General features: G+C 50.6%; 53 protein-coding genes and 1 tRNA gene (1 of these 54 running past the window's edge). 35 read left to right on the forward strand and 19 right to left on the reverse strand.

What is annotated here, in order from left to right; genetic code table 11:
• Positions 1–114: 114 nt before the first annotated feature.
• Positions 115–1,368: a malic enzyme-like NAD(P)-binding protein gene (locus tag G367_RS0115220; protein ID WP_020414009.1), complete on the reverse strand. Its 1,254-nt coding sequence runs from the start codon at positions 1,366–1,368 to the stop codon at positions 115–117.
• Positions 1,369–1,718: 350 nt separating this feature from the next.
• A complete protein-coding gene (rpmE, locus tag G367_RS25715; protein ID WP_083922744.1) occupies positions 1,719–1,931 on the reverse strand; it encodes a 50S ribosomal protein L31 in 213 nt (70 codons plus the stop codon).
• 364 nt (positions 1,932–2,295) lie between these two features.
• Between rpmE and G367_RS0115230 the strand changes: the two genes are divergently transcribed.
• The 7 genes from G367_RS0115230 to G367_RS0115265 all read left to right on the forward strand — a co-directional run bounded on the left by G367_RS0115230 (position 2,296) and on the right by G367_RS0115265 (position 11,086).
• A complete protein-coding gene (locus tag G367_RS0115230; RefSeq protein WP_020414011.1) occupies positions 2,296–4,509 on the forward strand; it encodes a primosomal protein N' in 2,214 nt (737 codons plus the stop codon).
• A gap of 82 nt (positions 4,510–4,591) precedes the next feature.
• On the forward strand, positions 4,592–5,152 hold the full coding sequence (locus tag G367_RS0115235) for an SPOR domain-containing protein (RefSeq protein ID WP_020414012.1): 561 nt from the start codon (positions 4,592–4,594) through the stop codon (positions 5,150–5,152).
• A 254-nt stretch (positions 5,153–5,406) separates the two neighbouring features.
• Positions 5,407–5,946, forward strand: a complete 540-nt coding sequence (hslV, locus tag G367_RS0115245; RefSeq protein WP_020414014.1) for an ATP-dependent protease subunit HslV — start codon at positions 5,407–5,409, stop codon at positions 5,944–5,946.
• Positions 5,947–6,028: 82 nt separating this feature from the next.
• Positions 6,029–7,345, forward strand: coding sequence for an ATP-dependent protease ATPase subunit HslU (gene hslU, locus G367_RS0115250; protein WP_020414015.1), 1,317 nt, complete (start codon positions 6,029–6,031; stop codon positions 7,343–7,345).
• On the forward strand, positions 7,346–7,720 hold the full coding sequence (locus G367_RS0115255) for a gamma-butyrobetaine hydroxylase family protein (protein WP_020414016.1): 375 nt from the start codon (positions 7,346–7,348) through the stop codon (positions 7,718–7,720).
• A gap of 243 nt (positions 7,721–7,963) precedes the next feature.
• Positions 7,964–9,499 (forward strand): alkaline phosphatase, encoded by a 1,536-nt coding sequence (locus tag G367_RS0115260; RefSeq protein WP_020414017.1) that lies wholly within the window; start codon positions 7,964–7,966, stop codon positions 9,497–9,499.
• A gap of 15 nt (positions 9,500–9,514) precedes the next feature.
• Positions 9,515–11,086 (forward strand): alkaline phosphatase, encoded by a 1,572-nt coding sequence (locus G367_RS0115265; protein ID WP_020414018.1) that lies wholly within the window; start codon positions 9,515–9,517, stop codon positions 11,084–11,086.
• Positions 11,087–11,146: 60 nt separating this feature from the next.
• Here G367_RS0115265 and G367_RS0115270 read toward each other — a convergent pair whose 3' ends face one another.
• Complete coding sequence (locus tag G367_RS0115270) at positions 11,147–11,962, reverse strand: CHAD domain-containing protein (protein WP_020414019.1); 816 nt, start codon at positions 11,960–11,962, stop codon at positions 11,147–11,149.
• 139 nt (positions 11,963–12,101) lie between these two features.
• On the opposite strand from G367_RS0115270, the gene ubiE reads away from it, so the two are divergent.
• The 8 genes from ubiE to tatC all read left to right on the forward strand — a co-directional run bounded on the left by ubiE (position 12,102) and on the right by tatC (position 17,695).
• Positions 12,102–12,851, forward strand: coding sequence for a bifunctional demethylmenaquinone methyltransferase/2-methoxy-6-polyprenyl-1,4-benzoquinol methylase UbiE (ubiE, locus tag G367_RS0115275; RefSeq protein WP_020414020.1), 750 nt, complete (start codon positions 12,102–12,104; stop codon positions 12,849–12,851).
• 53 nt (positions 12,852–12,904) lie between these two features.
• A complete protein-coding gene (locus tag G367_RS0115280; protein ID WP_020414021.1) occupies positions 12,905–13,534 on the forward strand; it encodes a ubiquinone biosynthesis accessory factor UbiJ in 630 nt (209 codons plus the stop codon).
• 2 nt (positions 13,535–13,536) lie between these two features.
• Positions 13,537–15,147, forward strand: a complete 1,611-nt coding sequence (ubiB, locus tag G367_RS0115285; RefSeq protein WP_020414022.1) for a ubiquinone biosynthesis regulatory protein kinase UbiB — start codon at positions 13,537–13,539, stop codon at positions 15,145–15,147.
• A gap of 45 nt (positions 15,148–15,192) precedes the next feature.
• Positions 15,193–15,594, forward strand: coding sequence for a phosphoribosyl-AMP cyclohydrolase (gene hisI, locus G367_RS0115290; protein WP_020414023.1), 402 nt, complete (start codon positions 15,193–15,195; stop codon positions 15,592–15,594).
• An 8-nt stretch (positions 15,595–15,602) separates the two neighbouring features.
• On the forward strand, positions 15,603–15,941 hold the full coding sequence (locus G367_RS0115295) for a phosphoribosyl-ATP diphosphatase (RefSeq protein WP_020414024.1): 339 nt from the start codon (positions 15,603–15,605) through the stop codon (positions 15,939–15,941).
• Positions 15,942–16,070: 129 nt separating this feature from the next.
• Positions 16,071–16,334: a Sec-independent protein translocase subunit TatA gene (gene tatA / locus G367_RS0115300; RefSeq protein ID WP_020414025.1), complete on the forward strand. Its 264-nt coding sequence runs from the start codon at positions 16,071–16,073 to the stop codon at positions 16,332–16,334.
• Between the two features lie 30 nt (positions 16,335–16,364).
• Positions 16,365–16,949: a Sec-independent protein translocase protein TatB gene (gene tatB / locus G367_RS0115305; RefSeq protein ID WP_020414026.1), complete on the forward strand. Its 585-nt coding sequence runs from the start codon at positions 16,365–16,367 to the stop codon at positions 16,947–16,949.
• Positions 16,946–17,695, forward strand: coding sequence for a twin-arginine translocase subunit TatC (gene tatC / locus G367_RS0115310; RefSeq protein WP_020414027.1), 750 nt, complete (start codon positions 16,946–16,948; stop codon positions 17,693–17,695). The genes tatB and tatC overlap by 4 nt, the downstream gene beginning before the upstream one ends.
• A 371-nt stretch (positions 17,696–18,066) precedes the next feature.
• On the opposite strand, the gene G367_RS0115315 is transcribed toward tatC, so the two are convergent.
• Together G367_RS0115315 and G367_RS0115320 are read right to left on the reverse strand one after the other, a co-directional pair.
• Positions 18,067–18,249, reverse strand: a complete 183-nt coding sequence (locus tag G367_RS0115315) for a DUF3149 domain-containing protein (RefSeq protein ID WP_020414028.1) — start codon at positions 18,247–18,249, stop codon at positions 18,067–18,069.
• Positions 18,250–18,354: 105 nt separating this feature from the next.
• A complete protein-coding gene (locus tag G367_RS0115320; protein ID WP_157533540.1) occupies positions 18,355–18,585 on the reverse strand; it encodes a hypothetical protein in 231 nt (76 codons plus the stop codon).
• Positions 18,586–18,665: 80 nt separating this feature from the next.
• Here G367_RS0115320 and G367_RS23980 point away from each other — a divergent pair, with 80 nt between their 5' ends.
• Together G367_RS23980 and G367_RS0115330 are read left to right on the forward strand one after the other, a co-directional pair.
• Positions 18,666–19,859 carry an aminopeptidase gene (locus G367_RS23980; RefSeq protein ID WP_020414030.1) on the forward strand — a complete coding sequence of 398 codons (1,194 nt, stop codon included), beginning with the start codon at positions 18,666–18,668 and terminating at the stop codon, positions 19,857–19,859.
• 214 nt (positions 19,860–20,073) lie between these two features.
• Positions 20,074–22,107, forward strand: a complete 2,034-nt coding sequence (locus G367_RS0115330) for a hypothetical protein (RefSeq protein WP_157533541.1) — start codon at positions 20,074–20,076, stop codon at positions 22,105–22,107.
• A 559-nt stretch (positions 22,108–22,666) separates the two neighbouring features.
• On the opposite strand, the gene gap is transcribed toward G367_RS0115330, so the two are convergent.
• Positions 22,667–23,689: a type I glyceraldehyde-3-phosphate dehydrogenase gene (gap, locus tag G367_RS0115335; protein WP_020414032.1), complete on the reverse strand. Its 1,023-nt coding sequence runs from the start codon at positions 23,687–23,689 to the stop codon at positions 22,667–22,669.
• A gap of 87 nt (positions 23,690–23,776) precedes the next feature.
• Positions 23,777–25,777: a transketolase gene (gene tkt / locus G367_RS0115340; RefSeq protein WP_020414033.1), complete on the reverse strand. Its 2,001-nt coding sequence runs from the start codon at positions 25,775–25,777 to the stop codon at positions 23,777–23,779.
• Between the two features lie 256 nt (positions 25,778–26,033).
• Between tkt and G367_RS0115345 the strand changes: the two genes are divergently transcribed.
• From G367_RS0115345 to G367_RS0115365, 5 genes are all read left to right on the forward strand, one after another.
• Positions 26,034–26,990 (forward strand): metalloregulator ArsR/SmtB family transcription factor, encoded by a 957-nt coding sequence (locus G367_RS0115345; RefSeq protein ID WP_020414034.1) that lies wholly within the window; start codon positions 26,034–26,036, stop codon positions 26,988–26,990.
• 71 nt (positions 26,991–27,061) lie between these two features.
• The gene (gene metK, locus G367_RS0115350; protein WP_020414035.1) at positions 27,062–28,282 is read left to right on the forward strand and encodes a methionine adenosyltransferase; all 1,221 of its coding nucleotides are present in this window, start codon (positions 27,062–27,064) and stop codon (positions 28,280–28,282) included.
• Between the two features lie 103 nt (positions 28,283–28,385).
• The gene (gene ahcY / locus G367_RS0115355) at positions 28,386–29,771 is read left to right on the forward strand and encodes an adenosylhomocysteinase (RefSeq protein WP_026305161.1); all 1,386 of its coding nucleotides are present in this window, start codon (positions 28,386–28,388) and stop codon (positions 29,769–29,771) included.
• A gap of 61 nt (positions 29,772–29,832) precedes the next feature.
• Positions 29,833–30,672 carry a methylenetetrahydrofolate reductase [NAD(P)H] gene (gene metF, locus G367_RS0115360; RefSeq protein WP_020414037.1) on the forward strand — a complete coding sequence of 280 codons (840 nt, stop codon included), beginning with the start codon at positions 29,833–29,835 and terminating at the stop codon, positions 30,670–30,672.
• A gap of 80 nt (positions 30,673–30,752) precedes the next feature.
• Positions 30,753–31,439 carry an RluA family pseudouridine synthase gene (locus G367_RS0115365; RefSeq protein ID WP_020414038.1) on the forward strand — a complete coding sequence of 229 codons (687 nt, stop codon included), beginning with the start codon at positions 30,753–30,755 and terminating at the stop codon, positions 31,437–31,439.
• A 49-nt stretch (positions 31,440–31,488) separates the two neighbouring features.
• On the opposite strand, the gene G367_RS0115370 is transcribed toward G367_RS0115365, so the two are convergent.
• Complete coding sequence (locus tag G367_RS0115370; RefSeq protein WP_020414039.1) at positions 31,489–33,843, reverse strand: Tex family protein; 2,355 nt, start codon at positions 33,841–33,843, stop codon at positions 31,489–31,491.
• A 292-nt stretch (positions 33,844–34,135) separates the two neighbouring features.
• On the opposite strand from G367_RS0115370, the gene G367_RS0115375 reads away from it, so the two are divergent.
• The 6 genes from G367_RS0115375 to G367_RS0115400 all read left to right on the forward strand — a co-directional run bounded on the left by G367_RS0115375 (position 34,136) and on the right by G367_RS0115400 (position 41,153).
• The gene (locus tag G367_RS0115375; RefSeq protein ID WP_020414040.1) at positions 34,136–35,383 is read left to right on the forward strand and encodes an efflux RND transporter periplasmic adaptor subunit; all 1,248 of its coding nucleotides are present in this window, start codon (positions 34,136–34,138) and stop codon (positions 35,381–35,383) included.
• Positions 35,383–38,514 carry an efflux RND transporter permease subunit gene (locus tag G367_RS0115380; RefSeq protein ID WP_020414041.1) on the forward strand — a complete coding sequence of 1,044 codons (3,132 nt, stop codon included), beginning with the start codon at positions 35,383–35,385 and terminating at the stop codon, positions 38,512–38,514. Before G367_RS0115375 ends, G367_RS0115380 begins: the two co-directional genes overlap by 1 nt.
• Positions 38,515–38,649: 135 nt before the next feature.
• On the forward strand, positions 38,650–39,396 hold the full coding sequence (locus G367_RS0115385; protein ID WP_020414042.1) for a 16S rRNA (uracil(1498)-N(3))-methyltransferase: 747 nt from the start codon (positions 38,650–38,652) through the stop codon (positions 39,394–39,396).
• Positions 39,397–39,448: 52 nt separating this feature from the next.
• Positions 39,449–39,814, forward strand: coding sequence for a hypothetical protein (locus G367_RS0115390; protein WP_020414043.1), 366 nt, complete (start codon positions 39,449–39,451; stop codon positions 39,812–39,814).
• A 14-nt stretch (positions 39,815–39,828) separates the two neighbouring features.
• Positions 39,829–40,476: an HAD family hydrolase gene (locus tag G367_RS0115395; protein WP_020414044.1), complete on the forward strand. Its 648-nt coding sequence runs from the start codon at positions 39,829–39,831 to the stop codon at positions 40,474–40,476.
• A 104-nt stretch (positions 40,477–40,580) separates the two neighbouring features.
• Positions 40,581–41,153: an OmpA family protein gene (locus G367_RS0115400; protein WP_020414045.1), complete on the forward strand. Its 573-nt coding sequence runs from the start codon at positions 40,581–40,583 to the stop codon at positions 41,151–41,153.
• A gap of 77 nt (positions 41,154–41,230) precedes the next feature.
• Here the strand turns inward: G367_RS0115400 and G367_RS0115405 are convergent, their stop codons facing one another.
• The gene (locus G367_RS0115405) at positions 41,231–42,934 is read right to left on the reverse strand and encodes a phytoene desaturase family protein (protein ID WP_020414046.1); all 1,704 of its coding nucleotides are present in this window, start codon (positions 42,932–42,934) and stop codon (positions 41,231–41,233) included.
• Between the two features lie 151 nt (positions 42,935–43,085).
• On the opposite strand from G367_RS0115405, the gene G367_RS0115410 reads away from it, so the two are divergent.
• Both G367_RS0115410 and map read left to right on the forward strand, forming a co-directional pair.
• On the forward strand, positions 43,086–43,292 hold the full coding sequence (locus G367_RS0115410) for a ParD-like family protein (RefSeq protein WP_020414047.1): 207 nt from the start codon (positions 43,086–43,088) through the stop codon (positions 43,290–43,292).
• Positions 43,285–44,061 (forward strand): type I methionyl aminopeptidase, encoded by a 777-nt coding sequence (map, locus tag G367_RS0115415; protein ID WP_020414048.1) that lies wholly within the window; start codon positions 43,285–43,287, stop codon positions 44,059–44,061. Before G367_RS0115410 ends, map begins: the two co-directional genes overlap by 8 nt.
• A 133-nt stretch (positions 44,062–44,194) precedes the next feature.
• On the opposite strand, the gene G367_RS0115420 is transcribed toward map, so the two are convergent.
• Positions 44,195–45,673 (reverse strand): tetratricopeptide repeat protein, encoded by a 1,479-nt coding sequence (locus G367_RS0115420; RefSeq protein WP_020414049.1) that lies wholly within the window; start codon positions 45,671–45,673, stop codon positions 44,195–44,197.
• A 599-nt stretch (positions 45,674–46,272) separates the two neighbouring features.
• Between G367_RS0115420 and G367_RS0115425 the strand changes: the two genes are divergently transcribed.
• Entirely contained in the window at positions 46,273–46,920 is a 648-nt protein-coding gene (locus G367_RS0115425) for an SOS response-associated peptidase family protein (protein ID WP_020414050.1), read from the forward strand.
• Positions 46,921–46,967: 47 nt separating this feature from the next.
• On the opposite strand, the gene G367_RS0115430 is transcribed toward G367_RS0115425, so the two are convergent.
• The 3 genes from G367_RS0115430 to G367_RS0115440 are packed head-to-tail and all read right to left on the reverse strand — an operon-like array spanning position 46,968 to position 50,123.
• Positions 46,968–47,795: a prolyl hydroxylase family protein gene (locus tag G367_RS0115430; protein WP_020414051.1), complete on the reverse strand. Its 828-nt coding sequence runs from the start codon at positions 47,793–47,795 to the stop codon at positions 46,968–46,970.
• A gap of 26 nt (positions 47,796–47,821) precedes the next feature.
• A complete protein-coding gene (locus G367_RS0115435) occupies positions 47,822–49,150 on the reverse strand; it encodes an aldehyde dehydrogenase family protein (protein WP_020414052.1) in 1,329 nt (442 codons plus the stop codon).
• A 58-nt stretch (positions 49,151–49,208) separates the two neighbouring features.
• Positions 49,209–50,123 carry a CmcJ/NvfI family oxidoreductase gene (locus G367_RS0115440; protein ID WP_020414053.1) on the reverse strand — a complete coding sequence of 305 codons (915 nt, stop codon included), beginning with the start codon at positions 50,121–50,123 and terminating at the stop codon, positions 49,209–49,211.
• A 108-nt stretch (positions 50,124–50,231) separates the two neighbouring features.
• On the opposite strand from G367_RS0115440, the gene G367_RS0115445 reads away from it, so the two are divergent.
• The 4 genes from G367_RS0115445 (at position 50,232) to G367_RS0115455 (ending at position 53,822) form a co-directional block, all read left to right on the forward strand.
• A complete protein-coding gene (locus G367_RS0115445) occupies positions 50,232–51,152 on the forward strand; it encodes a LysR family transcriptional regulator (protein ID WP_245556700.1) in 921 nt (306 codons plus the stop codon).
• Positions 51,153–51,252: 100 nt separating this feature from the next.
• Positions 51,253–51,864, forward strand: coding sequence for a hypothetical protein (locus G367_RS25220; RefSeq protein WP_020414055.1), 612 nt, complete (start codon positions 51,253–51,255; stop codon positions 51,862–51,864).
• 65 nt (positions 51,865–51,929) lie between these two features.
• On the forward strand, positions 51,930–52,274 hold the full coding sequence (locus tag G367_RS27140) for a YHYH protein (RefSeq protein ID WP_425411208.1): 345 nt from the start codon (positions 51,930–51,932) through the stop codon (positions 52,272–52,274).
• A 210-nt stretch (positions 52,275–52,484) separates the two neighbouring features.
• Positions 52,485–53,822, forward strand: coding sequence for a dicarboxylate/amino acid:cation symporter (locus tag G367_RS0115455; protein WP_051089520.1), 1,338 nt, complete (start codon positions 52,485–52,487; stop codon positions 53,820–53,822).
• Positions 53,823–53,924: 102 nt separating this feature from the next.
• Here G367_RS0115455 and G367_RS0115460 read toward each other — a convergent pair whose 3' ends face one another.
• From G367_RS0115460 to mutY, 6 genes are all read right to left on the reverse strand, one after another.
• Complete coding sequence (locus G367_RS0115460; protein WP_020414058.1) at positions 53,925–54,914, reverse strand: right-handed parallel beta-helix repeat-containing protein; 990 nt, start codon at positions 54,912–54,914, stop codon at positions 53,925–53,927.
• Positions 54,915–55,139: 225 nt separating this feature from the next.
• Complete coding sequence (locus tag G367_RS0115465) at positions 55,140–55,568, reverse strand: DUF1810 domain-containing protein (RefSeq protein ID WP_020414059.1); 429 nt, start codon at positions 55,566–55,568, stop codon at positions 55,140–55,142.
• A gap of 167 nt (positions 55,569–55,735) precedes the next feature.
• On the reverse strand, positions 55,736–56,161 hold the full coding sequence (locus G367_RS0115475) for an acyl-CoA thioesterase (RefSeq protein WP_020414061.1): 426 nt from the start codon (positions 56,159–56,161) through the stop codon (positions 55,736–55,738).
• Positions 56,162–56,958: 797 nt separating this feature from the next.
• A tRNA-Phe gene (locus G367_RS0115480) sits at positions 56,959–57,034 on the reverse strand.
• A 126-nt stretch (positions 57,035–57,160) separates the two neighbouring features.
• On the reverse strand, positions 57,161–57,436 hold the full coding sequence (locus G367_RS0115485; protein ID WP_020414063.1) for an oxidative damage protection protein: 276 nt from the start codon (positions 57,434–57,436) through the stop codon (positions 57,161–57,163).
• A 16-nt stretch (positions 57,437–57,452) separates the two neighbouring features.
• A protein-coding gene (mutY, locus tag G367_RS0115490) for an A/G-specific adenine glycosylase (RefSeq protein ID WP_020414064.1) crosses the window boundary here: on the reverse strand, positions 57,453–57,671 show its 3' portion. 867 nt of this gene lie beyond the right edge of the window; the window shows 219 of its 1,086 coding nt (coding positions 868–1,086); its start codon lies beyond the right edge, outside the window; it ends in the stop codon at positions 57,453–57,455.

Raw genomic sequence — 57,671 nt, forward strand, 5'->3', positions numbered from 1 at the left:
GCAACTTTGATGCTGTGACAGAAAGGCAGTTTAGCGACGGGTGCTGTATGGCTCAAGGAGTCCGTGAGAGCGAACGCGGCAAACGCCCGCTCCCACGGGGTGAGGTGGGGATGGCTATACAGATTTCAGCGGGTAGTGCTCGGGGTAAGGCAGGCGAGCACAGCCACTATCCACTGCCGCGCGGGCTACTGCAGCAGCGACCTCGGGCAGCAGGCGCGGGTCTGTGGGCTTGGGCAAAATATAGTTGTAGCCAAAGCTTAGTTCTATACCACCGTAGCCTTCACGAACTGAGTCGGGAACGGGCAGGTGGGCAATTTTGCGGATGGCTTCGATTGCCGCGAGTTTCATCTCTTCATTGATCCGTGCCGCACGTACATCCAGAGCGCCGCGGAAAATAAAGGGGAAGCACAGCACATTATTGACCTGATTTGGATAGTCCGAACGCCCGGTAGCCATAATCAGGTCTTCGCGCACACTGTGGGCCAGCTCCGGCTTGATTTCCGGGTTGGGGTTGGAGCAGGCAAAGACTACCGGCCTGGGTGCCATTCGTTGCAGCTGCTCGGCAGATAGCAGGTCTGGTCCGGATACGCCGAGGAACACATCCGCGTCGGCTATGGCATCGTCGAGGGTGCGCATATCGGTATCCCGTGCCCACTCGCCTTTGTAGGCGTTGATATCGGTGCGCCCGGAGTGGATTACCCCACGGCTGTCGAGCATGGTGATTTGCTCTTTGCGCGCACCGGCAGCCAACATTAGCTTGCAGCAGGCGGTAGCAGCTGCGCCAGCGCCCAGGCATACCATGCGCACTTCGCTGATTTTTTTACCCTGGATTTCCAGTGCATTGAGCATTCCCGCTACGGTCACAATAGCTGTGCCGTGTTGGTCGTCGTGGAATACCGGTACCGGGCAGCGCTCTATCAGTGCCTCTTCAATATGGAAGCACTCCGGCGCCTTTATATCCTCAAGGTTGATGCCGCCAAAGGTATTGGCGATAGCGGCAACAGTCTGGATAAATTGCTCCGGGCTATTGACGTCCACCTCGATATCCACCGAATTGATATCGGCGAAGCGCTTGAACAGAAGTGATTTCCCCTCCATAACGGGCTTGGAAGCCAATGGCCCCAGATTGCCGAGGCCGAGAATGGCGCTGCCATTAGAAATAACAGCTACCAAGTTGCCCTTACCAGTGTATTGATAAGCGGCCTCTGGGTCTTTGGCTATCTCGCGTACCGGTTCGGCTACCCCTGGGCTATAGGCCAGGGACAGGTCCTCTTGGGTTTCGGCGGCAGTAGTCAGCTCAACTGAAAGTTTGCCGGGAGTGGGGAGCGCGTGGTAATCGAGCGCTGCCTGGCGCAATGAATCCGTCATTTGGGGGCTATTCTCTCGAAAACTTGGGATAACGCTGCGGTGCTATCCCGGTTACTGCGGGTGCCAGAGAATAACCGAGGGGCACTTGTAGCCACAAGCTTAATGGAAGGCTAAAACTAGTACTTCTTACTATTTTGCCCTTAGTAAGTGGCTAATTTCAGGATGATCAGTTGCTAATGTGTGATTTTGAAGGATAAATTTATCGTCAAAATCGACAACATTAAGCAATTCGAATCGATTTTGCCCGTGGGGCATACCTTTGAGCAGATATAGGTATTAAGGGTAAAAAAAAAGGCATTGGGGTGGCCCCAATGCCCTCTTCCGAGATGCCAGGCATCCCAATGTTCGGTTTACTTGCCGATGCGGCTGCCGAAACGCTTTTTGAAGCGGTCCACGCGTCCACCGGTAGTAGCCTGCTTTTGCTTGCCAGTGTAGAAGGGGTGGCACTGGGAGCACACATCGATCTGCAGGTCTTTGCCCAGGGTAGAACGGGTTTTGACTACGTTGCCGCAGGAGCAAGTGGCGGTGATGTCGGTGTAGTTAGGATGGATATCTGCTTTCATGATTGCCTCTTTTCGAAACCGCCACTCGATCTGTTGCCGGGCACGGTATCGTCGTTGGAGCAGGAACCGGACCGGTTCCAGGCTGATTAAAAAGTCGGCGCATACTATCAGATTAGCGTCGGGGTTCAAGTCCAAATACCGGGACCTAGCCAGTCACTAAATTGCTATTTATTCAGCCAATGGACTTATCTGGATATCTCGGTATTGCCTCTTTGGGGTGTTGGTAAGCATAGAGCCGGGCCTGGCTTAGGAAGGCTAACCGACCTGGTGGTTACACATTGCCATATAAAAAAGTAATCGGCCTCTGTATCTTGCCGGAGCAGTCAGTACACTAGCGCCTTTTACCGAGGTTCGTGGGGGTGAGGTGGAACAGGCAGTCCAACAGAATGTCATTTTACGCTTGGCGGTACCAGTACCGTTGCGGCGCCTGTTCGACTACCTGCCTCCAGAGGGCCTGGATCCGCAGACATTAATACCAGGGCAGCGGCTGTGGGTGCCCTTTGCCGGGCGCAAACTGGTTGCGGTATTGGTAGACGTTGTGCAGAAGTCATCGTTTGCACATTTAAAGCCCGCCCTGGAGCTGATTGACCAAACGGCGCTGTTTAGTAGAGTCAGTCTGGGATTCCTTTCCTGGATCGCCGATTATTACCAGGCCCCGATTGGTGAAGTGTATGCAGCCGCACTGCCCGCCGCTCTGCGTAAGGGCAAGCCCGCAGACCACTGGGCCGAGCAATGGTTGCAGCTCACTACCGAGGGCAAGGGTTTGCCCGAGTCAGCATTGGCGCGGGCACCAAAACAACAAGCCCTGTTGCAACTGTTGCTCAGTGAGGGAAAGCAAAGCCGTACTCACCTGAAAGCCCTGGGGCATACATCGACGATAGTGCGCGCCTTGCAGGAGCGCGGCCTTGTTAATTGGAGCTCTGGCCCTACCGTTCCACCACCGCTACCGGTAGCAGAACCGGTTCCGGCGCCGCAATTGAGTGAAGAACAGCAAAAGGTATTGGATTCGGTGGATTGCGGCCACTATTCCGCTTCCCTCCTTGAGGGCACTACCGGCAGTGGCAAGACCGAAGTTTACTTGCAATTGATGGAGCGGGTTTTGGCTGAGGGGCGCCAGGCGCTACTCCTGGTTCCAGAAATAGGACTTACCCCTCAGACCCTACGGCGTATAGCTTCGCGTTTCCCCAAGCGCAGCATTGCGGCTCTGCATTCAGGCCTGGCTGAAGGCGAGCGGGCCCAGTCCTGGCTCGCTGCAGTGGCGGGGCAGGCCGATATTGTGATTGGCACCCGCTCGGTGATTATGACGCCAATGCCGAGACTTGGCATAGTGATAGTGGATGAGGAGCACGATGCTTCCTTTAAGCAACAGGATGGTGTGCGCTACTCAGCTCGGGATCTTGCAGTGGTGGTGGCGCGCAATGCCAATGTTCCGGTGCTATTGGGCTCCGCCACGCCCTCCCTGGAAACCCTGCATAACGCGTTGAATGGCCGTTACCAGCATTTGCGCATGCGCCAGCGCGCGGGGGATGCGCGCCCTCCGCAGATCCATGTGGTACCCACTCTGCGCGAGCCGCTGGAGGAGGGATTTTCCCCCCAGGTGCTTCGCCATATAGGGGAAACCCTGGCGCGTGGTGAACAGGTTTTGGTTTTTATTAACCGGCGCGGCTTCGCTCCCGCCCTCACCTGTGATGATTGTGGTTGGTTGGCCGATTGCCCCCACTGCTCCAGCAAGCTCACCATGCATCGGCGCTTGCGTCAGTTGCGTTGCCACCATTGCGATTACCGTTGTTCACTAGTTGATAGTTGCCCCCAGTGCCACAGCCGATCTATCTCCGCCCTGGGTGGGGGTACTGAACGCAGTGAGGAGTTGTTGGCGCGGCGCTTTGCCGAATATCCGGTAATCCGTGTGGATCGGGACACCACGACCAGTAAGCTGGCCTTGGACCGGTTGTTGGCTCCGGCGCGCGATGGAGAGCCCTGTTTGCTCCTGGGTACCCAGATGCTGGCTAAAGGTCACCATTTGCCGCGGGTGACCTTGGTAGTAGTTCAGGATGCGGATGGTGGCCTGTTTAGTGCAGATTTCCGCGCCCCGGAGCGTACTGGTCAGTTGCTGGAGCAGGTGGCTGGACGTGCAGGGCGCGGCAGTCTGAGCGGTCGGGTACTGGTGCAGAGCCGATTTCCTGAACACCCCCTGTTACAGATGTTATTGGAGAAAGGCTACGGTAGTTTTGCGCGCCAATTACTGCGCGATCGCGCGGTGGCGCAGCTGCCCCCTACCAATGCAATGGCTCTCGTGCGGGCGGAGTGCGAAGAGCCCTCCTGGGCTGAGGAGTTCCTGCACAATGCGAGAATGTTTATGCAGTCCCTGGCACCCCCTTCACCGCAGTTACAGTATCTGGGGCCAGTGCCCGCGTTGTTGGAGCGCAAATCCGGGCGTTTCCGTTTCTATATACAGGTTACTGCGCAGAATCGCGCGCAACTGCAGCCTCTTTTGGCGCGCTTATGTGTCTGGGCAGAGGGAAATAAAAACCGTCGTCTGCGCTGGGCGATAGATATGGATGCACAGGAATTGTCGTAAATTTTGCTGGAATTCAATGCCCCCAGCCTAATTGGCGGTACAATTCCCCTGCTGAGCAGATCACCCAGGGAAGAAATCCTCAATGAGCCGTCGCAAAACCAATCGCCGCAGTAAAAGTTCTGCGGGAAAACCCGCCTGGGGTTGGTTCTTCCTGGGAAATATTGTTGGCGGTTTCGCGGTATTTCTGCTTCTGCAATACGGTATTGCTGGGGAGGGTAAAGGCGCTAGCGGTGGCAAACCACAGGCGGCCAAACCGAGGGTTGAGGAGCGCACTCAGCCGCGCTTTGATTTCTACACAATGCTGAAGGAAAACGAGGTTTCCGTACCTCCCCCCAAGGTGGCCGAGCCCGCTCGTCGTCAGCAGGATTCCAATACCGGGCAGGGGGCAGTTAGTGAACCCCCACAACAGGTTTACATTCTGCAAGCAGCCTCCTTTCGTGAGGCGGCTGAAGCCGAGCGCCTGCGTGTGCAACTTACCCTGGCCAATCTGGATGTTAAAGTCGAGTCAGCTAGTGATAGTCGCGGAACCTGGCACAGAGTCTTGGTTGGGCCTTTCGACAACCGCTCGCGTATGGCAAAGGCCCGACAGGTACTGGCTGAGCACAGACTGATGCCGCTGGTGCTGAAACGTCCAGCCAACTGATTAATGTGCAGGGCTTTCTGCCCAGCATGGTAGATAAAGCTATTTACTCTCTCACTTTTGGTCAAATTAACGTGGGCGGCTTTGGCTTTGAAGCAAAAAACCACAGTGGATACTGGGTTCCGGGTACAGCAATTGCCCCTTCCTTATTGAAATCGGCGCGTGCCGTCCTCACTTATCTAACCTGAATGAAATTCCCGGCGCGATTGGTAACCACCTTCTGCGCTGAAGCTCACGCGTAATCCGAGAGGTCTCCATTGGAACAGTATCGCGGAACCACCATTTTATCCTGTCGCCGCAACGGCAAAGTTGTGATTGGCGGCGACGGCCAGGTGTCCATGGGTAACACCATTATGAAGGGCAATGCGCGCAAGGTGCGTCGCCTGTATAAGGACAAGGTGATTGCCGGTTTTGCCGGCGGTACCGCCGATGCCTTTACCCTGTTTGAGCGCTTCGAGGCCAAGCTGGAAGCCCATGGTGGGCAATTGACCCGCGCCGCTGTGGAGCTGGCCAAAGACTGGCGTACCGATCGTGCCCTGCGCCGCCTCGAGGCCCTGTTAGCTGTGGCCGACGAGACTGCCAGCCTGATCGTGACCGGCAATGGTGATGTTATTCAGCCGGAAGATGACCTGATCGCCATCGGTTCTGGTGGGCCTTTTGCCCAGTCTGCGGCACGGGCTTTGCTCGACAACACCGATATGGATGCCCGTGCAATTGTTGAGCAGGGCCTGAAAATCGCCGGTGATATCTGTGTTTACACCAACCAGAACCACACCATCGAAGAATTGAATTTTTAAGTGCCTCGCGCTCTTTAGGCGCCATTGGCCGGGCGGTCCCTCAAAGGGAACCGCCGATATGTTTTGCAGGAATTGAATTGATATGTCCCAGATGACCCCCAGAGAAATCGTCCATGAGCTCGACCGCCATATAGTCGGCCAGCAGGACGCCAAACGCGCCGTAGCGATTGCACTGCGCAATCGCTGGCGCCGCATGCAGGTGACCGAGGATTTGCGCGCCGAGATCACCCCGAAAAATATCCTGATGATTGGCCCCACCGGTGTGGGCAAAACTGAAATTGCCCGCCGTCTGGCAAAGTTGGCCAATGCGCCCTTCATTAAGGTAGAAGCAACCAAGTTCACGGAGGTGGGCTATGTTGGCCGCGATGTGGAGTCGATCGTACGCGATCTTGTCGAGATGGCTGTGAAGCAGGAGCGTGAGCTGGCTATGTCCGGTGTGCAGCAGCGTGCTATGGATGCTGCGGAGGAGCGTATCTTAGATGCCTTATTGCCGCCAGCGCGCTCCACTGAGCCCAATGACAAGGATTCCAGTACCCGCCAGTTGTTTCGTAAGAAATTGCGGGAGGGAGAACTCGACGATAAGGAAGTGGAGTTAGATATGGCAGCTGCGCCAGTGGGCGTAGAGATTATGGCGCCTCCAGGTATGGAGGAAATGACTAATCAACTACAGGGCATGTTCTCGAATATGTCCCAGGGCAAGACCCGCAAGCGCAAATTACCGGTTAAGCAGGCCATAAAGCAGCTGACTGATGAAGAGGCGGCCAAGCTGGTTAATGATGAAGATATTAAAACCAGTGCGATTCGTGCCGCCGAACAGAACGGTATTGTCTTTATCGATGAAATCGACAAAGTGGCCAAGCGTCAGGAGAGTGGCGGTGCCGATGTGTCTCGTGAGGGTGTTCAGAGAGATCTACTGCCACTGATTGAGGGCAGTACTGTTAACACCAAGTACGGCATGATCAAGACAGACCATATTTTGTTTATCGCCTCAGGTGCCTTCCATCTGTCCAAGCCATCGGATCTGATCCCAGAGTTGCAGGGCCGACTGCCAATCCGTGTGGAGTTAAGCTCGCTCACTTCGGCAGACTTTGAGCGCATTCTCACTGAGCCATCCGCTTCCCTGACCGAGCAGCAGAGAGCTCTGCTTGCTACAGAGGGCCTGGAGCTGAAATTTACTGAAGACGGAATCCGCCGCATTGCAGAGGTGGCCTACGAGGTGAATGAGCGCACGGAGAATATTGGTGCGCGTCGATTGCACACCGTACTGGAGCGCCTGTTGGAGGAGATTTCCTTCGATGCTGGTGACGGAGACAAGACCCTGAATGTAGATGCTGCCTATGTGGATACCCACCTGGGCGAGCTCAGCCAAAATGAGGACCTTTCGCGTTTTATCCTGTAAATGAAACCGCAAAAAATCCGATTAAATCGCGCAGAGAAAAACTTGCAGCTGGTATTTGCTGATGGCGACTTTACCTTGCCGGCAGAGTATTTGCGCGTCTACTCCCCCAGTGCCGAGGTGCGTGGTCATGGCAACAGTGCCCCGGTTCTGGTGGATGGAAAAATGCACGTGGGTATCGACAAAATAGAGGCCGCTGGTCGCTATGCGCTGAAAATCGATTTTGATGATGGCCACGACACAGGTATTTATACCTGGGAATACCTGCGTGAACTCGCCGAGAAATATAATGCTAACTGGGAGAGCTACCTGCAGCGGTTGCGCGCTGAGGGTAAGGGACGCGATCCTGATGAAAGTGTGGTGAAGTTTATCGGCTAGTACGGGGTGCGCCGTATAGCGGTGCACTTGTCTATTTCCCCACCCATTGAAAATACTGAAAAAACAATAATCTCTCACTGTTTTTTCGCAATTCTGTAATATTGCTATGGTTGTGTTTTTACAGTCTTAACGCCCGTACTAAGCTTTGTGGCGATGAAAGCCAGAAGTTAATCGGCGCGTAATTCTTTTGTCATATTTCCGGACTCTAATGCTCGCCAAATTTACGAGTTCCGGAGGCTCATCGTGGCAAACAAACTTGCCCGCGCGCTTAGCGCCTTTTGTTTAATTCCTCTCGCTTCAGCGGTTTCTGCCGCAAGCCTGCCTGACTACCAAACCAAAAGTGACTGGTATACCGACGCTGCCGATCGTCTGGAAGAGCGTACTGCCCTCTCCAGAGAAGCAAAGACTGCAAAGAACGTCATTCTTTTTGTCGGCGACGGTATGGGTATATCCACGTTGACTGCTGCACGTATTCTTGAGGGTCAACTGCGCGGTGAGAATGGTGAGGAAAATGCCCTTTCTTTTGAGGAGTTTCCCTATTCCGCCCTGATCAAAACATATAACACCAACCAGCAGACCCCGGACTCTGCCGGTACCATGACTGCGATGATGACCGGTGTAAAAACCCGCGCCGGAGTCATTAATATTGAGGAAGATGCATTGCGTGCTGATTGCGCCAGTGCTGAAGGCAAAGAACTGAATACTTTCCTCGAGTTGATGGAAAATCGTGGCAGATCAACTGGCATCGTCTCAACCGCGCGACTGACTCATGCCACGCCCGCCGCCACTTATTCGCGTAGTCCAGAGCGTGGCTGGGAGTACGAAGCTGAAGGAAATTGTGTGGATATCGCCACGCAAATGATTGAACTGGAATATGGGGATGGCATCGACGTGATGCTCGGTGGCGGCCGTCGCAGTTTTACAACGACCGATACAGGTGGCAAGCGTGAAGACGGGCGCGATCTTACCAATGAGTGGCTACAGCGCTATGAAGGTGAACAGAATGCTGAATATGTGCAGACTGGAGCTGAACTGGCGAGCGTGGATCTCGCCTCTACAGACAAGCTGTTGGGGCTCTTCACAAGCAGCCATATGAGTTACGATGCGGACCGTATTGCTAAGGAGAGCGACGAGCCGAGTATCGCCGAGATGACCGGTACTGCTATTGAACTCCTGCAGAAAGATAGCGATGGCTATTTCCTGATGGTGGAGTCTGGTCGAATCGACCACGGCCATCACGCAGGTAATGCTTACAACGCATTGCACGATGCGATTGCCTTTGCGGATGCGGTACAAGCTGCACTGGATAAGGTGGATCTTGAGGACACCCTGATCCTGGTGACTGCGGACCACAGCCATGTGATGACCATTGCCGGTTATCCAACCCGTGGTAACCCCATTCTCGGCAAGGTGGTTGAGAATGACAGTAGCGGCGCAGCCAAGGCGGAACTGGAAACCGCATCGGACGACTTGCCTTTTACCACGCTGACCTATGCCAATGGTCTGGGCTTTGCCGACCTGGGTGAGAATACCGATGCGGATGAACGTTATGGCATAGCTGTTGATACCGGCCGTAAAGATCTCTCTGGCGTAGACACCGAGGCACCGGGTTTTCATCAGGAGGCTCTAGTTCACCTGGAATCAGAGAGTCACGCGGGTGAAGATATCAGCCTGCATGCCATTGGTGCTGGAGCCAAGTTGGTACAGGGTAGCCTGGAGCAAAGTGCGCTTTTCCATGTGATGACTGCTGCGACTGACCTGTCGTTGACAGAAGAATAATTGGGGTAATTCACCATGAGACATTTTAAAAAGACCCTGCTGGCTTTCTCCGTAGCCCTGCTGGCCGCTGGTTGCAGTGATGACAAGTCCAGCTCGAATCCGGTTGAACTGCCAGAGCCAGAAGATGTGTTGAACCTCCCCCAGGGGCAGCTCGATAGCGACTGGTTCAAAAAGGGCCAAGAGGCTGTAGAGGCTGCGCAGGCACAGCCAATTAATAATACTCCTGGCGCAGCAAAGAATATCATCCTGTTTGTCGGCGATGGCATGGGTATTTCTACAGTGACTGCAGCGCGTATCCTCGCCGGTCAACAGCAGGGCCTCGCCGGTGAGGAGCACCAGCTGAGCTTTGAAAAAATGCCTTTTGCTGGTTTGGTGAAAACTTACAATACCAACCAGCAAACTCCGGACTCCGCTGGCACTATGACGGCTCTAGTTACCGGGGTTAAAACCAAGGCCGGCGTATTAAGTGTTGCCGAAGATGTGGCGCGCGGCGATTGTGCCGCCAGTCTGGAGCGTCCTCTTACCACTGCCATTGAGCTGGCAGAGGATCTGGGCAAAAGCACCGGTATTATCAGTACCGCGAGAATTACCCACGCTACTCCGGCAGCCACCTATGCCAAGGTGCCTGAGCGTGGCTGGGAAGCGTCTGCTCCTGATGGTTGCACTGATATTGCCGCGCAGCTGGTTGAGCTGGAGGCTGGTGATGGTATCGACGTGGTAATGGGAGGGGGCCGCCGTAACTTCTTGCCCAGTGACGTCACAGATATCGAGGGGGAAGCCGGGCGTCGAGAAGACGGGCGCAACTTGGTGGATGAGTGGAAGACACGTTACAACGACGGTGTGAACAATATTGCTTACGTAGAAGACACCACAGGCTTTAATGCTGTAGACAGCGCTGCAACCGACAAGTTACTGGGTTTGTTCAACTCTTCCCACATGGAGTATGAAGCTGTTCGTGAGGAAGATACTGCGGGTGAGCCCTCCCTCACTGAGATGACATCTAAAGGTCTCGAACTCCTGCAGAAAAACGACAAGGGATATTTCCTTATGGTAGAGTCCGGTCGTATTGACCATGGCCATCATGCTGGCAACGCCCACCGCGCACTGACCGATGCTGTGGAATTTGCAGAGGCTATCCAGTATGCAATGGATAACACCAGTGCAGAAGATACTCTAATAGTCGTTACTGCGGACCACAGCCATGTGATGACGATTGCCGGTTATCCCACCCGCGGCAACCCGATTCTTGGCAAGGTGATTGGTAATGACAGCAGTGGTGAGGCTAAAACCTCTCCTTCATTAGCTGAAGATGGCCTGCCCTACACAACCTTGACCTATGCCAATGGCCCGGGTTACAGCTCCAATGATGACGGTAGCCGGCATGATCTCACAAGCACTGACACTGTCGCACTTGATTACCAGCAGGATGCACTGGTGCCCATGAGCAGCGAGTCTCACGCTGGAGAGGATGTAGGCGTATGGGCTCGCGGGCCGGGTGCACACTTGGTGAGTGGTACCAATGAGCAGAACTACCTATTCCACGTTATGGCACGCTCAGGTGGTTTATTGGAGCAGGACGCCGAATAAATTCGGAGGTTATTTGTTTCAATGCAATGGCGCAGGTATTTCCCTGCGCTGTTTTACTTTCTATCTGACTTTCAACTTTGCCTTAATGAAGAGCGCAGAGCAAAGAGTCTCTATTTCCCGACGAAGCCTCATTTTGCGCCAGTCACCCAGTTCCAAGATTGGTATCAGCTCTTTCCCGAGGCTCTCTCCCGTGGCAATTGCCAAGCGGCAAAGTAAATAGGCGTCGCGCCAATCGCCAAGAACTTGGGCCAATTGTTTTAGTGGCTCACAGCGTAATGCGGCTGGCTGTGGAAATTTTTCTTCAAGCAGTCGGCTGTGGTACCAGTGGTCTTTTACTCGTTTGCGCAATTGGTGCAGATTCTCCGCGCTATCCAATTTTTGCACCTGATACCAAGCTTTTCGCGCTCGCCGGTAACCTCGACAGTATCCGCGTTCTAAATGAGCCCAGCGAACATCCTCTAATGACCAGTTACCGATACGCCCCCGTCTTTGAATCAGAAACGGTTCGACCTGTGCCAGGGCCCTTTTATCTATTTTTAAATGCAGCATATGGCGCAGCAGTGTGTGCATTGTCGGAAAGTGGTGTGGCGGGGCTATCGCAAGTAGGGCTCCTCGAATAGAAACCGGATCGCGGCTCTGAGCGAGGCTGTGGGCCAGGTTGCGGTAGTGAATGTTTTCACTCTGGAATAAGAGTGGATAAACTGGTTGTACGAGGCGCAGTAGAGCGCGTAATTTCTTGCAGTGCTTACGCAATTCGTGCACTGCATGCTCACTGGGAAGCTGTTTTGTATGGCTGATTGCAGTATTGATTTCCGCCAGGGCAACTTGCCGAAGTCCATGCTCTGGAAGTACGTTGCAATCGAGCCGATAACTCATGAGCCCTGACCAGTATTTCGTTCCGGTTTCTATGGATCAATTTTAGCGAGTTTCCAAAGGGGGTGATGATGGGCTGTGTTCCGCCGGCTTCGTAGATGTACAATGGCTCCCCAGAATTTGGCTCAGTAGGCAGCACAGCATGAAGGATCGCAAGACCACCCACTTCGGCTACCAAGAGGTCCCGGTGGAGGAAAAGGCCGGTCGTGTGGCAGAAGTGTTCCACTCAGTGGCAGCGCGCTACGATGTAATGAACGATTTAATGTCTGGGGGGATTCACCGCCTCTGGAAGCGTTTTACCATCGAATTATCCGGCGCGCGGCCGGGACAGAAAATTTTGGATATTGCTGGGGGAACTGGCGACCTCACCGCCCGCTTTTCGCGTATTGTGGGTGACAGTGGTCAGGTGGTACTGGCGGATATCAATGAATCGATGTTGCGGGTTGGTCGCGATCGCCTGCTGGACCGCGGTATCGCCGGCAATGTGGTGCCAGTGCAGGCAGATGCCCAATACCTCCCTTTCCCGGATAATACCTTTGACTGCATAACTATCGCCTTTGGTCTGCGTAATGTCACTGACAAAGACCTAGCGCTTCGCTCCATGCTACGGGTGCTCAAACCCGGCGGGCGTTTGCTAGTGCTCGAGTTCTCCAAGCCAGAGTCGAAACTGCTTGGAAAAGTCTACGATCAATATTCTTTCCGCCTACTGCCATTTATGGGCAAATTGGTAGCCAATGATGCGGAAAGTTACCGTTACCTGGCGGAGAGCATTCGTATGCACCCAGACCAGGAAACCCTCAAGCAGATGATGGAGGATGCCGGTTTTGTCGATTGTGAATATCACAATATGACTGGCGGTATTGTTGCGTTGCACCGTGGCATCAAGCCCTAACTGGCGTTTGACGTGATTTACCTGCAAGTGATGGCACGAGGCCAATAACTGCCATGAGCGATCCCACTTATCGCGCGGGTTTTGATGCTGCGCTGGAAACCGCCATTAATACCGCCCTGCAATATGACCCGGCTACTCGCGCTCGTCTGCAGGAGCTGGATGGTAAAGTTATGGCGCTCGATCTAACCGCTCCAAAACTACAGTGTTGTTTGTGCATTGAGGGCGATCAAGTATTTGTCCGCCAGCATTGGGAGGGAGATGTCACCACTTCTATCAGTGGTTCGGCTATTTCTCTTGTGCGTCTTCTAAAAGACCCGGATGCCACGCCCGCGGCCCTGGGGGTCTCAATCAGTGGTTCTAGTGCTCTGCTGGCAGAATTGCAGTGGATGATGAGTGATCTGGATATCGACTGGGAGGCGCCGCTGGCGCAATTGATAGGCGATATTCCCGCTCACTCCATCGGCAATGTATTGCGCAGTGCCGGCAGTTGGTTGAGCGCCAGTCTCAGTCGCGCACCTGTTGCGGCTGCGGAAACCATCAGCGAAGAGTGGCAGTTGACCCCACCACAGGCGCAATTTGAGGCCTTTGCCGATGATCTCGCTGAGCTGTCTCTGGCCACTGAGCGCCTGGAAGCACGGGTGCGTTTGCTGCAAGAGCAGTTCTCCCGCAGGGAGGCTGAGTAGTTTTGCCGCTCTTTCGCAGTTTTACTATCACGCGGGTTTTCCTGCGCTATCGTCTCGATCAGCTATTGCCCGCCGAGCGCCGCCCTTTGTGGCTGCGAGGGATACTGGCTCCCCTGAAGCTATTGCCACAGCCAAAGATGGAGCGCGGTGAGCGCCTGCGTCGAGCCCTGGAGGAACTGGGGCCAATTTTCGTCAAATTTGGTCAGTTGCTTTCTACCCGCCCTGACCTGTTACCGCCAGATATTGTCGAGCAGCTCGATTACCTGCAAGACAAGGTGCCTCCCTTCCCAAGCGACCAGTGTATCTCGTTGATTGAAGAGGCCTTGGAGGCCAGTGTCGACGAAGTTTTCGCGAGCTTTGAGCGCGAGCCCTTGGCTGCGGCTTCGGTGGCACAGGTACATGCTGCGGTGCTCACCACTGGTGAATCAGTGGTTGTAAAGGTGCTGCGCCCAGGTATTGGTGAAATAATCCAGGAAGATTTGCGTCTGTTGGGGGTATTAGCCCGCGGTATTGAGCGCTTTGTGCCCGATGGGCGACGCCTGCGCCCGGTGGAGGTAGTGGAGGACTATCGCCACACCATTGAGGGAGAGCTGGACCTGGTGCGTGAGGCGGCCAATGGCACCCAGTTGCGGCGTAATTTCAATAACTCTCCACTGCTGTATATCCCTGAAGTGTACTGGGAATACACACGTGAGAGCGTGTTAGTACTGGAGCGTATTGAGGGCATCCCGGTTACCGATTTGGCGCAGTTGCGCGCTCAGGATACTAATATGCAACTGCTTGCCGAGCGCGGCGTGGAAATTTTTTTCAAACAGGTATTTGAATACAATTTCTTCCATGCCGATATGCACCCTGGCAATATTTTTGTCTCCCGCGAGCATCCACAACGTCCTCAGTATATTGCCATCGACACTGCAATTGTCGGTAGCCTTTCGCGTGAGGACCAGTACTATCTGGCACGCAACCTTTTAGCCATGTTCCGCCGCGACTACCGAATGGTGGCTGAGCTGCACGTACAGAGTGGTTGGGTGCGGGCCGATACGCCGGTGAATACTTTTGAAGCGGCGATCCGCGCCGTATGCGAACCCATTTTTGAGAAACCGCTGGGAGAGATCTCTTTCGCGCGGGTGCTGATCAGCCTGTTCCAGACCGCGCGACGTTTCGATATGGCAGTGCAGCCACAATTGGTATTGCTGCAAAAGACGCTGTTGAATATCGAGGGCCTGGGTCGGCAGCTTTATCCGCAGCTGGATCTGTGGAAGACTGCCCATCCATTTTTGGAACGCTGGATGCGTGACCGCATCCACCCGAAAACCATTGTGGGCGAAATTAAGCGTTACGGTCCCGAATGGTTGGAGAAATTCCCGCAGATGCCGCAACTGGTGTATTCCGCCTTGGAGCAGTCACGGGAACTGGCACCACAGTTGGAGAATATCGGCGAGAAACTGGCGAGTGGCCAGCGTCGTGGGCGTTGGCAGTACTTGCGCCGTGTAGGCGGCGTAATCCTTGCTGCAGGAGCTCTCGTCTTGAGCAAGCCCCAGTGGCTGGAGCAGTTACCGCCCTCGGGTTGGGCCCTGGGTATCGCTGCCCTGGTACTGTTGCTCTGGCCCTAGATATGTCTGGGCCGACCTACACTTGGAACTCTGAAGGAAGGGACATTGACTCAAGCAAAAGCGACAACCGATTTCCTTGACCAGGTCAGTTGGAATAGTGACGGCCTGGTACCAGCCATAGCCCAGGATTATAAAAGTGGCCGGGTATTGATGATGGCATGGATGAATCGCGAATCTCTGGCCCTTACCGCCAGCGAGGGTTACGCGGTTTATTGGTCGCGATCGCGCAAGAACCTATGGCGCAAGGGCGAAACCTCCGGTTTTCTACAGAAAGTGCGCGAGGTGCGCCTCGACTGTGATGGAGATACCGTTCTCCTGATGGTGGAACAGGAAGGTGGTATAGCCTGCCATACTGGGCGTAGCAGCTGCTTCTACAACCTACTACAGGATGGTGAGTGGCAGGTGAATCAACCTGTGATTCAAGACCCCAAAGCCATTTACAAGTGAGCCCCTGCATGAGTGACCTGTTACAGCAGCTCGACGCCGTCTTAGAAAGTCGCAAGCGTGAGGAAGACGCAGAGAAATCCTATGTGGCCAGTCTGCACAAAAAAGGCCTGAATAAAATCCTGGAAAAGGTCGGCGAAGAGGCCACGGAAACCATTCTCGCTGCGAAAGACGCACAGTCCAGCGGCGATAATCAGGATATGATCGCCGAGACGGCGGACTTATGGTTTCACTCAATGGTGATGCTCTCTCATCTGGGTGCAGATTCGCAGGATGTGCTGGAGGAATTGGGCCGGCGTTTTGGCCTTTCAGGTCTGGTGGAGAAAGCCGCGCGACCCAAAAAGGGCTAACAAGCGCTTATCGAAAGTATTCAGGAGTCTTTGCTGTAGTAGTTGAAGGCTTCCAAAATTGCAGTTTACCAATGATAGCCCGTGGCAGCTTAGCGTCTGGCTATCGCATTAAATGACATGGAGACAATTATGGGATTCGGTGGAATTAGCATTTGGCAGCTGTTGATTATTCTAGTCATTGTCCTACTGCTGTTCGGAACCAAGCGCCTGAAAAACCTTGGTGGCGATCTCGGTGGGGCTATTAAGGGCTTCCGCAAAGCGATCAAGGATGAAGACAAGAAAAAAGAAGCCGACGAGGAGAAAGATCCCGAGCGCCTGCAGCATGATGAAGAAGAAAAGCCAGACCAAGGCAGTACCGCCAAGGAAAAAGATAAGCAATCCCAGGATAAATAATTCGGCAACCGTTAACGCGAGTAATGCTCTGTGTTTGATATTGGCTTTTTTGAACTGCTGCTGGTCGCTGTGGTGGGCTTGCTCGTGGTTGGGCCTGAGCGCCTACCCGATGCCATCCGCACTACAGCCCGTTGGTGGTCCGGCTTAAAGCGCACTTTACATAGCGCCCGTGAAGAGTTGGAAAAAGAGGTGGGTGCGGATGATATTCGTCGGGAATTACACAATGAGCGCATCCTTCGCGAGATTGAGGAAAGTCGCCGGGAAATGGAGCGCACCTTTACTGAGACCAATCGTGAAGTGAGCGAATCATTGCAGAAGGTTACCGAGGATACGGAAGAAAAGCCTCCTGCAGAGCAGCATGCCAAACAGGGGGAGGTCAAGGAGCTTAAAGATAATGCCCTCCCGAAGCGCCCCGAAGAACCCCAGCCCCCCCGTGCGGAAAAAGAGGACTACCTGCCTGAACAGGATGAGACTGTGGAGGAGTTGCAGGACCCCGAATATCCGGAGCACTGGCATGATTTTGGCGACCCGGACATGAACCCCGATCACCCAGAAAATGTCGAATTGGATGAAGTAGAAAAAGCATCACAACAAGAAAAAGATAAGCAACCATGAGTGATAAAGCACAAGACAGTCATCAGCCGTTTATCGATCACCTGATCGAGTTGCGCGACCGCTTGTTACGTACTTTATTGGTCGTGGTCGTCTTGTTTGCCTGCCTCGTGCCTTTCGCTTCAGAGATTTATAATTTTATTGCCAACCCTCTGCAGGAGAGACTGGTTGGGGATGCTGGGATGATCGCCACCGAGGTGACTTCAACGTTCCTCACCCCATTTAAGACCACGTTTATAGTCTCTTTCTTTATTGCGATTCCTTTTGTGCTCTACCAAGCCTGGGCGTTTATTGCACCGGGCCTGTATAAAAATGAAAAGCGTATTGCGGTGCCTATTCTGATCACCAGCGTTTTTCTTTTTTATGCGGGTGTTGCTTTTGCTTACTTTGTCGTATTTCCAATTCTCTTTGATTTCTTTGTCGGTTCCGCCCATGCAGATATCAAAGTGATGCCGGATATGCGTAGCTACTTGGATCTGGTGCTGAAATTATTCTTTGCATTTGGTTTTGCTTTCGAAATACCCATCGCCACTGTGCTGTTGATCTGGAGCGGAGCGGTAGATGCAAAAACCCTGGGTAGCAAGCGCCCCTATGTGATTGTGGGATGTTTCCTGATTGGCATGTTACTCACGCCACCTGATGTGATTTCCCAGTCACTTCTGGCAGTGCCAATGTGGCTTTTATTTGAGGTGGGTATTTTATTTGGGCGCTGGATAAAAAGGGGTTCCAAGAAAGAGCAAACCGAATAAGCTGCCTGTTAGCCGGGAGCGTAATAAGCACCTCCCTGTGCTGTAAAGTGCCCCGGCAGCCGAAGCTGCCGGGGCAATAGCCCTGTTGTTTTGTCTACCCTACCCCTGATTGTAACCCTTTGCTCTCAAGACAAGAGTTACCCAGGTATATGGGCAGTCTGCGTTCCATGCAAAAAGAAGCTGATCGACTCCGGTTTTTGTGCCACTACTAGCAAGCCCCCATCGCGACAAAAACCAGACGGTCAGCTCGGGAAATGGACAATTGTGCCGGGCTCGCTCTGGAGTTAACCCTGCATAATTGCCTGCTGCCGCCTGTATTAACGGCAAAAATATTTACCCTAAGATCCTGGGCTTAAGCGGGATATTCCAGTTCAGGCCGGCTTATTCCTATGGGAAACTGCCGCTTGTTCTTTCCTTTCCTGCTCCGCCACTGCCTTTTCCACATTGTTTTGAACCAGGCGATAAAAATAGAATGCCATCAGGAATATAAACCCGATTACGGCCAGGCTGAGCAAGCCGGAAAAGCTGGTAAATAGATCAATTAAGGCATCCATCTTTCTCTCCAGTACGCCAATGCTTCACCTATATAGTCTATGGGCCTGGGAAGTAAGTCTCTTGACCTAAATCAACCGGAATTGAGTTAATTCAATAAGGGAATCTTAAAGTGCCAGGCCCAAGATCAGGCAGATTATGGCCGCTCCCAGCAACTGATAGAGCTCCTTTTCTTCACGCCAGTTGGGTAAGAGCAAAAACAACGCCACTGGTGGTAAAAACAGGGCAAGGAAGCCCGCTAGAGGCCCATCAGAAAAGCAGATATACAGGAGCCGCCCCCAGGCTATAGCGGCAAATGCCAAAGCAAAGACTATTAGGATTGCACTAACAGGCAGCATGCTATAACCCATTGAAGGTCTGTAGGAAGCTGGATAGATCCACAGGCACGATACTAAACAAAAAGGAAAATAGGACAAAAGTGTATATCAGCATTGGAGCCTTAAGGTCAGTATTAAGCGCTTATGGCAGGCATATTTGGCTGTTAGTCATCACATTGTTTCTTTGTGGTTGTGAGACGGTGGGGTATTACGCTCAAGCTGCTGCGGGTCAGTTGCGGATTCTGTCCGCGCGACAGCCAATTGAAAAAGTGGTACAGCAGCCCGGCACTAGTGAAAAGCTGAGGCGACAGTTAATGTTGGTGCAGGAGATACGGGCCTATGCTGCCCAGCAGTTGAATTTACCAGTTGGTCAAGCTTACAGCTCTTATGTACAGCTGGAAGATCAGTATCCCATCTGGAATGTCTTGGCTGCTCCTGAATTTTCTTTAACCCCAAAACGCTGGTGCTACCCTGTTGCTGGTTGCGCCAGCTATCGAGGTTATTTTCGTAAGTCTGCTGCAATTGCAAAAGTTAATAGTCTAAGGGCGCAGGGTTACGATACTTATCTGGGGCCGGTACCTGCATATAGCACCCTTGGCTGGTTTGATGACCCAGTACTCTCTAGTTTTGTAAATTGGTCACCAGAGAGATTAGCCGGATTGCTATTCCATGAACTGGCACACAGGCGTGTATATATTTCTGGTGATACACAATTCAATGAAAGTTTCGCAACTGCCGTCTCGGAACTTGCTCTACCGGGTTGGCTTGCCAGCCAGGGCCTGACCGGTTCAGCTACCCAAGCCCGTGCCGAGACAATGGCCGTGCGTCAATTGATGAATATGGCGCGCAAGCAGCTCGAACCCATTTATAAATCCCCTGAACCGGATAGTTTTAAGCTCGAACAAAAAAATTTAGTGCTTTCACGTCTGCGCCAGTGCTATCGGAAAATATCCGTAAGTTGGCCCAATCCAGCACGCTACCAGGCGTATATAGAAAAAGCTAACAATGCCACTTTAGCCCTGGCCGCTGAATATGAATCCCAAGTTCCCGCTTTCAAGCAGTTGTATATAGAAAGTGGTGACTGGGAGGTCTTTTATAATGCGGCACAGAGGTTGGGAGATTTGGATAAAATGGATCGTGAAGCGAGCTTATACAAGCTGGGGGAAGAATATCGCCGAACACACTTGGGAAGAAACCAAGAAAATTTTACTGAAGGAAAGAAGTGTATGGAAAGTGATGAGCAATATTTATTTTTATTGAATACTTATTTTTCAAATAATTTACGATCAATATAAAATAATCTACTGAATAAAAAATTAGATTTCTTTGGTTACGCTACACAAATAGTCTTTTGATGACACCCTGTGTGTTTGCGTATTGTGACAGCCAATATCAAAAGCCTGGTTGTTTAATATGGTTCTATGTTTATATATCCTAGTCTGATTTTAACTGTTCCTTTATAGTCACTCTCCCAATACCTTCTGTAACCCAATTCTTAAAATGAATAGAATGATGTACCGTAAGTTCCTATCCAGATTTTTACTACTTGGTTGTATTTTATTCCTATCCGCATGTAGTGGCGGAGGTGGAAGTTCGTCAAAAGATAGTGATAAAGTCCCTGATAGTGGTGAGCAGCCAGAAAATACCGTGAGCTTAACTATCCAAGGTTATGTGGAGACCGCAAGCTATACAGGCGTTGAAGTAAAATTCCATGTAGGTGAGAGCTATTTCCATGGATTGGTTGATGCATTTGGTAATTACTCCATAAATATTGAAGTTGACGAATCCAGAATCCATAGTTTTGTGAAGGGGGAAGCCATTTTCCCTAGTGAAAGTGGCATTAGGCTTGTCAGCTTACTCGGTTCCGTAGAATCTTTAATAGAGAAAGCAGGCGAGGATCAGATTCTAGTGCGCTCTGAGCTTCTGGATGTGAATATTACCAGTCTCTCAACAGCCCTATCTGCAGTTTTAGAAATTAATAATAATGGCCCTGTCAAATCCAGCTCACAATTTGATTTGGCTTACCATAGTATGGAAGCTTCTGTAGTATTTGCTATTGCAACATATGTTAAGATTTTAATTGATAATCCACTCCCTTTGGAGGAGGCAGGCATTGCGTTGCCTGAAGAGGCCGCTGACACGTATGAGCTAGCTACAAATTATAGCTTAGCTTCTCTTTATGTTGCGAGAGCCAGTGAAAATTTTCCGGATCTATTTGAGAAAACTAAAAAGAATATATCTCGTGATATAAATTTGTTGGCCTCTTCACCATCTGAACACTCTCCTATTGCTGATACTTACTACCTGCCATCAATAGGGATGAGACTAGTATTAAGGGAAGATGGCACAGGTGAAGTTAACGGTGTCATGGATTATGCAGCTATAACTTGGTTACAAACTAATGATGGTATCCTTTTGGAAGGGGCGGATTTGATAGAAAGTTCTTACTATGATGAATTTAATTCAGCCTACGAAGAAATACACTTAATAATTAATAAAATTAATTGGTTATCTGAAAATTCTATTGCAGATTCTATTGTTATTGAGGCAATGGAATATACACATTATCCAGATGGGCAATACCAGGACAATGAATTCTTAGATCGAACAAATATGAGTTTTGCGATCCGATCTTCAGGGGTGGTTCCTGTCTCTGGCGCGATTGAATTAGGTAAGCTATACAGCCTTCCTGTAGTAACAACACCTGGAGAAATCATTGATCCTATAGTTGAAATTTCCCCCCAGCATATAGTGCGAGCCTTAGATATGCAATTTCATGGTAAGTATGAAAGTGGCGGGAGCGTTGATATTACTATACCAGAGATTAGCGGAAACGGAGAGTTATCCGAAGTTGATCTATCTGGGCTTTGGTACTTGGAGGATAATTACCAGCTGGTAGTGGAGATGCCAAGTGGACTTAAATTAACCTATATGTTTTTAGATTATAAATATAGAAATCTGACGTGGGTTTTTATTCTAGAAGAGACCGGTGAAAGCAAAAGAGTAAAGTTTTATACGGATTTTGTTCAAGATTCAACTGGATGGAAAGAAGATGAAATTGCAGGAATCTACCAGGTAAGTGGTCCGATGCAAAATTTTCGGTGGCCATCGGATTATTATTGGTTCGAATTAAATGCTGATGGAACGGTAGAAGTAGTTAGCATGTTTGATTCTAATCTTAGTGGAAGTTTAGAGGAAAATGAAATAAATACATATCCAGGTTTATGGAAGCTAAATGGCAATAATAATGTAACAATTAGACATTACTTGAAGCGAGATGGTGGATTTTGTATCCCTGATTCTTGGGATCCGACTAGTATTGAGAGTTGTCACCTTTATCGAGAGCGTGAATGGGGAATTTATAACATTAGCAAAAGTAGCAACTTTCGCATGAAGAAAAAATTGCGGATCTTTGATGATTATCGGCGTGATATAATTCCTGATTTATCCGATATTGGTGGTCACCTATTAAGGTCATCTCTTATTTATCATTCGGAGATGAAAAAAATAGCTGAAAGGCCAATAAAAATCCCCCAAAAATAAATTTTTTTAGGCATCAAGTGTTTGATGCCTTTTTTATCTGTCTTTTAGCAGGTCGTACCTATTTTGTCAGTCTACCCTGACTTTCCCGATGCTGGATTTTTAAAAATTAATAATTGGTTTCGTATAATTGGCAAAGGTTATAGTAATACTTTGGGCACCATTGTAGATCGTAAGACAGCGGAGTGAGTTGCTCAAGCTATCATTGCACTACTTGATCGTATAAATACTTAGTACACACCATTATGGTCGATAATGGAAAAGAATTTGCTCCGCACGAGAAGATTAGTGGGTAGTTGATTTGGCGGTCTATTTTGCGCATCTGTATGCATCTTGGGTGAGAGGCCTGAACGAGAACACTAATGACTTGCTGCGCTAGTAATTTCCGAAAAATTGTGACTTTAAACTTGTGAGTCAAACAGAGATTGAGGTGGCTGTTGGACGTTTAAATAATCGTCCCAGAAAAACGTTGGGTTATAAAATTTCTCGGCAGATATTGGGAAAAAATACGGCTACCGCAGCAGCCTGAGGAAGATGTAGTTTAGAGTTGAGTGCAGGCGATTCAAACTCTGGGTGTTTTCGTAATTATATGCGCCACATCTAACATCCGATTAGCAAATCCCCACTCATTATCAAACCAGATTAAAATCTTTACTAATTTGTCACCGGCAACCCGTGTCTGGCTGGCATCAATAATTCCTGAGCGAGGGTCGTGGTTAAAGTCGCAAGAGGCAAGTGGTTCTTCGGTGAAGCCGAGGACGCCTTTGAATTCTGTTGCGGCTATGGACTTCAGCAAAGCATTCACTTCAATTTGACTTACATTCTTTTGTAATTGAACAGACAGATCAATGGCGGAGACATTGACTGTGGGTACGCGCATAGCCTGGGCTTCAAATTTTCCATATAAATGCGGCAATATGCGTTCGATACCTCGGGCAAGAGCCGTATCGACAGGAATTATTGAGGTAACGGCGGACCGTGTTTTTCTCAAATCGGTGTGATGGTAGGCATCGCTTACTGGCTGGTCGTTCATGGCGGAGTGGATTGTGGTTAAAACCCCAGCTTCAATACCAAATGCCCGGTCGAGTGCCGCGATCACTGGCACGCTGCAATTTGTAGTGCAGGAGGCTGCAGAAATAATAGTTTCGGAGCCGTTTAGAGTGTGGTCGTTGATGCCGTAGACAATAGTGGCATCTACATCGCGGCTGGCAGGTTGGGAAAATAAAACTTTTTTTGCCCCAGTGGCCAAGTGGGTTTCGGCGTGCTTACGCTCCTTATAACTGCCTGTACACTCGAGCACGATATCGACTCTTTCCTGCTTCCAATTTAGATCTTCAAGCTGTTCGTGGTGTGTCACCGCAATGCGATCACCATTGACCACCAAAATGTCATTTTCCACCGAGACTTCACCGGCAAAACGCCCATGTACGGAATCGTACTTTGTCAGGTGTCCAATAGTGGCGCAGTCAGCCAGCTCGTTAATAGCGACAATCTGTAGGTTATCTCGGGCACCGGATTCATAAAGAGCACGCAGAACAGAGCGGCCGATACGGCCATAACCATTGATAGCGAGTCGGGTTGTCATAGCAGTACTGCCAGATAGGAATTGTGGAAGGTACCGAGCGCTCCCTGCGGTAAACAATAGCAGGGAGCGACCAGCTAGCGCGCTGAGTTACTTCACCAGCTTCTCGACGGTTGCGGCTACGTTGTCTACGGTAAAGCCGAAGTGTTGCATCAGCTCGCCGCCCGGAGCGGATTCTCCGAAGGTGTTCATACCGATAATCTCGCCATCAAAGCCAATGAACTTGTACCAATAGTCTTTATGGCTGGCTTCAACCGCTACACGAGCACGCACAGCAGAGGGCAATACAGATTCGCGATAAGATTCATCCTGTTCCATAAAGGCTTCCGCGCAAGGCATGGAAACTACGCGAACATTCTTGCCGGCGAGCTTTTCCTGTGCGGCCATGGCCAACTCGACTTCAGAACCGGTAGCAATAATGATTGCTTCGGGAGTGCCTTCACAGTCGGAAAGTACGTAGCCACCTTTTTCAATCTGCGCCAGCTGTGCGGCATTGCGCGCTTGAGGAGCCAGCCCCTGACGGCTGAATACCAGGGTGCTGGGGCCTTCTTTGCGCGCGATAGCCATCTTCCAGCTCACGGCGGATTCAGTGGCATCGCAGGGGCGCCAAGTGTGTAGGTTCGGGGTGGAGCGCAAGGCGCTAAGCTGTTCTACAGGCTGGTGGGTAGGGCCGTCTTCGCCTAGGCCGATCGAGTCATGTGTGTAGACGAAGATAACACGCTGCTTCATCAGTGCGGCCATACGTACGGCATTGCGCGCATATTCCATGAACATTAGGAAGGTTGCGCCATAAGGTACGAAACCTCCGTGCAAGGCGATACCGTTCATCATGGCGCTCATGCCGAACTCACGCACACCGTAGTAGACATAGTTACCGGAGGCATCTTCTGCGCTCACACCCTTGGAGCCAGACCAAATAGTGAGGTTGGAGCCTGCCAGGTCGGCAGAGCCGCCGAGGATCTCGGGTAGCAACGGGCCATAGGCATTGAGTGCATTCTGGCTCGCCTTTCGTGAAGCAATTTTCTGCGCGTCTTCCTGGCACTGTTTAATGTAATCATCGGCTTTCACCAGAAAGTCTGCCGGCAGTTCGCCACTCATACGGCGCTCGAATTCGGCGGCCAGCTCAGGGAATTCTTCTCGGTAGTCAGTCAGGATGTCTTTCCACTCGTCTTCCTGAGCTTCACCTTTGGCTTTTCCATCCCAACCGGCATAGATACCTTCGGGGACTTCGAAAGGTGCGTGGGCCCAGCCAATGGTCTCGCGCACCAGTGCGATTTCGTCGTCACCTAGGGGGGCACCGTGGCATTCTTCGCGGCCCTGTTTATTTGGCGAACCGAAACCGATAACCGTTTTACAGCAAATGATGGTGGGCTTGTCGGTAACTGAGCGGGCCTTCTCAATTGCAGCTTTGATCGCGGCTGCATCATGGCCATCTACATTGGGGATTACGTGCCAGCCATAGGATTCGAAGCGTTTGGGTGTGTCGTCGGTAAACCAGCCTTCCACTTCGCCATCGATGGAGATGCCGTTATCGTCATAGAAGGCGATCAGTTTGCCCAGGCCCAGAGTGCCGGCTAAGGAGCACGCTTCATGGGAGACACCCTCCATCAGACAGCCGTCGCCCATAAACACATAGGTGTGATGGTCAACCAGTTCATAACCGGGGCGGTTAAATTGGGCTGCCAGTACTTTCTCTGCCAGAGCCATGCCCACCGCATTGGTTATACCCTGGCCGAGCGGGCCGGTAGTGGTCTCGACGCCAGGCGCATAACCGTATTCCGGGTGGCCCGGAGTCTTGGAATGCATTTGGCGGAAGTTTTTCAGCTCCTCAATCGGCAGGTCGTAGCCGGAAAGATGCAGCAATGAGTACAGCAGCATGGAGCCATGGCCATTGGAGAGCACGAAGCGGTCGCGGTCGGCCCACTCAGGGTTTGCCGGGTTGTGCTTCAGGTAGTCATTCCATAAGACTTCGGCGATATCTGCCATACCCATAGGCGCACCTGGGTGGCCGCTGTTGGCTTTCTGGACCGCATCCATGGACAGGGCGCGAATGGCGTTGGCCATGTCTGTGCGAGAGGGGGTAGAAGACATAGGAAGAGCTCTCTGATTTTCGGGTAGGCCGCGGTACCGCTCTCTTGGCAGCTTCCGCGAGGACAAAATGGGGGCGTATTTTCCCGTAAAGACCTGCCCCACGCAAAGGCTTGCCGGAAAAATTGCCACCAAGTACAGCAGCAATTTTCCTAATCTGGGTTCTGGAATTGCCTAAAAGTATCTACATCAAAATAATTTTATGGAGCTATATCAAAATCTTTTGATATAGCATCTTGTGCCTGCTAGACTCGTCCCCATGTCTGAATCCCAGCCCACCTTTGAATCCGGTCCCGGTGCGGAAATTTCGCAGCTGGCGATGACCTTAAAGGCTGCAGGAGATCCCCTGCGACTTGAGATATTGCGTCTACTCAGTCAAGACTCCTACAGTGTGCTGGAATTGTGTCGAATTTTTGATCTGCGCCAACCCGCCTTGAGCCACCACCTAAAAGTCCTTGCCCAAGCTGGGCTGGTGACTAAGCGCCGCGAAGGTAACAACATCTTTTACCGGCGCACGGGGGGCACCCCGCTACTCGAGCAGTTATTTGTGAATCTGGATCTTCTGTCATTGTCCGATGAACGGGCCCAGTCGGTAGCGCGAATTTCTGAGGAGCGGGCTGAGGCTTCACGCCGTTTCTTTGCCGATTACGGTAACCGGTTCCGCGAGCAACAGGAGCTGATCGCTAGCTACAGCGTTTATGGACCACAGGTGGCCCAACTGCTTATTTCTGGGCGCCACGCATTGGAAGTGGGCCCAGGTGAAGGCGAGTTTTTGCAGGAACTATCCCTGCGTTTTGGCACGGTAACGGCTCTGGACCTGTCATCAGCTATGTTGGAGCGTGCCCAGGCTTTTGCCGATGAGCAGGGGCTGGCCAATATTGAGTTTGTCTGCAGCGATACACGTGCCGCCGCGGCGCGCCCGGCAAGTGCGGATACCATCGTGGTAAATATGGTGCTGCATCACACCCCAGATCCCGCGCAGATCTTTCATGATTTGCAGAGCGCGTTAAAAACTGGCGGCCAGTTGTTGGTGGCTGAATTGCAAGAGCACGGTCAGGACTGGGCCAGGGAGGCCTGTGGTGATCTATGGCTGGGCTTTACCCCGGAGCAATTGAGTGACTGGGCACAGAGTGCCGGGCTGAGGGATGGGCGCAGTGTATATAGTGCACTGCGTAACGGTTTCCAGATCCAGATACGAGAATTTATAAAACCCTGACGGCGTCTGAACGTATTGTCAGAAGCAGAATTTTACTAACCGCCCGCGGCGGAATAAATGGAGACTCTCACATGAGTGAATATAGATTGTTTACATCAGAATCCGTGTCCGAAGGGCATCCGGATAAGATTGCCGATCAGATTTCCGACGCGGTACTGGATGCATTGCTGGCCCGCGACAAGCAGGCCCGTGTTGCCTGTGAAACCCTGGTAAAAACCGGGATTGCGGTGATCGCCGGCGAGATTTCCACTTCTGCCTGGGTGGACCTTGAGGATCTGGTGCGTAAAGTAATCACCGATATCGGCTACACCTCATCCGATGTGGGTTACGATGGCGAGACTTGTGGTGTGATCAATGTGATCGGCAAGCAGTCTGTAGATATCGCCCAGGGTGTTGACCGTGCCAAACCGGAAGACCAAGGTGCCGGTGATCAGGGCCTGATGTTTGGCTACGCCACCAATGAAACCCCGACCTTTATGCCGGCGCCTATCTACTACTCCCACCGCCTGGTGGAACGCCAGGCGGAAGCGCGCAAGTCCGGCCTGCTGCCATGGTTGCGCCCGGATGCCAAGAGTCAGTTGACCTTCCGCTATGACGAACAGGGCCGCCCCTGTGCGATTGATGCTGTTGTTCTTTCTACTCAGCACAATCCGGATGTCAGCCAGGCTGATTTGCGTGAAGCTGTGATGGAGCTGATCGTACATCACACCCTGCCGGTGGAGTGGCTGCACAAGGACACTAAGTTCCATATCAACCCAACCGGTAACTTTGTTATCGGCGGTCCTGTAGGCGACTGTGGCTTGACTGGCCGTAAAATTATTGTGGATACCTACGGCGGTTCTGCACGTCACGGTGGTGGAGCTTTCTCCGGTAAGGACCCTTCTAAAGTGGATCGCTCTGCGGCCTACGCCGGTCGATATGTGGCAAAAAATATTGTCGCTGCGGGCCTGGCCAAGCGCTGTGAAATCCAGGTTTCCTATGCCATCGGTGTAGCTGAGCCCACGTCTGTGGCTATCAATACATTTGGTACCGGCATTATTCCAGAAGAGAAACTGGCCGAACTGGTACGTGAGAATTTCGATCTGCGCCCATTTGCTATTTCCAGGTCCTTAGACCTATTGCATCCCATGTATCAGCTGACAGCGGCTTATGGCCACTTTGGGCGTGATCCTTTCACCCATACCTATAACTGGGTGGACAGTAATGGTCAGGAGCGCAGTGAGACCTTCACCGCTTTCCCATGGGAAAAAACTGACAAGGTGGATGCCCTGCGCGTCCAGGCCGGACTTTGATCTCACTTCTTAAGGCGGTGGCTCCTATTTCTGAATTGGGAGCTACTAAATTGGAGCGATAAAGCTCCAATGTAATAACAATTTTTATTGGACATTAAATAGCATGAACCAGATGAGTACTGAATTTAAAGACTTCAAGATCGCGGATATTTCCAAGGCTGAATGGGGCCGCCGTGAAATCGAAATCGCTGAAGGCGAAATGCCGGCACTGATGACTTTGCGGGAAAAATATCGTGCAGACCAACCCCTCGCAGGTGCGCGTATCATGGGTTGCATTCATATGACCATCCAGACCGCGGTTCTGATTGAGACTCTGGTTGCCCTGGGTGCAGAAGTGCGCTGGTCTTCTTGTAATATTTTCTCAACCCAGGATCACGCTGCTGCGGCCATTGCCGCAAGTGGCATTCCGGTATTTGCCTGGAAGGGCGAGACTGAGGAAGAGTATGAGTGGTGTCTGGAGCGCACTGTTGGTGCCGATGTCGCCGGCTGGCAGCCGAATATGATTCTCGATGATGGTGGAGATCTTACCGAACTGCTGCATCGTAAGTACCCTGATATTCTCGATAACTGTCACGGTATTAGTGAAGAGACTACCACTGGTGTACACCGCTTGCAGGACATGTTGCGTGAAGGCACCTTAAAGGTACCGGCAATCAACGTAAATGACTCTGTTACTAAGAGTAAAAACGACAATAAATATGGTTGTCGTCACAGTTTGAACGATGCGATCAAGCGTGCTACCGACCATCTGTTGGCTGGTAAAAAAGCATTGGTTATCGGTTACGGTGATGTGGGTAAAGGTTCAGCGGCCTCCCTGCGCCAGGAAGGCATGATTGTAAAAGTGTCTGAAGTAGATCCGATTTGCGCTATGCAGGCCTGCATGGATGGTTTTGAGCTGGTGTCCCCGTACATTGACGGTATCAACACCGGCACTGCGGAAGGTATTAATAAGGAGTTGCTGGCCAATACTGACTTGATCGTAACGACTACCGGTAATGCCAATGTATGCGATGCGCATATGCTTTCAGCTCTGAAAAGCGGCGCAGTTGTGTCGAATATCGGTCACTTTGATAACGAGATTGATACTGCCTTTATGCGTGAGAACTGGGAGTGGCAGGAAGTTAAGCCCCAGGTACATAAAGTGGTGCGCAACAGTGAGACCAATGATCACCTGCTGCTGCTATCCGAGGGCCGCCTGGTAAACCTTGGTAATGCTACTGGTCACCCCAGCCGTATTATGGACGGCTCTTTTGCTAACCAGGTTCTCGCGCAGATTCACTTGTTTGAAGAGAAGTTTGCTGACCTACCTGCAGACCAAAAAGTATCTGCACTGTATGTAAAAGTACTGCCCAAGCGCCTCGATGAAGAAGTAGCCCGCTATATGGTTGAAGGTTTTGACGGCGTGATTACCCGTATGACAGAAGAGCAGGCTAAATATATCGGTGTTTCCGTGGACGGTCCGTTCAAACCAGAAAGTTACAAATACTAATATCCTCATCAAAGGCACCGGCTTAGCCGGTGCCTAAATTTCGGAGGGCCTGGAAAATAAAATGAAAAACTCCATTCGCATCAGTTTCGAATTTTTCCCACCCAAAACCCCCGAAGGTCGCGCAAAGCTGTATAAAACCCGCGAGGCTTTACAGGCGTTTAACCCTGAATTTTTCTCTGTCACTTATGGTGCTGGTGGCACTACGCGAGAGACCACCTCGAATATCGTCACTGATATGCGTCGCGATGGTATCTCAATTGCACCCCATTTATCTTTCGGTGGTGATAATGAAGAGACAATACTCGGTTTATTGAATACATACCAAGAGGCAGGTGTAAACCGTATTGTAGCACTTCGTGGTGATATGCCCTCTGGTATGGGAGCTGTGGCGCAACTGGTATATGCGAATGAGTTGGTGGCTTTTATTCGTCGCCATACAGGCGATCATTTCCACCTGGAAGTTGCCGCTTACCCGGAAATACATCCGGAGTCCAATAGCTATGACGATGATATACGTTATTTAAAGGGAAAATTTGAGGCAGGTGCCAACAGTGCCCTGACCCAATATTTTTACAACCCCGATTCTTATTTTTATTTTGTTGACCAGTGTGAAAAGGCTGGCATTGATGCACCGATTTATCCAGGAATTATGCCGATTATCAATTTTGATAATTTAGTACGCTTCTCACGCAATTGCGGTGCTGAAATTCCACGATGGCTGAAAAAGCGGATGGAGAGTTACCAAAGTCCAGAGGATGTTCGTAAATTAGGGCTGGAATTGGTTACTGATTTATGCGAAACCCTGTTGGAGGGTGGCGCACCCGGGTTGCATTTTTATACGATGAATCAGGTTGATACCTCTGCACATATTCTGAAATCTCTAGGCCTAGGGGCAAAATGACCTCTCGCTTTTGAAGGAATATTGGGTTCTCAAACCGCAGGAAGGGATTGGTATCAGATAGCATTTTTTAAGAGTTAGTGATGCGCAAGTACAACCCTCCCACAGAGCCCTGTCTCTCTGTGGTTTTTGAAGATAGTTCCTTGCTGATATTGGATAAGCCGAGTGGACTCCTTAGCGTGCCTGGTCGTGATCCCACCAACTGGGATAGTTTGGCTAGCAGAGTTCAAGAATGTTACCCGGAAGCATTGATTGTGCATCGGTTGGATATGGATACTTCAGGCCTAGTAGTTATGGCTCGTAGCCCGGAAGCGCATAGACAACTCAGTGTTCTCTTCCAAAATCGTGAGGTAAGTAAAACCTATATAGCGTGGGTATGGGGAGCTCCTGAAGCTGACTCCGGTAAAGTTGAGCTGCCATTAATCTGTGATTGGCCGAATAGGCCTAAGCAGAAAGTGGATTTTGAAATAGGTAAACCCTCCCTAACTCGTTGGGAAAAAGTAACAACTTCTGGGAGTCGCAGCTTAATTCGACTTACACCTGTTACTGGGCGATCGCATCAATTGCGGGTGCATATGCAGGCAATAGGCCATCCGATATTAGGTGATCCCTTTTATGCGCATATAGAGGCTCTGAGCGCAGCCCCCAGGTTATTACTGCATGCAAGAGAGCTGGGATTTAAACACCCAGCTACAGGAGAATTGTTGTATTTCAGTAGCGAGCTTTCAAAAGAGTTCTCTTTAGGAAACACTTCGTCAGAAGTAGTTTGATATTAAGTTAAAAAGGCGATCAATAGATCGCCTTTTGCTTTCACTATTATTACTTCTTATTCTTCATCGCTGCCATCAACAGATCGCCCATACTGCCACGGTTGTTACCTTGGCCCCCCTTTTGCTGCCGGCTGCCTTGTTGTTTGTTGTAGCGCTGAGCCTGGCGATTTTCCCGTTGATCACCTTTTTTAACACCTCCGCTTCCCTGTTCTCCTGGTTCGTCGGAGAGACGCATGGAAAGGCCAATACGCTTGCGGACAACGTCCACTTCCATCACTTTTACTTTTACAATATCGCCGGCTTTAACCACCTCATGGGGATCTTTGACGAACTTTTCTGAGAGTGCGGAAATATGCACCAGGCCGTCCTGGTGCACACCGATATCCACAAAGGCACCGAAGTTGGTGACATTGGTTACGGTACCTTCAAGAACCATAGCCGGGCGCAGGTCCTTGATTTCCTCCACGCCCTCTTCAAAACGAGCGGTGCGGAATTCCGGACGCGGGTCGCGACCGGGCTTTTCCAGTTCGGCGATGATGTCGGTAACGGTGGGTACCCCGAACTTTTCGTCGGTGTAGTCCGCTGGATTCAGGCGACGCAGGAAGGCGGAGTCACCGATCAGGCTGTTGATCTCACGGCTGCTTTTCTCGGCGATGCGTTTTACCACAATGTAGGATTCCGGGTGTACGCCGGATTTATCCAAGGGGTTATCGCCATTGTTAATGCGCAGGAATCCGGCGGCTTGCTCAAAGGCCTTTGGGCCAAGGCGAGGGACTTCCATCAGTTGTTTACGATTTTTAAAGGCACCGTTTTGGTCGCGATAGCTGACGATGTTGCTGGCGATAGAGGCAGTCAGGCCAGAAACTTTGGCCAGCAGTGGTGCTGAGGCGGAGTTCAGCTCTGCACCGACACCGTTTACACAGTCTTCTACTACAGCGTCGAGGGAGCGCGCTAACTGTGTCTGTGACACATCGTGTTGATATTGGCCAACACCAATGGATTTGGGTTCGATCTTTACAAGTTCTGCCAGCGGGTCCTGCAGACGGCGGGCGATAGAGATAGCGCCGCGAATAGTCACGTCCAGGTCAGGGAATTCCCGCGCGGCAAATTCAGAGGCAGAGTACACAGATGCACCAGCCTCGTTCACCACTACTTTCTGCGCGCTGAGTTTGTATTGCTTGATAGTTTCGCCTACAAACTTATCGGTCTCACGGCTGGCGGTGCCGTTGCCAATAGCGATCAGGCCCACATTATATTTGTTGCATAGGGCTGCGATAACAGCAGCGGACTCCTGATGGCGGTTCTGTGGTGGGTTGGGGAAGATAGCGGTGTGGTCCAGTATTTTACCGGTGGCATCTACCACTGCTACTTTGACGCCGGTGCGCAGGCCTGGGTCCAGGCCGATAGTGGCTTTTTGTCCAGCAGGTGCCGCTAATAACAAGTCTTTAAGGTTGCGGGAGAATACCTTGATCGCTTCTTCCTCGGCTTTTTCTCGCAGTTCACCCAGCAGGTCGGTTTCCAGTGCGGTAAGCAGCTTGATACGCCAAGTCCAGCGCACTACTTCGCCGAGCCACTTATCTGCAGAGCGTCCTTCATCGCTAATATCGAAGTGTCTCGCAATCATGGTTTCACAAGGGTGGCCGGCGGTGGGGGGAGCTCCCTCCTCCTCTGGCAAACCTACGCTGATAGCGAGGATGCCCTCATTGCGGCCGCGAAAAATTGCCAGGGCGCGGTGAGAGGGAACCTTGGACCAGTCTTCGGCATACTCGAAGTAATCGCGGAACTTGGCTCCCTCTTCTTCTTTACCATCCAGCAGTTTGGATTTGACCTGCCCATCCCGTTTGAGGAATTCGCGCAGTTTGCCCAGAAGCTCGGCATCCTCGGCGAATCGTTCCATCAGGATGAATTTGGCCCCGTCCAGGGCAGCTTTGATGTCTTTTACTTGTAGGGAGGCGTCTTCGTGGTCGGTGTTGAGATATTGCTGAGCTTCTACAGCAGGGTCTAGGCTGGGATCGTTAATCAGCGCATTAGCCAGTGGCTCCAGTCCCGCCTCTATGGCAATTTGTCCTTTGGTGCGACGTTTGGGTTTGTAGGGAAGGTAGAGGTCTTCGAGGCGGTTTTTGGTGTCGGCACTGTTGATCTGTTGCGCCAGCTCCGGAGAGAGTTTGCCCTGTTCATCAATACTTTTCAGGATGGCTGCGCGGCGCTCTTCCAGTTCACGCAGGTAGCGTAGGCGATCTTCCAGATTGCGTAATTGGGTGTCATCCAGGGCCCCAGTCACCTCCTTCCGGTAGCGGGCGATAAATGGCACAGTGGCGCCTTCATCGAGCAGGGATACTGCGGCCGTGACTTGTTGTGGGCGTACATTGAGTTCTTCGGCGATGCGAACGTTGATATCCAGCATTTGATGTTTACATCCGTTTTCCGGGGGATTTCGTACCTCTAGGAGCGGGGTTTGACCGGGAACTAGCCCATCGGTTTCCTTGGCTTTGTGCGGCCCGCCTGTCTCTCCTACAACGGTAAATTGGGTCGGGCATTATGCGTTACCAGAGCGTTGCGAGAAAGGTTTGCGATAGGGCACAAACTCGTGCGGCAACCTGCATCCAAATACACGCTTATCTGCGTCGAACATCTGTAAAATGCGCGCTAATTAAAATTTGACCAGTTTCGGTCACAAAATGGGGTAGAGGGTGCCTGTGAAAGTGTCGAGCAAGAACAAGCTGTTACTTATCGTTGTGGCCATTGGGGCGGCTGCAATTTCCTTGGTGGTTGCACTGAAGCCCAAACCTGAGGAGAAACCACCGGAAGCGGTGGTGCCGCCAGTTGCGGATGTTCTCTATGTGGAGCCAGGCCGCCAGACACTGCTGGTGCCCAGCCAGGGTACAGTGCATGCCCGCCACGAAATTGAAGTGGTGGCTCGTGTTGGTGGTGTTATCGAAAGCGTTGCCGATGCCTTTGTACCCGGTGGATTTTTCTCAAAAGGGGAGCCCCTGCTGAAGTTTGAGCAAGCCGATTACATTTACAAAGTAACTCGCGCTGAGTCACAGTTAGCCGACGCTAAGTCAGCCCTGGCTCAGGAGCAGGGCCGTGCCAAGCAGGCCAAGCGTGAATGGCGCGATTTGGGTAGTGAAGAGGCAAATGCCCTGTTCTTGCGTAAGCCCCACCTGGCAGCAGCAGAGGCCGCCGTGGCAGCAGCGGGCGCGGATCGCGATCAAGCCAAACTGGACTTGAAGCGCACAACGATAACAGCGCCTTTTGCAGGCCGTGTGGTTGAAACCTATGTCGATCTGGGTCAGTACATCACTCCTGGAACCAGGTTGGCGAAAATCCACAGTACCGGTATTGCCGAAGTGCGTCTGCCCCTGACTGATCAGCAACTTGCCCTACTCGATCTCCCATTGGGTAAAACAATTGAAAATGGCCCTGAAGTGCGGCTCCAGGCAGTAGTGGCTGGGCGTGAACGGGAGTGGCGTGCGAAGCTCGTACGTACCGAGGCGAGCATCGATCCTAATAGTCGCTTTATTTTTGCTGTGGCCCAGGTACAGAACCCTTACAAAGGCGATGCACCGCTGATGAATGGTCTTTTTGTTGAGGCGGATATCGCCGGTAGGACCTTCGATGATGTGGTGGAATTGCCACGCCAGGCATTGCATGAAGGAGACCACCTTTTGGTTTTGAATGAAGAGAGCAAGCTCATATTCAAAGAAGTGGAGTTACTGCAGAGCATTGGTGACAAGGTTTGGTTACGTGGTGAAATCGCTACTGGTGATCGCGTGGTGGTTTCCAGCTTGGGTTATTCCCGCGAGGGCATGGCACTCACTGCCAATCCTCTTAATGAGAAGCCCGCAGGGTTAATTGACAGTGTCGAGGGCACCTCTGATGCGGCTGCTACAGCGGTCAGTGAGACTGCGGCGGCGAATAACGCCTCACAGGGAGGTCAGTGATGAACGGCATCATTCCCTGGTTCGTGCGCAACAGTAAGGCCGCGAACCTGCTGATGATTATGATCATCATCGGCGGTATTTTTGGTATTAGCGGTATCGATCGCGAAGTTTTCCCGGCTATTCAGCCGGGCATTGTAGAGGTGAATATTTCCTACCCTGGTGCTGGCCCTGCGGAAGTAGAGCAGCAGGTTACTGTGCGTGTTGAAGAGGCGATCGCTGAGGTCAAGGGAATTAAAGAGGTCAACTCTGCCTCGCGCCGTGGCCACTCTTCAGTTGAAGTTCAGGCCGTAGATGGTTATGACGAGCTGCGCCTGCTCAACGATATCAAGGTGCAGGTGGACAGCATCAATACTTTTCCTGAGGGGATTGAGCGCCCAATAATCCGACTGCAAGAGTGGGATACCCAGCTGATGATGATCGCCATCGGCGGCCCGGTTTCCGAGCGTCAGCTCAAGGAAACAGCCCTGGATTTGCGTGACAAACTGACGCTAATCCCCGGTGTGCGCAGTGTGGATATCTGGGGTGAACGCCCCGATGAGCTGTCGATTGAAGTTTCCGAATTGGATCTGCGCCGCTACAACCTGAGCTTTAACGATGTCGCTGATGCGGTGCGTCGCTCATCCCTGGATTTGCCGGCAGGTATGGTGCGTTCGGATCGCGGGGATATCCAGGTTCAGACGCGCGGTCAGGCATACAGTGCTGAGGACTTTGAGCGAATTCCCGTAGTCAGCCGCGCCGATGGCTCGGTATTACTACTGCGTGATGTGGCTACGGTTCGAGACGGCTTTGAAGAGTACAACAACGTCATTCTCTTTAATGGCAACCCGGCCATGAACCTGCGAGTGGTCCAAGGTGAGCCGTTGGATGTTGTGGGTACCGCTGAGCGGATCAAGACCTTTATGGCAGAGGCTCGAACCCAGCTGCCCCCGGGGATGGAATTTGATATCTGGTTCGACTTCTCCAAGGCCTTTGAAGGTCGCATGAACCTGCTGACTACGAATGCCCTGAGTGGTTTTGTCCTGGTATTCGTAATGCTGATGCTGTTCCTGCGCCCGGCCCTGGCAATATGGGTGACGGTGGGCATTATGGTGGCATTTCTCGGTGCCCTCTGGCTGTTGCCGATCACGGGTGTCAGCCTGAATATGCTGTCACTTTTCGCCTTCCTGTTGATTCTTGGGATTGTGGTGGACGATGCAATTATCGTGGGAGAGGCAGTACACGCAGCTCACGATCGCGGTGTCACAGGCCTGGCAGCTGCGGAGGAAGGAGTAAAGCAGGTTTCTGCTCCGGTAATTTTTGCCGTGACCTCCACCATGGTGTTCTTTATTCCCATGCTGTTTCTGCCGGGTTATACAGCACAGATGATGCTCGCTCTGCCAGTGGTGGTGTTACTGTGTCTGGCATTTTCCCTGGTGGAATCTTTGCTGATTCTGCCGGCGCATTTGGTTGGTATGAAGCCAGAGCAGCCTGCTAAGACCCGCGTGGGTATCAAACTGCAGAAACTTCGTGGGCATTTTGCCGGAGCGATGAAGACTGCCGGTGATAAGTACTACCTGCCCTTGTTGAAGAAGTCGCTCGGTAACAGCCGCAGCACGGTAATGATCTTTATATCGGCTCTCGGGCTTTCCATTAGTGTTTTTATGAGCGGTTATGTGGGTTCCTCCTTCTCGCCGCAGGTACCTTCGGATCTGTTGGAATTACGGGCCAGCATGGCCTCTGGTGAGCCCTTCCATGAAGCAGAACGGGTGATGAACCAGGTGCTGGCTGCGGCAGATAAGCTCGCGGCTGATGAGGAAATGCTAAAGCAAAATAACGGCGAGCCCTTTGTTCAAAACTCTATGGTGTTCAACTGGCGAGGCAATATCTTTGTGATATTGCAGCTGACTGACGGCGAACTGCGCGATGTAACCTCCAAAACTCTGGCATTGCGCTGGCGTCAACTCATCGGCGAAATGCCGGCCAGTGTTGAAGACTTGAATATCGATGCCACCATCAACGATGGGGGCAACGGTATGAGCCTGAACTTGAGCACCGCTTCCGGAGATATGGATGAATTGCGTGCCGCTGCGGATGCGGTAAAGGAGAAGCTCAATACCTATGCCGGTGTATATGATGTTCGTGACAACCTCACCAGTGCCCGCCGCGATATTGAAATCCAGTTGAAGCCTTATGCCACCACCATGGGTATCAATTTGGCAGATGTGGCCCGGCAGGTGCGCCAGGGTTTCTATGGTGAAGAAGTGCAGCGTATTCCCCGCGGTCGTGAAGATGTACGGGTGATGGTGCGCTATCCCCAGGAAGAGCGCGCCAGTGAGGAACAGATGGATCGGGTCCGCATTCGTACGGCGGAAGGTGAGGTACCTTTCTCGGCCGTGGCAGATGCGGTTTATGTACCGGGTTACACCACTATTCGCCGCAATAACCGCGAGCGTACAGTGCGGGTTTTCGCCGAGATCACCCCTAATACTTCCTCTGCGCAGGAAATCCTTAAGGATATGCGCGAAACTCTGGCGCCTGAGCTGAAGCGCCAGTTCCCCGGTTTTTCTTTGAGAACTGCCGGTGAAATGCAGGAAGAGGAGGAGTTTAACGGCGCTATCCTGGCTTTCTTCGTTCTATCGTTGTTTGCGATTTATGCGTTGCTGGCTATTGCCTTCCGCTCCTACTCGCAGCCGCTGCTGATTCTTACTGCAGTACCGTTCGGATTCTTTGGGGCTGTGGTTGGACACCTGTTGATGGGACATAACATCAGCATTATGTCCATGCTCGGCTTCCTGGCTGCAGCGGGGGTAGTGGTGAACGATAACCTGGTACTGATGGATCGTATCAACCAGCTGCGTGCCCAGGGCTGGGCAGTGATGGATGCGGTGGTTCAGTCGGGACGTGACCGTTTCCGGCCGATTATCTTGACCTCCATTACCACCTTTATCGGTTTAGTGCCAATCATGTTCGAGCGCTCTATCCAGGCACAGTTCCTGATCCCGATGGTGATCAGTCTCGCTTTCGGCGTATTGTTTGCTACCGCAGTAACCCTGATCCTGGTGCCAAATCTGTACAAAGTGATAGAGGTGATTCGTCCAAAAAGTAAGCGCCTGGGAGAGGGAGAGGCCCCGGTCTCACTGGAGACAGTGTGACCTGCACCACACCCACAGCAATGGTGGAAATACTCCGCCATTGCTTCTCCAGAGCATAAATGCCTAAACTAACTGCCTGCAAAATGCCGACATTCCAGTCGGCTTTTTTATGGTGTTTTTATAGGATTTATCCCCATGCGCATCCCGCGTATTTTTTCCAGTCAGCCACTGACTACACAACAGGAGGTGGAACTGGATGAGTCCGCTTCACGCCACCTGGTCAAAGTCCTGCGGCTGGGTACTGGCCATCCGCTGACGCTCTTCGATGGTCATGGAGGCGAATACAGTGCAGAGTTGATTGAAACCGGTAAGCGAGCACGGGCACGTACCGGGGAGTTTCGTGGCAAAGACCGCCAGTCTCCACTTGCCTTGACTTTGGCTATCGGTATCTCCCGTGGAGAACGCTTTGATTGGGTGGTGCAGAAGGCTACAGAGCTGGGGGTAGCGACAATCCAGCCGCTGTTTAGTGAACGCTGTGAAGTAAAATTATCTGGCGAGCGATTGCAAAAAAAGCTCAAGCATTGGCGCCAGATTTCGATTAGTGCCTGTGAGCAGTGTGAGCGAAACCTGGTTCCGGAGATTGCCGAGCCGGTAAAACTGACACAATATTTACAAGTCTCTACTCAAGAGTCATCCTCTGTGGCCAGGTTGGTGCTGCATCACCGCACCGAGTTGGATTTACGTCAGTGGCAGGCCGAGCGTGGCAAACCAGATTCTGCGTTGCTACTGGTGGGTCCTGAGGGTGGATTGTCCCAGGCAGAAATCGATATGGCCTTGGCCCAGAACTTCATGCCGCTACGTTTGGGGCCGCGGGTGATGCGTACAGAGACCGCACCTATAGCCGCACTGTCAGTGTTGCAGTTCCAATGGGGGGATTTGTAAGCGAACACCTGACGGATAAAATGAATTCAAGTGTATTCAGGGAAGGGAAAGCATGATTAAAGTGATTATATGGCTGCTGGGAATCTCAATTATCGTATTGTCTGCTGCGATTATTGCCCGCCCTAATTTGGCACGGGATCTCAGTGAGCGCTTAAATGAAACTGGTTTTGCCTTTTCCGCCTGGGCAAGAATTATAATCGGTTTAATCCTGTTACTGATCGCAGATACCCGCCACTGGTATATCCTGTTTAATGCGCTGGGTGTGCTGGTTTTGCTCAGCGGCGCCTATATGCTGCAGATTGGTTTTGAGCGCAGCAAGGCGTTGGCGATCAAGATCTCCCATGGCAACGAAAACTTCCTGCGCATAGGTGGTATTGTCGGTGTGATACTCGGCCTGATGCTGCTCTCTGCGCGATGATTTGATGGGGTCCCATGTCTTCCACAGACTTAATTATTTTCGATTGTGACGGTGTGCTGGTAGATAGCGAGAGTATCGTCTGTCGCATACTGGCGGAGGAAATGAATAAGCTCGGAATATCCACTACCGCAGAGGAGTTGGATGAGCAGTTCAGTGGGCGGCCCGCCAAGGACTGCCTGCTGGAGATCGAGAAGCGTTACGGTGGCCCCCTGCCCGATCACTACTTTGGCAATACGGAACGCCTGATTCGTGAGGCCTTCCATGCAGAATTGCAGCCTGTAGCCGGTATTGAAGGCTTGCTCGATCAGTTGCAGAAGATAGGCTTGCGCAGCTGTGTCGCCTCCTCCGGTTCTCATAAGAAAATGCAGCTAACCCTGAATAAAACCGGGTTGTACGAGTATTTTGACGGCAGAATATTCAGCGCCGAAGATGTATCCCGTGGCAAACCATGGCCAGAACTTTTCCTTCATGCGGCTGATACCATGGGGGTTGTCCCCGGGCGCTGCCTGGTAGTGGAGGACTCCATTTCCGGTGTCCAGGCCGCAGTGGCGGCGGGTATGCGCGTAGTGGGCTTTAGTGGCCACCCTGTACGTGCGCCTCAGCTCGAGAAGCAGGGGGCGCGGGTGGTGAGCGATATGATGGCGGTTTTGAATTTTATATGAGGGAGCCGTGCGGCCTGTAACTGCCAGCGATTGTCCCGCCTCTGCTTTGAGGATTTCAGGGCGTCTACACTGAATCTGACGTCTAGAAACCGGAAGTCCTGTTTATGGCGGGCAAATACACTTTCGTCTGCTGTTTTTCCCTACTGGTGATACTTATCGCCGGTTGCCCCGATCCCAATAAGAAATATGCGCTGAAACCCCTAACCGAGGTTCAGTCGGGTGAGAGTGAAAAGGCTGCGCGCCAAGCAGCCCCTTTTGCAGATGAACTGGTGCGCTTTCTGCGTGGGAATCCTCGAAAGGGTGGCGATACTTTTATCTTGCGCCTGGAGTTTGATCCAGGCGGTTTCGCTCCACGCATGGATAGTATTGGCGACTTGGAGGCCCTGCTGGTTATCATGCGTGACTTCCCAGACCTGCGAATCACCATCGAAGGACATACCGACAATGATGGCGACCCCAAGAAGAATCTGCATCTGTCCCAGTGGCGAGCCGATTGGGTAAGGCACTTTCTGGTGGAAAGGGGGATATCGACTGAACGTATGGAAGCCCAGGGTTATGGCGATACTGACCCGATCGCCGATAACAGCAGTAAAGAGGGGCAGAGAGAGAATCGCCGCTTGGTAATCAGGGTTTTGAATTTTGATCGGGTGCCCAGCAAGTTGCCAAGGCGCCAATAGCTTCGGCTTAATTGTTCCCTTTAAAACTAAACCCAGCGTATCGCAGCCAGGTTTAGTAGTAAGGTTAGGTGTCTTGATTAACCGGTAGCTTTGCTAAGCCCCTCTGCCTCATTGTTTCCTTTCTGTTCTGGTTTACTTGTAAATACCTGGCTCATTAGTTTGGCTCCCTGACGCCAGCCGAGGATACTCTGTGCGGTTAGTACACCTGAAATCATAGCGCCGGCAACACCACAGCTCATTACATCCTGGCCGGTTAGATATAAGCCTTTGAGTCGGGTTTGGGGGCGCAGCCAGCTTTGCTCGAAGCGGTTTGGGTCGTGATCAAGTCCGTAAATCTCACCTTGGGGATAAAAGCAGAAATAGTCTGTAGAGAGTGGTGTGGATAGCTCGTAATAGTCAATTTGCCCGCGCAGATGTGGGAAGTGCTTGTAAAGATGCTCCAGCAGGCGCTGGCTAAATTCTTCTTTCAAGGCTTCGTAATCATCACCCCGTTTGCCCCAGGGCTTTTCATGCCACTGGGTAAACCAGTCATAGTTGGCTGGAGCCACAATTTCTATAGTGGCACGTCCCGGATAGCGTTGAGTAAAGGTAGGGTCCTTGGCCGAAGGAAAGGAGATGTAGGTTAAAGGAATATCCTTGCTGCTGTCCTGCAGGAATTCCTGCATGTCTTTCTCATAATTATCGCTGGTGTATAGCCAGTAATTGGTTTTGGGTAGCTGTAACTCTTCCGCAGTTTTTTCCAAGCCAATATAAAGGCAGAGGTGGGACATGGAGCGGTTAACAGTTTTGAGATCGCGCGTATACCCAAGGCGCTCGCTAGCACTTTGTGGCAACAGTTTTTCAAAAGTATTGAAAACTCCGGCCCCGGAAATTACCAGTGGAGCTTCTATTTCCGTGCCATCGGACATACGAACCCCGCGGACATGGTTACCATCCAGGAGAACGGTCTCCACAGTGGCATAAGTGAAGACTTCACCACCACTGGCTTGTATTTGAGGAATAATGGTTTCGGAAATTTTACTGGCACCACCAACTGGGTAATAGCCACCATATAAGTAATGCTTGGCAATTAATGCATGAATAATAAAACTACTCTCGGCAGGGGTCATACCGTTGTCACCCCATTGGCCTGTGAGCACTGAAATCAGTTTTTCATTTTGGGTAATCTCGCCCAGCACCTCACGGGTAGTTTTGTTCAGCCATGAGGGGTCGCGTAGCTTTCGCCACAGGCGCACTAAAGGGGTGCACCAGGAGGGAAGAAGTTTTTCCAGTGCTAGACGCTGCATTGATTTGGCTACTTCATTGAGGCGGCCAAGGTAACGTTCGATATTTTCCCGCTCATTGGGAAAATGCTTCGTCAACTCGTCAATAAAGTTCTGGCGTCCTGCACGTAAGTCGAATTGCTCCTCGCCTATACATATCCGGTCGTAAATTTCATCCATTGGCGCCCAATGCAGCTGGTGGCCGGAGATAAAATCAAAGATTTTACGCGTCATGGTGGGATGTTGGCCTACATCGCCGATGTAGTGCACACCAACATCCCACTCATAGCCATTGCGGTCGTAGGCATGGGTATAACCGCCTGCGGTGTAGTGCTGCTCCAACACCAGCACTTTTTTACCGGTAGCGCTGAGCATTGCTGCAGTAGTGAGGCCACCTATCCCCGAGCCTATTACCAGGGCGTCATAGGGCCCTTCCAAACGGCTTGGGCGATAGCGCCGGCCAATACGAAGGCGGCTCGGCTTAGGTGCACTGCGCTTCTTTTCGGTGGTATCGGTCATGGTGGCCTCATAGCTATTGTTATTATTCGTTAACAATATCGCCCCCTTAACCTCTATGCAATAAGTTGCATAATGCAATTGCCTCAACTCCCTATACGAATTAGAAAAATAGCTATACACTATGTATATGAAACGTATATGGATTGTATAAATGGGTATTGTCAAAATTTCTGATGATTTACACGATGAGATTCGCAAAGCCAGTGCAACCCTGGCGCGTTCAATTAACGCTCAGGCTGAGTACTGGATAAAGATTGGCATGCTGGCTGAGCTGAACCCGGAGCTGACTTACAGCCAGTTATGTAAGAAGTTGTTGCGCACTGAGTCTTTCACTTTGGAAGAGTTGGTTCGTGAGTAATATTAAGATCAAGAGTGTAAGAGAGCAGCAGTTAATGCGTGCCTCCGGTGAATTACTCAGCCGTGTTTTTGGCATGCTTGATGATTTCGTGAAACCGGGCATTACCACCATGGAAATTAATAATCAGGTGGAGGCGTTTATTGTTCGGGAACTAAAAGCACGGCCAGCCAGTAAAGGTCAGTACGACTACCCTTACGCTCTCAATACTTCAGTTAATGAAGTGGTCTGTCATGGTATGCCGCGACAGGGGCAGGTGCTGCGCGATGGTGACATTTTGAATGTGGATATTACCCTGGAAAAATCGGGCTATATCGCAGACTCCAGCAAAATGTACATGATCGGCAGTGTCACTCCTATTGCGAAAAAGTTGGTACAGAGCTGCTACGAAGCTATGTGGGCAGGAATCCGTACAGTTAAGCCAGGGGCAACTCTGGGTGATATTGGGAATGCAATACAGCGCTATACGGAGCGACAGGGGTTTAGTGTGGTGCGTGAATATTGTGGGCATGGCATCGGACAGGAAATGCACGAGGAGCCGCAAGTGTTACATTATGGCCGTGCTGGCAGTGGGGTCATTCTGCAGGAAGGGATGACATTTACCATAGAGCCTATGATTAACCAGGCTAATCGAAAGACAAAGTTGAAAAAAGATGGCTGGACCGTTGTGACCAAAGACGGAAAATTATCGGCCCAGTGGGAGCATACAGTTTTGGTTACTGCGGATGGCTATGAAGTCTTGACCTTGAGAGAAGAAGAAAAAGGGCATTAGTCTACTAAATTACTATTCCCAGGTTACGCATCAGTCAGGTCTTTAGTATTTTGAAAATTCTTAATTTATGCCCCATCTTAATCTTCATAAAGTTAAAATAGGGGCTTAGATAAAATGCCCTTAGAGTATAGGGTTACGTCGATTTTTTTGCAGTTGGCTCGGTTTCGATGACAGACTCATTTTCAATCCGCTTGAGTAGTTTTTTTGTCCGTACGCGGACTTTTGCATCGTGGGACCAAGCCAGAGTCCTCTCAAGGAAAGGCTTGGCTAACTTTGGTTTTTTGATTTCAGCCAGAAAAAAACCAATAGAGCCATTGATTTCAATGCTATTTGGATTTTGTTGGTAAGCGGCCATCATGGTCTTTAAGGCGTCGATAGTAGAGCCTTTTCTCTGCTGAGCCATCCATTTAAACTGATACGCCGAAAGTGAATTTGGATTTAGTTTTATAGCTATATCAGCATAATCCAAGATTTTGGAGTAGCTCTTATCGTCCCATTGATTGGATTCAAGATTACTTTCCAGTCGATTGAAGTAATATATGGCTAAATTCGTAGCTACCCGATAGTCTATCTCACCTATCGCTATTAGCTTCTCGATAAGTGTACTTGCCGATTCATAATCCTTTTTATAAAACAAAAGATTGGATTTAAGAGAATCAATTGCAGGATCTAAGGTTGACTGTCTTTCTGCTCTTTCCAAGTATCTAAGAGCGAGATCGTACTTTTCCAGATCGATGGCCCTTTCTGCTAAAAGTAGCAGTTTTTCATTTTTGCTGATTTTTCTTTTATTAACTTGAATATCATTTATTGTGAGTTTGACCTCATACCCAGATAGTTTACGCTCTCGTAGATAGTGGACTAATGCAACATCTAATTCTTTCAGTTCAATATTGTAATATATGGGGAATTGCTTTAAGGCATCGCCCCCTTCATTAATTTTTGTTAGGTATTCCTTTGTGGCTTGATTGTACGAACTTTTCCTGGAGTCTTCGCTAAAAAATAAGTAATGAAGTAGTAACCAGGCGCTGCCGTAATACCTGTTATTATATTCTCCGCCTTTTTTTGTTAGATCTGGCTTGATTATTTGTTTGGCTTTTAACGGGCCTTGCTCCAAGCCATAAAGCCTCCACTTGGGGAGATTTCCGATTACTATAGAGTCTTTTTTAATAATAGCGCTTGCTAATAGTTCTGCAAATCCTTCGGAGTACCATTTGGGATAGCGCATACCACCACGTTCTCGCATAAGATGGTGGATATATTCATGGAACATGATTTCTCCGCCATTCAGTATTCCCCGATTGTTTTCCTGGGAAAAAATCAAAGGGCCATTAATTGTATTTGTGTAAAATCCAACTGTACGTCTTGTTCCAGATAATTCATCGAAATCTCTGGACTTTTTGAAGTGATATACCTTGAGCCTTGAATTTTCTGGCCTGTTTTCCAATCCCGTGAGTAGGAGTGAGGCTCTGCGAAACTTTTCTAGATCAAGTAGTAGCTTTTTAGCTTTTTTGGCAGATACATCTGAGTAAACAGTAAAATTTTCGCTTTTATACTCATACCAGTCTCGGCTATGAGCTGAGCTGGATAAAATATATAAAAAAATAACTAACAAACTGGATATTCTAAATTTCATGAAATATTTAAAATTGAGTGTAAATCTTTTGAGGCGTTTGCCTGATGGGATAATCAAATTATACGGGATAAATATGCTCTCAAGATAGTAATCTGGTTATCGGTCTATTTTTGAGCACTCTTTGTGTATGTTTTTTCTCCTGCTTGCCATTAGATGACATCCTGGTCGGATTACGCACTTATCCAGTTGTTGATTCGTGTACAGACAACTATTTCGTAAGTAGATATTCGTAGATACCTTATTTTCTGGATATAAGTTATCTTGGCCGTTCCTTGTTAATATAAGCTGTCTATATACAATTTTATTTAAAGCTTTTAGGTGTATGTTCTAAGGCAATATTTTTGATGGTGAGTCCGTTAGCTCTGTTGTTACCGATCTACTAGTAACAATAAAACTATGTACGCGGTCATCATTATAATCTGTAAGAAATATGTTCGTTGTTTTCCGGTAGCCGTTGGTATTAATTTACGTCAAGAATATGTTTGATCTTACAATAAATGTGGGCTGTGGAAACTAGCCTTGAGTAGCTTGCGAGGTATTCTGGGAAAAGCTATCAATAGCTGAATAGGAAGCAGGGTATGTGCAGTATTTTTGATGTAGATAGACAGGCGGAAATGGAGCGCTTTCTCGATATCTACGGTGTAGAGCATCCCGAGCGTATGATATTTGGTCGTCGCCGCAGGCCCACCCAACAGGTATCGATTGTAACTAGCAGGCATGGTGAGCCCCAAGTGGAAAATGCGATCTGGCACTTGTATCTGGAAAAGGAAGGGGGTAGCTGGAAACCCCATAAAAAATACTGGTCGATCAATAGCAATTGGAAAAAACTGGACAGTCGCCCGGAGTATCGAAAATCCCGTTGCCTGATTCCTGCGACTGCCTGGGTGGAGAGTTTATGTGGTAAGCACCCGGTGGAATTCAGTTATGGCGAGCCCTATTTTTTCTGTGGCCTGTATAAAATCTGGGGTTCCACTTTAAGCTGCTCAATTATTACCCTGGATGCCCATTCGGCGACGAAAATCTATCATGAAAAATCTTTACCAATGATTGCTCCAAAAGATTCAGGTTTTGTGAGCAAATGGCTGAGCGGCAGTACGCATACCGACCAATTTACTGATTTTTTGCAGCCTAAGATAGAGTACGATCACTGTCAGCTGACAGTTAGGCCGGTAGCGCGGGCCACATCAACAGAATATAAAGGTGACCCTGTAATTGTAAGTAAATAGATTTGCTAAATTCGACGGCAGGCTTAGTTCACTGTTGTTTGGTAACACTAACCATCTTGGTGAAATAATATATCTGTACGGATTATATATTTAACCCCACGTTCTATAGGTGTTGAGCTATGTACCCTGTGCAGTGGGTGCATTCCATGGGGAAAACAGAGGACGGACCCTGCTGGAGTGCGTACATCCACGTCTTTCATGGAACTGCCTGTAGGCTGGTGGAGGGGATCATCCCCATTGACTCTAAAGCGAGTGGCTCCACCATCGAAATCCTCGCTGAGTAGCACCAGGAAAGTCATTTCGCTAAAGCAATCCGGGTAGCCATTGGCGACCAATTGTCCATCAATAATTCTGCTGCCCGGCCAGGCACCGTCGGTATGGAATTTAAAATAATCTCCAGTCCCATAGCGATAAAAGCGAAATCGCTGATTTAGTCCCACTGGTTTGCGCCCGCCAAAATAACTTTCCGGGTCTTGCATCAAATTTTGTACACGCTGCCATACAAGGCGCTCAGTGCTCTCGTCCACAACCCAGGTCAGGTTGTCATTGTGGCGAACGTCCCTGGGCAGAGATACTGCGGCATCTGGCAAGTAACCAACGGCTTCTGTAATTTCAATCAGGCGCTGGCACTCCTCAGCAGAGAATATATTCAGCAGTTGAAAAGCACCAGGTACTTCGGGGATTTCGCGCCTTTCTATATTGGAAGGGATATGCTCTGACAGTGACGCCGGATTTTCCTGATGGGTAGCCCAGGTGGGCAGGGATGGATGCTCCGCCCCTGGCTCCCTGGCAATCACATAAAAATCTTTAATCGGTAGTTTGGATAAATCCTGCGGTGTCGCTGCCGGTGTCTTTTTTAAAGTTACTGTGCTCATTACTTCAAATTCCGCTCAACATATTCTTACAGATTAATAACGGTTAATTGGGCAAATTGACGGTGGCCGTCGATACCGCCGTGGTAACCGAAACCACTTTGCTTTGCTCCGACCCAGGGTGTGCCTCCAGCGCCTTGATTAATCCCGATCATGCCGGCTTGCAGTCGGTTACTTACTTGTACAGCATCTGCGCCGCCAAAAACCACAGCTCCGAGCCCATAGACTGAATCGTTTGCTCTTTGGATGGCGTCCTCCACATTGTTGAAGCGGTCGATTGCAACTACCGGACCGAAGGTTTCTTCATCCTCCAGCTGCATACCCGGTTGTATTCCGCTAATCACCGTGGGGGGAATAAAGGGTGGTTTTGGTGCTTTTTCTCCAAGCAGCAGCGTTGCGCCTTTTTTTAAAGCATCCTGAATATGATCGACCACTTTTTGGTGTTGGCGCTGGTTGACCAGAGGGCCAATATCGGCTTGTAGGTCCTGCCAGCCCCCTGTGTGATATTGCCGCGCGATGGAAGTCACTGCTTTTTCGAATTGATCGGCAATACTCGCATCCACATAAATACGCTCTGTGGAAGTGCACATCTGGCCTGCATTCTCGAAGCTGGAGGCCACCGCAAATTGGGCGGCTTTTTGAATATCGGCACTGGCCAATACGATCATGGGGTCGTTACCGCCGAGCTCCATCACCAGGCGTTTCAGCGCAGGAGCGGCATTAGTCATAATTTGCTGGCCGGTTGTCCGTGAGCCGGTGAAGGCGATCATATTAATATCCGACCATACCAAGGCTTCACCGGTGTGCCTGTCTCCATGAGCAATTTGCAGGATGCCCTCGGGCAGAGTTTCATTCAGGGTTTTTACCAGGAGATCTGCTACCAGAGGAGACTCCTCTGACGGCTTGAGTATTACACTGTTTCCGGCCACCAGAGCGGGTACGAGCAGGTTATTGGCCATGGCCAGTGGGTAATTCCATGGGGAAATTACGGCCACGACACCCAGCGGACGGTATTGGATTTCACTGCCGCCGTTGCATTGTCCCCTTAAAGCTTTGCCTGCGTCCTCCGCCAACCAAATACCACCCTGAATAGCACCGCCGGCCTCGTAATTTGCACGTCGAGTATCCTTACCCATTTCACGGCTGATAAGTTGTGCCAGGTTACTTTGTAGTGGCTGCAATTTTTCATAGGCATGTTGCAGAGCCTGTACACGTTGCTGCAATGATTGACTGGCCCAATCAATCTGGGCTTCCCTGGCTTTGGCAACTTTCTTGGAAATGGAATCCCGGTTGCTCACTGCAACACTGCCAACCTGTTCACCGGTAAGGGGATCGATAGAAAATAGAGTTTGGGTCATACCTTGGTCTCAAATAAATGCTGCGGAGTTGTGTTTTATTCACCCCGTAACTCAGAGCTCAATCGTTAAATAAGGCGATGGTGCGCAATTCAATACTAGTGCGGCGCGGGGCACCGGAACTATCAGGAAGATCAAATGCAGTGTGGGGCACACCGGTGATGGGACCCTGGTGTTCGCTATCGAATACGCGCAGCAGCAGGCCCTCCCCCGGCTGCATATCACTGAACCAGATCCAGCGGTGCTTCGGATTGGCGCTGATCACCGAGATCTGCCCCTCCCGCTCAGGGTAAATCAGGCGCATCTTGTGGAAGTCTGCCTCGCCTACACTGCGTAAATCTGCCATTGCCAAAGGTGATTCCTTCACTGTGCGCAGTAATGGCAGCCATAAATTAATGAATTTATAGCGAGGGAAATCTGCCGTATTTAATCCGTGTTCAGGCAGGGTCTGCCGGAGCTGCCTGTCTGCGGACCAAGGCGTATAATCATTGTGCACGGTCTTCACCGGAGAGCGGCGGCTGCGGCTCTGCTCGGTGGGTCCCTCTGCGGAGGGCTGTGCCCGCAGGGTGTGGTCGAAGGTGAGTACACGGGCTGCGCCCAGGCGTTTTGCGATCCAGGTTTCGATAGCCGGATACCATTCTCGGCGGATTAAATCATCGCGTTTAGTTGGAGCTGTTCTATCTGCAGCGTGGTCATCCAGAGCCAACAGGGCATCGTCAAACTGGTGCAGGTCGATAGTTAGTTGTGGCTTCACCAGCTCAAACCCCTGAATATCCAAGCTGAATTTTTCCCCCATAACTTGCAGGGTGCGGCCATCCTCAATCGACATAGACTGTGGGTTTACCTGATCGAGCAGGTGGGTGGGACCAGGCCCCGCCTGCCGCTGGTCGTATACCAATTCACTATCGGTATTTGCGTAATTGATTGTCGCCTTGAGCAGCCGGCTCGGCGATGAGTGCAGAGTCGCGGTCAGCATAGTGGCTTCCTCCCAAAGGGTTGATGGCAAATACATCATGTCTTATGGGCAATGCTAGGTTCAGCTCGATACAATGAAAATCAAGTAACAGTTGTGAGTGATACAGGTTTGAGCAGAAATCATGGTATTGATCGCCTGGGCAGGCTGGAACTGAAACAGTTGCGCTTATTGCAGGCTATTTTGCGGGAGTTGAACCTGTCGCGGGTGGCAGATCAGCTAGGGGTTAGCCAGCAGACAGTTAGCGAACAGCTGAAGCGTCTGCGGGAGCTATTTGATGACCGGCTGTTCATTAGAACCAGCAATGGTGTTATTCCAACGCCCTTAGCCGAGCGCTTGGCGCCCAAGCTGGATAGTATCCTTAATGATATCGCCGCTCTATTGCGCGGCGATGAATTCGCCCCTGCGGAGCATCACGGGATCTTCACCATCAGCGCCACCGACTTTGAGCAGCGAGTGGTGTTGCCGGCCCTGCTTAAGCAGCTGCGTGAGCAGGCACCGGGCCTCAAAGTGGTGGTGCTAAAGCTTGAAATTGACCGTATGGCCCAGCAGTTGCAAACCGGTGAGGTGGATCTGGTGTTCAGCACACCGGGTTTTGTGCCGGATAGCTGCCCCAGTATGTTGTTGTATCGTGAACATTACGTATGCGTGTGTTGCCGGCATACAGGGGTGCAACTGGAAAGTCGAGAACCCTTGGGCTTGGACAAGCTGGCAGAGATTCCCCAACTGGTTGTGTCGCCTTCTCGTGGTGACTTGCGTGGCATGGTGGATAGCTGGTTCGAGCAGTTTGGTTTAAAGCGTAATGTTGTGTTGTCGGTTCCCTCCTTTGCCGCCGCAGCTGAATGTATCGCCTCCACAAATACAGTCGCTTTTCTGCCGTCTCGCCTGTTACCTGATCCGCGCCTGCATACCTTACCGATTAGTGAGCAGCCACCTGGCTTTGATGTGGTCGCCGCCTGGCACACTCGCAGTGGGCAGGATCCATTACACAAGTGGGTAAGGCAACTGTTAGCCAGGCAATTTACACCGTAAGCTGCCGTGAAATAGTGCCGCCCGAGGGTCTTAATACCGGCCCGGCTAATGTGAGATCACTTGCTACACTGGGGTTGGCAATTACCCGGGGGTGGGGATCATGAGAATTGGGATATTGTACTTGGCTTTCCATAGCGTCTTAGTCTCTGCCCATAGCGATGGAGCCCACACCGACTTCGCCGCAAATATAGACCTCCCCGCCCTCTTTAACCGGGAAGCACTGGTGGAAGATATCCGTGCAGTGGATTGTACTTTGTCGGAGGGTAGCAAATCCCGCTGCTGGCAGCTTAAGTTGAAAGCCGCACCTCGTCACCATATGGGTCCCTGGTGCCCCAGAACAATTCGAGATCCGATCACGGCAAGTGGCATGATGTTCATCAAGCAGCAGGTTGTCGCCACCGACGGCCCCTTCGTAAAAAATGCCGCTGAGTTTTTCTCCGATCCCAAATGGGTTTTGTATAACGAGAAGACCGGGCGGGTAAAGGTGACTGATACCAAGAGGGCCTGTGAGCTGGCAGCAAGGCCGGATGTAGCTCCGGAGTTTAATAATTATTGCGTGGAGTGTCTGGCCAGCTATTTGGGTGATAATTTCTATACGACCTACCTGATTCCCATAAAGCCACTTACAGCAAAATCCCCGCAAAGTTCTAATGACCACTCCGGTTACGGAGTGGCATTCAATGGGTTAAATTTGATATCAGTGCCCCGGTAGGCGCGATTTTAGGAGCGCATACCCTGGCGCCTGTAGATGCCTGTGGTGGGCATGTTAATCCCCATGTGGGCTACCACTACCACGCAGCGCTCGGTTGTAGTCAGGCCTATCCGTCGGCAGCGAGCCATGCACCAATAATCGGCATCGCGATCGATGGCTACCTGATTTATGCAAGGGAAAATACCGATGGCAGGGAGCCAAAAGATCTGGATGAATGCCGTGGCCACGAGTTTGCCAATCTTGGATATCACTATCACGTCAATCTCGCAGCGGAAAACGATATCCTGCACTGCCTGAAGGGAGAGAGGGGCTGTGCGCTGGGCAAAAACCAGAGCCAGTGCAATTTTTCCGGCAGCAGGGCTCAAAACTACAGAGACCTGAATAGAGCTCAACAACAAAAATTACTATGAATGTTTGAAATGCTGCACCAAAATCGGGCAGCTTATAAACCTGAAACTTTTACTTCCTACCCTCCTTCAATGGAAATACCATCGCCCGTAAAGATACGCTACTTTCTCCTCAGGGCTTGATCTGACCCAAAGGTATCGAACCAGGTCAGGGGCATAATCCTCCTTTTTCTTCCACTGATGATGAACCACTTGGAAACCGGTACTCAATTTATGCACCACAGCACCAATATTTACCTGATAAGAATGGTTGAATCCCTCGGTTTGCTGGTTCGAAAGCGCCTGTGGATGCAGATCTTGGTAGCTATGGTTCTGGGATTGGGGGTGGGCCTACTGCTTTCCCCGGAAGGTGCAGCCCTGGTGAATCAGGATCTCAGTGTAGTGTTGGCCAGCTGGTTCAAGCTGCCCGGCGCACTATTCCTGAATATGATTCAGATGGTGGTTATTCCCCTGATTGTTTCATCTATCATCCTCGGGCTTTGTGGTAGCGGCAATGTGAGCCAGCTAAAGCGGGTGGGTTTACGCATTGCGCCCTATTTTATTGCCACAACCACAGTTGCCGTTATTATCGGCATTCTATTGGTCCAGTTGATTCAACCTGGAAACTATATTGATGAATCATTGCTCACTGCAGCAACCGAACTACCCGGAACTACTGCTCCTCAGTTACTGGAACCAAAACCCCTGCCCGAGCGCATTGCCGAGCTGATACCAGCCAACCTGAACCAAAGCATCGCTATGCGTAATATGTTGCAGCTGGTGGTCTACGCCATCTTTACTGGCGTGGCTGTAATGCTGCTGCCACAGAAGCAGCGTGAGACGGCAGTTTACGCCTTTGGTATCGTCCAGGAGATTGCCCTGAAGATAGTCGGCTGGGCCATGTTATTTGCGCCCCTTGCCGTATTTGGTTTATTGGCGGATATCGCCATTCGTGTTGGCTTGACCGCAATTCTTGGGATGTCGGTCTATGTTGGCACGGTAATTCTAGGGTTGCTGATCCTATTGATGTTTTACCTGGTAATTGTCTCTCTGGTTTCACCGGCCGGACCGCTGAGATTCCTTCAGCGTATTAGCGGTGTACAACTTCTCGCATTTTCCACTTCCAGTTCTGCGGCAGTGATGCCGTTATCTATGCGAACTGCGGAGAGCTCCCTTGGAGTGAAACCCTCAATTGCTAAATTTATTGTGCCGCTGGGCGCTACAGTGAATATGGACGGTACCGCACTCTATCAGGTGATAGCGGCAGTATTCCTGACCCAGGTATACGGAATTGACCTCAGCACTGCCCAATTGGTGGGGCTGACTGTAACTACCGTAGGTGCCTCCATCGGCTCGCCCAGTACGCCGGGTGTGGGCATTGTTATTCTCGCGACTATCCTCGCTGGGATTGGCGTACCTCCAGAGGGGATTGCGTTGATTATTGGTGTGGATAGGATTCTGGATATGTGCCGGACTGCGGTGAATGTCACTGGTGACCTGACTGCCTGCCTGGTTATGGATAAGCTTTTGGGTAGCGATAACCTGGAGGAAGTGACTACTCAGGTGGCTTGAGATACCTCTTTAAATGGGGGGGATTTATTCAGGTGTGAAGGGATTGGAGATTACAAAGCAGCAGGCAAAAAATTTACCTGCTGCTTAGTATGAAAGGGGCTCTTATTTTAAACAGGTTGGTGATGCTTTACCGAAGAAATTCCCCTGCCAAACGTTTGATCCGGTGCAGTCCGGATCAAAGTCATCCCTTAAATCATCACCAAAATTATCAAATGCAAAATTCCCAATAATAAAGTTATTGATACTATCTACCCTGCTAACAACTATACCAGCTGGGTCAAGTGATCCTGCACCATTATTTGTTACAGTGTTTTGAATAACATAGTTGCCTGATCCACCCAGAAACTCAATACCATCATCTACATTGTCTGATACGTGATTTTGTGTAACCAAGGCAAACTGCTCCTCCAGCTCAATCCCATCACTGCCGTTATTAGTCAGGGTGTTTCCTATGATTGAGGCGTAATCCCCATCAACCTCAACACCATCCTGACCGCTTCCACTAATATGGTTGTAACTGACGTTTACATATTCACCGTCAATTTCGACACCCTCATCTCCAGCGCCTTCGATAGTATTGTGAACGATGTTGGTGTAATCACCATTTGCGTCTACTCCATCACCAATAATGGCCAACCCCTGACCGATAATCAGATTTTCATAGATGTTATTGAAATCGCTCTCGGCCAGTACGCCATCATCTTCGAAATCTGTAATCTCCATATCGAAAATACTGTGAGAGCCCGATCCTACTGCATGGATGCCATCGGGGCAGCTATTTATACTGCCACCGTGAATTGAGCCGGAAGTTCCCTCCATACGGACACCGGCCCATTCATCTTGATCGGCTGGGTTATAAGTGCAATTCAGTTCAAAGCCATTCATAGAAAGGCTTCCGCCTGGGCCGATGATAGTGAGTGCGACAGGTTCGTCTTCGCTCAGCTCACAATTCAAGTGCTCAGTGAGTGTCACTGTTGACGTGATTTCGTCATAACAATCAACAGCCAAACTGATGGATGGTATTGATATACCTATTCCAAAAATCAAAAAAATATAGGATTTTGCACGCCGCGTCGAAATACAGATTGCCATTAGTGATCCCACTTAGATTTATGTTCAGCTTAATTAAGCTGACTGGAAGTTGATAACCTGAGAATGAGTCTAGATTTAAATATGAAATATAAATCATTAATAAATATGTTTGGCACTTAAAGTGGGCTTCTGATCTTTTAATCTCTACGAATGGCAGCAAACTCCGCACTCTAACTTTTCTATTAATAAGTGATTTTTACATAGTGTTTGCGTACTCGACATCTATTAGTTCAAACCGAGTAGCTCCAGGGTGTGAGCATCACTCTTGCCGTTATAGTACCTATCAAGTACGTCCTTAAATAGGCTTTCCTCCTTTTCAGCAAGCGAAAATAAGGTCATGGAGGATTTTAGTTTCATATCATCTGGAGATCCGAAGATGTCATGAGCGCTGCGATCATGGATGTCGAGTAGTGCGTGACAGCAGGATTTCAGCCTCTGCCCAAGCGTGGGTTGGGCTAAATAAGCCTTTGCTTCCTCCAGATTCTTGATTCCATATTTTTGAGCCATGGAGCTGTGCCCAAGGCCGACAACTTGTGGAAATATGTACCACATCCAATGAGATCGCTTTTTTCCATTCTTTAACTCTAAAAGTGCATCTTCATAAGAGTGTTCTTGCGCTTTAATAAAACGCTCTAAATCAAAATTTTCTTTCACTTAAGTCATCCGGCACTGGTAAAGTCATGGTTGAATTTCAGAATAGCAGGGGAGGGGAAAATGGATAATTCTGAAGGCCAGATGGTTATTTTAAGTCAGGATGAAAGAAATTTTTACAAAATATCTGAGAAGGCAATAAGAGCCCTCGCCGATGAGGGCTTTCTATCTTAATTATTTGGAAGCAGTGCTCGAATATCATCCGGCACGGGAATCGATTTTCCGGTTCTATGATCCACCCAGACGATTTTCGCTTCACAGGTGGTGTAAAGGTTGTCGGTATTATCTGCTTCTCTAATTTCGTAGTAGCTATTGAAGCTGCTGCGCCCGGGAGTGCCGCCATACATACTAACAGTAATGTTGGCTGGAAATACCAGCGGTAAATGGAAATTGGCCGAAGCATTGAGTAGTACCGGGCCATCCCCTTGGTTACTGCTTACCGCGCCGGAGCGTTTAATAGCCGCTAACCAGCTGCAGCGGCACTGCTCAAAGTAGGTGAAGTAGGTGGCGTTGTTGATATGTCCTAAGGCGTCCATATCACCCCAGCGTACAGCTAAGGTTTCCTGATAAAGAAGGTTGCGGGGGGCTTCACTCATTGTTATTACACTTAAATCAAAACAGTAAAGCTGTGAATTGTAATGGGCTGTTGGGGCTGTGAGTAGGTTTATATTTTAAATTCTAAAGTGAGTGAATGGCTGCAAGAAAACGTCAATATTGCCTTTATTTTTTTTATTCATTAACAGGAATTTAATCGGAGCTTATTTTGTAAGCTGCCAGGCAGCTCTGGATTTAATTTACCTAAAATAGGCTGCCAACTTGATGTGAGTTAGGAATATCGTTACCCCTACGTTGTGGCGATTGATTAGTAAAAGAAATCAGCAATAAATAGCTGGCATCAAATTGTTAATTAATATTTGTCCTAATTACGGCAAGGGCGAGCTCCTCGGCTCCCGTGAAGGAATTACTCAATAGGTTTTTCCTATCGGAATAGGACACTTGCACAGTCTTTCACGGCTACCTGCCCAATTTCTCGTCCAGAGTTGCATAGCTTTCGGGGTATGTTCTGCTGAATGCAGGTAGCAAGGTAAGGTGGTGAACGAACTCATTCCGTTCAGCCACCCTGCGTTTCAGCCGCGCCTTGATTGTGACCGCTCCGTAAGCCAGAGGCATCATGGAGTTATTCAGAGGCTTCCTATAGCACCTAAGCACTCCAGCTATGACTCAATGTCTCCGCCTGCTTTAAGCACAGCCGGAAGGCTTGCGGAGTAGCAAAGAGTCAACGTGATTTTGCGTTGACACAATGTTGACACTTTGGGAGGAATTTACCGCCAAAACCTTGAGGGCGGTAGAATTAAAAAACCCGCGAAAGCGAGTGCCTGCGCGGGTTTAAATATGGTGCCCGGAGGCGGAATCGAACCACCGACACGGGGATTTTCAATCCCCTGCTCTACCGACTGAGCTATCCGGGCTTTTGCGATCTTGCTGGGCTTCCCCTGCGTCGCGAGGCGCGTATTAAAGCCCTTCCCTGAGGCAGAGTCAACCCCTTGATTGTAAAAAGTTTTTCTTCTTTGCCGGGGGCTGTTTACAGGGCCTTGTTACTGCTGTTCTGGGGGTACGTAACCATCGGCTGCGTCGTATTCTTCACCGCTCAGGAACTTCATCATCTGCTCGCTCAAATAGGCGCGGCTGGAAGGTTCCATCATGTTGAGGTGCTTCTCGTTAATCAGCATGGTCTGGTGTGACATCCACTCCTTCCAGGCTTTTTTGGAAACGTGTTCGAAGATATCCACGCCTTTGGGGCCAGGAAAAGGCGGTGCGTCCAGGCCTTCCAATTCCTCTTGGTACTTGCGGCAGAATACGGTTCTGGACATGGACTCCTCCTGGTTTTTAGTCGGCCGTCGTTGGGGCGAGCAGCGGCGCCTGCAGCGCCAGTAATTGTTTTGCCAGCTTTACGATCGGGGCGGGTAGCCCCAGTTCCTGAGCCGCGCGGGCGCGGTTTAGACGCCGCAGTTTATACCAGCCAGCGCTGTTCTCCGCTACCTGTGTGGTGACTTTGTCGAGCTGTACCCATACAGGGGAAATATCCAGATGAAAGTGGGTAAAGGT

Source organism: Microbulbifer variabilis ATCC 700307 (genome assembly GCF_000380565.1).
In the GTDB taxonomy this organism is placed as follows: domain Bacteria; phylum Pseudomonadota; class Gammaproteobacteria; order Pseudomonadales; family Cellvibrionaceae; genus Microbulbifer; species Microbulbifer variabilis.

Excerpts from the sequence above, each read along its gene's own strand:
- G367_RS0115265 (WP_020414018.1), top strand. The coding sequence starts at position 9,515 with ATGAGACATTTTAAAAAGACCCTGCTGGCTTTCTCCGTAGCCCTGCTG.
- hslU (WP_020414015.1), top strand. The coding sequence starts at position 6,029 with ATGTCCCAGATGACCCCCAGAGAAATCGTCCATGAGCTCGACCGCCAT.
- G367_RS0115475 (WP_020414061.1), bottom strand. The coding sequence starts at position 56,161 with ATGAGTGAAGCCCCCCGCAACCTTCTTTATCAGGAAACCTTAGCTGTA.
- G367_RS0115440 (WP_020414053.1), bottom strand. The coding sequence starts at position 50,123 with ATGCTGACCGCGACTCTGCACTCATCGCCGAGCCGGCTGCTCAAGGCG.
- G367_RS0115370 (WP_020414039.1), bottom strand. The coding sequence starts at position 33,843 with ATGCTGGATATCAACGTTCGCATCGCCGAAGAACTCAATGTACGCCCA.
- G367_RS0115295 (WP_020414024.1), top strand. The coding sequence starts at position 15,603 with ATGAGTGACCTGTTACAGCAGCTCGACGCCGTCTTAGAAAGTCGCAAG.
- G367_RS0115270 (WP_020414019.1), bottom strand. The coding sequence starts at position 11,962 with ATGAGTTATCGGCTCGATTGCAACGTACTTCCAGAGCATGGACTTCGG.
- rpmE (WP_083922744.1), bottom strand. The coding sequence starts at position 1,931 with ATGAAAGCAGATATCCATCCTAACTACACCGACATCACCGCCACTTGC.
- G367_RS0115220 (WP_020414009.1), bottom strand. The coding sequence starts at position 1,368 with ATGACGGATTCATTGCGCCAGGCAGCGCTCGATTACCACGCGCTCCCC.
- G367_RS0115460 (WP_020414058.1), bottom strand. The coding sequence starts at position 54,914 with ATGGCAATCTGTATTTCGACGCGGCGTGCAAAATCCTATATTTTTTTG.
- G367_RS0115315 (WP_020414028.1), bottom strand. The coding sequence starts at position 18,249 with ATGGATGCCTTAATTGATCTATTTACCAGCTTTTCCGGCTTGCTCAGC.
- G367_RS0115430 (WP_020414051.1), bottom strand. The coding sequence starts at position 47,795 with ATGAGCACAGTAACTTTAAAAAAGACACCGGCAGCGACACCGCAGGAT.
- G367_RS25220 (WP_020414055.1), top strand. The coding sequence starts at position 51,253 with ATGAGAATTGGGATATTGTACTTGGCTTTCCATAGCGTCTTAGTCTCT.
- tkt (WP_020414033.1), bottom strand. The coding sequence starts at position 25,777 with ATGTCTTCTACCCCCTCTCGCACAGACATGGCCAACGCCATTCGCGCC.
- G367_RS0115385 (WP_020414042.1), top strand. The coding sequence starts at position 38,650 with ATGCGCATCCCGCGTATTTTTTCCAGTCAGCCACTGACTACACAACAG.
- G367_RS0115485 (WP_020414063.1), bottom strand. The coding sequence starts at position 57,436 with ATGTCCAGAACCGTATTCTGCCGCAAGTACCAAGAGGAATTGGAAGGC.
- ahcY (WP_026305161.1), top strand. The coding sequence starts at position 28,386 with ATGAACCAGATGAGTACTGAATTTAAAGACTTCAAGATCGCGGATATT.
- metK (WP_020414035.1), top strand. The coding sequence starts at position 27,062 with ATGAGTGAATATAGATTGTTTACATCAGAATCCGTGTCCGAAGGGCAT.
- gap (WP_020414032.1), bottom strand. The coding sequence starts at position 23,689 with ATGACAACCCGACTCGCTATCAATGGTTATGGCCGTATCGGCCGCTCT.
- G367_RS0115455 (WP_051089520.1), top strand. The coding sequence starts at position 52,485 with ATGCACCACAGCACCAATATTTACCTGATAAGAATGGTTGAATCCCTC.
- G367_RS0115280 (WP_020414021.1), top strand. The coding sequence starts at position 12,905 with ATGAGCGATCCCACTTATCGCGCGGGTTTTGATGCTGCGCTGGAAACC.
- G367_RS0115320 (WP_157533540.1), bottom strand. The coding sequence starts at position 18,585 with ATGCTGCCTGTTAGTGCAATCCTAATAGTCTTTGCTTTGGCATTTGCC.
- G367_RS0115425 (WP_020414050.1), top strand. The coding sequence starts at position 46,273 with ATGTGCAGTATTTTTGATGTAGATAGACAGGCGGAAATGGAGCGCTTT.
- G367_RS0115410 (WP_020414047.1), top strand. The coding sequence starts at position 43,086 with ATGGGTATTGTCAAAATTTCTGATGATTTACACGATGAGATTCGCAAA.
- G367_RS0115395 (WP_020414044.1), top strand. The coding sequence starts at position 39,829 with ATGTCTTCCACAGACTTAATTATTTTCGATTGTGACGGTGTGCTGGTA.
- G367_RS0115400 (WP_020414045.1), top strand. The coding sequence starts at position 40,581 with ATGGCGGGCAAATACACTTTCGTCTGCTGTTTTTCCCTACTGGTGATA.
- tatA (WP_020414025.1), top strand. The coding sequence starts at position 16,071 with ATGGGATTCGGTGGAATTAGCATTTGGCAGCTGTTGATTATTCTAGTC.
- G367_RS0115405 (WP_020414046.1), bottom strand. The coding sequence starts at position 42,934 with ATGACCGATACCACCGAAAAGAAGCGCAGTGCACCTAAGCCGAGCCGC.
- ubiE (WP_020414020.1), top strand. The coding sequence starts at position 12,102 with ATGAAGGATCGCAAGACCACCCACTTCGGCTACCAAGAGGTCCCGGTG.
- G367_RS0115345 (WP_020414034.1), top strand. The coding sequence starts at position 26,034 with ATGTCTGAATCCCAGCCCACCTTTGAATCCGGTCCCGGTGCGGAAATT.
- G367_RS0115255 (WP_020414016.1), top strand. The coding sequence starts at position 7,346 with ATGAAACCGCAAAAAATCCGATTAAATCGCGCAGAGAAAAACTTGCAG.
- G367_RS0115380 (WP_020414041.1), top strand. The coding sequence starts at position 35,383 with ATGAACGGCATCATTCCCTGGTTCGTGCGCAACAGTAAGGCCGCGAAC.
- metF (WP_020414037.1), top strand. The coding sequence starts at position 29,833 with ATGAAAAACTCCATTCGCATCAGTTTCGAATTTTTCCCACCCAAAACC.
- G367_RS0115365 (WP_020414038.1), top strand. The coding sequence starts at position 30,753 with ATGCGCAAGTACAACCCTCCCACAGAGCCCTGTCTCTCTGTGGTTTTT.
- G367_RS0115235 (WP_020414012.1), top strand. The coding sequence starts at position 4,592 with ATGAGCCGTCGCAAAACCAATCGCCGCAGTAAAAGTTCTGCGGGAAAA.
- tatC (WP_020414027.1), top strand. The coding sequence starts at position 16,946 with ATGAGTGATAAAGCACAAGACAGTCATCAGCCGTTTATCGATCACCTG.
- G367_RS0115390 (WP_020414043.1), top strand. The coding sequence starts at position 39,449 with ATGATTAAAGTGATTATATGGCTGCTGGGAATCTCAATTATCGTATTG.
- G367_RS0115330 (WP_157533541.1), top strand. The coding sequence starts at position 20,074 with ATGATGTACCGTAAGTTCCTATCCAGATTTTTACTACTTGGTTGTATT.
- G367_RS0115435 (WP_020414052.1), bottom strand. The coding sequence starts at position 49,150 with ATGACCCAAACTCTATTTTCTATCGATCCCCTTACCGGTGAACAGGTT.